Source organism: Bacillus sp. PK3-037 (genome assembly GCF_054161355.1).
On record NZ_CP096408.1, the window covers coordinates 3,162,214 to 3,218,887 of the forward strand.

56 protein-coding genes, 17 tRNA genes, 3 rRNA genes and 1 riboswitch are annotated in these 56,674 nt (G+C 43.7%); of the genes, 19 read left to right on the forward strand and 57 right to left on the reverse strand.

Annotation, left to right across the window (positions count from 1 at the left end; genetic code table 11):
• Positions 1-24: 24 nt before the first annotated feature.
• On the reverse strand, positions 25-954 hold the full coding sequence (locus tag M1D69_RS16285; RefSeq protein WP_101863735.1) for an amidase domain-containing protein: 930 nt from the start codon (positions 952-954) through the stop codon (positions 25-27).
• 78 nt (positions 955-1,032) lie between these two features.
• Positions 1,033-2,178: a tRNA epoxyqueuosine(34) reductase QueG gene (gene queG / locus M1D69_RS16290; RefSeq protein ID WP_458105500.1), complete on the reverse strand. Its 1,146-nt coding sequence runs from the start codon at positions 2,176-2,178 to the stop codon at positions 1,033-1,035.
• Between the two features lie 82 nt (positions 2,179-2,260).
• On the opposite strand from queG, the gene M1D69_RS16295 reads away from it, so the two are divergent.
• Positions 2,261-2,884 carry a hypothetical protein gene (locus M1D69_RS16295; protein WP_458105499.1) on the forward strand — a complete coding sequence of 208 codons (624 nt, stop codon included), beginning with the start codon at positions 2,261-2,263 and terminating at the stop codon, positions 2,882-2,884.
• A gap of 90 nt (positions 2,885-2,974) precedes the next feature.
• Here M1D69_RS16295 and M1D69_RS16300 read toward each other — a convergent pair.
• Positions 2,975-3,048, reverse strand: a tRNA-Gly gene (locus tag M1D69_RS16300).
• Positions 3,049-3,241: 193 nt separating this feature from the next.
• On the opposite strand from M1D69_RS16300, the gene M1D69_RS16305 reads away from it, so the two are divergent.
• Positions 3,242-3,442 (forward strand): helix-turn-helix transcriptional regulator, encoded by a 201-nt coding sequence (locus tag M1D69_RS16305; protein ID WP_458106131.1) that lies wholly within the window; start codon positions 3,242-3,244, stop codon positions 3,440-3,442.
• A gap of 1 nt (position 3,443) precedes the next feature.
• The gene (locus M1D69_RS16310; protein ID WP_458105498.1) at positions 3,444-3,917 is read left to right on the forward strand and encodes a hypothetical protein; all 474 of its coding nucleotides are present in this window, start codon (positions 3,444-3,446) and stop codon (positions 3,915-3,917) included.
• Positions 3,918-3,934: 17 nt separating this feature from the next.
• Here the strand turns inward: M1D69_RS16310 and rpsN are convergent, their stop codons facing one another.
• From rpsN to M1D69_RS16340, 6 genes are all read right to left on the reverse strand, one after another.
• Positions 3,935-4,204 (reverse strand): 30S ribosomal protein S14, encoded by a 270-nt coding sequence (gene rpsN / locus M1D69_RS16315; protein WP_193660293.1) that lies wholly within the window; start codon positions 4,202-4,204, stop codon positions 3,935-3,937.
• A gap of 107 nt (positions 4,205-4,311) precedes the next feature.
• Positions 4,312-4,842 (reverse strand): hypothetical protein, encoded by a 531-nt coding sequence (locus tag M1D69_RS16320; protein ID WP_458106130.1) that lies wholly within the window; start codon positions 4,840-4,842, stop codon positions 4,312-4,314.
• A gap of 91 nt (positions 4,843-4,933) precedes the next feature.
• Entirely contained in the window at positions 4,934-6,070 is a 1,137-nt protein-coding gene (gene ssuD / locus M1D69_RS16325; RefSeq protein WP_458105497.1) for an FMNH2-dependent alkanesulfonate monooxygenase, read from the reverse strand.
• A 19-nt stretch (positions 6,071-6,089) separates the two neighbouring features.
• Positions 6,090-6,923, reverse strand: a complete 834-nt coding sequence (locus tag M1D69_RS16330) for an ABC transporter permease (protein ID WP_081638258.1) — start codon at positions 6,921-6,923, stop codon at positions 6,090-6,092.
• On the reverse strand, positions 6,917-7,918 hold the full coding sequence (locus tag M1D69_RS16335; protein WP_458105496.1) for an aliphatic sulfonate ABC transporter substrate-binding protein: 1,002 nt from the start codon (positions 7,916-7,918) through the stop codon (positions 6,917-6,919). Before M1D69_RS16335 ends, M1D69_RS16330 begins: the two co-directional genes overlap by 7 nt.
• A gap of 17 nt (positions 7,919-7,935) precedes the next feature.
• Positions 7,936-8,703, reverse strand: a complete 768-nt coding sequence (locus tag M1D69_RS16340; RefSeq protein WP_458105495.1) for an ABC transporter ATP-binding protein — start codon at positions 8,701-8,703, stop codon at positions 7,936-7,938.
• Positions 8,704-9,100: 397 nt separating this feature from the next.
• Between M1D69_RS16340 and katA the strand changes: the two genes are divergently transcribed.
• The gene (gene katA, locus M1D69_RS16345) at positions 9,101-10,552 is read left to right on the forward strand and encodes a catalase KatA (RefSeq protein WP_458105494.1); all 1,452 of its coding nucleotides are present in this window, start codon (positions 9,101-9,103) and stop codon (positions 10,550-10,552) included.
• A 67-nt stretch (positions 10,553-10,619) separates the two neighbouring features.
• Here the strand turns inward: katA and M1D69_RS16350 are convergent.
• The 4 genes from M1D69_RS16350 to M1D69_RS16365 form a co-directional block, all read right to left on the reverse strand.
• A protein-coding gene (locus tag M1D69_RS16350; protein ID WP_439024324.1) for an IS3 family transposase occupies positions 10,620-11,770 on the reverse strand; the annotation gives its coding sequence in 2 pieces (ribosomal slippage) (positions 10,620-11,497 and positions 11,497-11,770; 1,152 coding nt in all).
• Positions 11,771-11,881: 111 nt separating this feature from the next.
• Positions 11,882-12,067 (reverse strand): FbpB family small basic protein, encoded by a 186-nt coding sequence (locus M1D69_RS16355; RefSeq protein ID WP_458106129.1) that lies wholly within the window; start codon positions 12,065-12,067, stop codon positions 11,882-11,884.
• 142 nt (positions 12,068-12,209) lie between these two features.
• Complete coding sequence (gene thiC / locus M1D69_RS16360) at positions 12,210-13,982, reverse strand: phosphomethylpyrimidine synthase ThiC (RefSeq protein ID WP_458106128.1); 1,773 nt, start codon at positions 13,980-13,982, stop codon at positions 12,210-12,212.
• 132 nt (positions 13,983-14,114) lie between these two features.
• A riboswitch (TPP riboswitch) is annotated at positions 14,115-14,222 on the reverse strand.
• Between the two features lie 68 nt (positions 14,223-14,290).
• On the reverse strand, positions 14,291-14,983 hold the full coding sequence (locus M1D69_RS16365; protein ID WP_458106127.1) for a Type 1 glutamine amidotransferase-like domain-containing protein: 693 nt from the start codon (positions 14,981-14,983) through the stop codon (positions 14,291-14,293).
• A gap of 101 nt (positions 14,984-15,084) precedes the next feature.
• Between M1D69_RS16365 and M1D69_RS16370 the strand changes: the two genes are divergently transcribed.
• Genes M1D69_RS16370 through M1D69_RS16380 form a run of 3 tightly spaced genes read left to right on the forward strand, consistent with a single transcriptional unit; the run spans position 15,085 to position 16,822 of the window.
• Positions 15,085-15,309, forward strand: a complete 225-nt coding sequence (locus tag M1D69_RS16370) for a spore coat protein (RefSeq protein ID WP_458105493.1) — start codon at positions 15,085-15,087, stop codon at positions 15,307-15,309.
• The gene (locus M1D69_RS16375) at positions 15,306-15,665 is read left to right on the forward strand and encodes a spore coat protein (RefSeq protein WP_458105492.1); all 360 of its coding nucleotides are present in this window, start codon (positions 15,306-15,308) and stop codon (positions 15,663-15,665) included. Before M1D69_RS16370 ends, M1D69_RS16375 begins: the two co-directional genes overlap by 4 nt.
• 20 nt (positions 15,666-15,685) lie before the next feature.
• The gene (locus M1D69_RS16380) at positions 15,686-16,822 is read left to right on the forward strand and encodes a zinc-dependent alcohol dehydrogenase (protein ID WP_458105491.1); all 1,137 of its coding nucleotides are present in this window, start codon (positions 15,686-15,688) and stop codon (positions 16,820-16,822) included.
• A gap of 40 nt (positions 16,823-16,862) precedes the next feature.
• Here the strand turns inward: M1D69_RS16380 and M1D69_RS16385 are convergent, their stop codons facing one another.
• Positions 16,863-17,060: a hypothetical protein gene (locus M1D69_RS16385; RefSeq protein WP_010333477.1), complete on the reverse strand. Its 198-nt coding sequence runs from the start codon at positions 17,058-17,060 to the stop codon at positions 16,863-16,865.
• 153 nt (positions 17,061-17,213) lie between these two features.
• On the opposite strand from M1D69_RS16385, the gene M1D69_RS16390 reads away from it, so the two are divergent.
• A complete protein-coding gene (locus M1D69_RS16390; RefSeq protein ID WP_458105490.1) occupies positions 17,214-17,990 on the forward strand; it encodes a sporulation protein in 777 nt (258 codons plus the stop codon).
• Between the two features lie 334 nt (positions 17,991-18,324).
• On the opposite strand, the gene M1D69_RS16395 is transcribed toward M1D69_RS16390, so the two are convergent.
• The 24 genes from M1D69_RS16395 to M1D69_RS16510 form a co-directional block, all read right to left on the reverse strand.
• On the reverse strand, positions 18,325-21,540 hold the full coding sequence (locus M1D69_RS16395; RefSeq protein ID WP_458105489.1) for an AAA family ATPase: 3,216 nt from the start codon (positions 21,538-21,540) through the stop codon (positions 18,325-18,327).
• A complete protein-coding gene (locus tag M1D69_RS16400; protein WP_458105488.1) occupies positions 21,521-22,228 on the reverse strand; it encodes a hypothetical protein in 708 nt (235 codons plus the stop codon). Before M1D69_RS16400 ends, M1D69_RS16395 begins: the two co-directional genes overlap by 20 nt.
• Positions 22,176-23,597 (reverse strand): hypothetical protein, encoded by a 1,422-nt coding sequence (locus M1D69_RS16405; protein ID WP_458105487.1) that lies wholly within the window; start codon positions 23,595-23,597, stop codon positions 22,176-22,178. Before M1D69_RS16405 ends, M1D69_RS16400 begins: the two co-directional genes overlap by 53 nt.
• Positions 23,573-24,886, reverse strand: coding sequence for a hypothetical protein (locus M1D69_RS16410; protein WP_458106126.1), 1,314 nt, complete (start codon positions 24,884-24,886; stop codon positions 23,573-23,575). The genes M1D69_RS16405 and M1D69_RS16410 overlap by 25 nt, the downstream gene beginning before the upstream one ends.
• 311 nt (positions 24,887-25,197) lie before the next feature.
• Positions 25,198-25,279, reverse strand: a tRNA-Leu gene (locus tag M1D69_RS16415).
• Between the two features lie 253 nt (positions 25,280-25,532).
• Positions 25,533-25,621 (reverse strand) — tRNA-Leu (locus tag M1D69_RS16420).
• A 7-nt stretch (positions 25,622-25,628) separates the two neighbouring features.
• Positions 25,629-25,699: transfer RNA gene (locus M1D69_RS16425), tRNA-Cys, on the reverse strand.
• A gap of 5 nt (positions 25,700-25,704) precedes the next feature.
• Positions 25,705-25,779 (reverse strand) — tRNA-Gly (locus M1D69_RS16430).
• A 49-nt stretch (positions 25,780-25,828) separates the two neighbouring features.
• Positions 25,829-25,900 (reverse strand) — tRNA-Gln (locus M1D69_RS16435).
• A 9-nt stretch (positions 25,901-25,909) separates the two neighbouring features.
• A tRNA-His gene (locus tag M1D69_RS16440) sits at positions 25,910-25,985 on the reverse strand.
• A 24-nt stretch (positions 25,986-26,009) separates the two neighbouring features.
• A tRNA-Trp gene (locus M1D69_RS16445) sits at positions 26,010-26,083 on the reverse strand.
• Between the two features lie 5 nt (positions 26,084-26,088).
• A tRNA-Tyr gene (locus M1D69_RS16450) sits at positions 26,089-26,173 on the reverse strand.
• 21 nt (positions 26,174-26,194) lie between these two features.
• Positions 26,195-26,267, reverse strand: a tRNA-Thr gene (locus tag M1D69_RS16455).
• 5 nt (positions 26,268-26,272) lie between these two features.
• A tRNA-Phe gene (locus tag M1D69_RS16460) sits at positions 26,273-26,348 on the reverse strand.
• A gap of 12 nt (positions 26,349-26,360) precedes the next feature.
• A tRNA-Asp gene (locus tag M1D69_RS16465) sits at positions 26,361-26,437 on the reverse strand.
• Between the two features lie 54 nt (positions 26,438-26,491).
• Positions 26,492-26,568, reverse strand: a tRNA-Met gene (locus M1D69_RS16470).
• Between the two features lie 7 nt (positions 26,569-26,575).
• A tRNA-Val gene (locus M1D69_RS16475) sits at positions 26,576-26,651 on the reverse strand.
• Between the two features lie 9 nt (positions 26,652-26,660).
• A tRNA-Glu gene (locus M1D69_RS16480) sits at positions 26,661-26,732 on the reverse strand.
• A 34-nt stretch (positions 26,733-26,766) separates the two neighbouring features.
• Positions 26,767-26,858: transfer RNA gene (locus M1D69_RS16485), tRNA-Ser, on the reverse strand.
• Between the two features lie 5 nt (positions 26,859-26,863).
• Positions 26,864-26,938: transfer RNA gene (locus M1D69_RS16490), tRNA-Asn, on the reverse strand.
• A 9-nt stretch (positions 26,939-26,947) separates the two neighbouring features.
• Positions 26,948-27,063, reverse strand: a 5S ribosomal RNA gene (rrf, locus tag M1D69_RS16495).
• Between the two features lie 105 nt (positions 27,064-27,168).
• Positions 27,169-30,096, reverse strand: a 23S ribosomal RNA gene (locus M1D69_RS16500).
• 169 nt (positions 30,097-30,265) lie between these two features.
• Positions 30,266-31,815, reverse strand: a 16S ribosomal RNA gene (locus tag M1D69_RS16505).
• The 16S, 23S and 5S rRNA genes sit together here with 16 tRNA genes alongside, the layout of an rRNA operon.
• 295 nt (positions 31,816-32,110) lie before the next feature.
• Positions 32,111-32,995 (reverse strand): nucleotidyltransferase-like protein, encoded by an 885-nt coding sequence (locus M1D69_RS16510; RefSeq protein ID WP_458105486.1) that lies wholly within the window; start codon positions 32,993-32,995, stop codon positions 32,111-32,113.
• A gap of 206 nt (positions 32,996-33,201) precedes the next feature.
• Here M1D69_RS16510 and M1D69_RS16515 point away from each other — a divergent pair, with 206 nt between their 5' ends.
• Positions 33,202-33,555 carry a YgzB family protein gene (locus tag M1D69_RS16515; RefSeq protein WP_010333473.1) on the forward strand — a complete coding sequence of 118 codons (354 nt, stop codon included), beginning with the start codon at positions 33,202-33,204 and terminating at the stop codon, positions 33,553-33,555.
• Positions 33,556-33,585: 30 nt separating this feature from the next.
• Here the strand turns inward: M1D69_RS16515 and perR are convergent, their stop codons facing one another.
• Entirely contained in the window at positions 33,586-34,023 is a 438-nt protein-coding gene (gene perR / locus M1D69_RS16520; RefSeq protein WP_010333472.1) for a peroxide-responsive transcriptional repressor PerR, read from the reverse strand.
• A gap of 135 nt (positions 34,024-34,158) precedes the next feature.
• Positions 34,159-34,632: a thioredoxin-dependent thiol peroxidase gene (gene bcp / locus M1D69_RS16525; RefSeq protein WP_458105485.1), complete on the reverse strand. Its 474-nt coding sequence runs from the start codon at positions 34,630-34,632 to the stop codon at positions 34,159-34,161.
• 151 nt (positions 34,633-34,783) lie between these two features.
• Between bcp and M1D69_RS16530 the strand changes: the two genes are divergently transcribed.
• Complete coding sequence (locus M1D69_RS16530) at positions 34,784-36,073, forward strand: glutamate-1-semialdehyde 2,1-aminomutase (RefSeq protein ID WP_024120664.1); 1,290 nt, start codon at positions 34,784-34,786, stop codon at positions 36,071-36,073.
• A gap of 219 nt (positions 36,074-36,292) precedes the next feature.
• A complete protein-coding gene (locus tag M1D69_RS16535) occupies positions 36,293-37,354 on the forward strand; it encodes an aromatic acid exporter family protein (protein WP_044163751.1) in 1,062 nt (353 codons plus the stop codon).
• 73 nt (positions 37,355-37,427) lie between these two features.
• On the opposite strand, the gene M1D69_RS16540 is transcribed toward M1D69_RS16535, so the two are convergent.
• The 5 genes from M1D69_RS16540 to fabL form a co-directional block, all read right to left on the reverse strand.
• On the reverse strand, positions 37,428-39,170 hold the full coding sequence (locus M1D69_RS16540; protein WP_458105484.1) for an ABC transporter ATP-binding protein: 1,743 nt from the start codon (positions 39,168-39,170) through the stop codon (positions 37,428-37,430).
• A gap of 84 nt (positions 39,171-39,254) precedes the next feature.
• Positions 39,255-39,785: a nucleoside tri-diphosphate phosphatase gene (ntdP, locus tag M1D69_RS16545; RefSeq protein WP_003223272.1), complete on the reverse strand. Its 531-nt coding sequence runs from the start codon at positions 39,783-39,785 to the stop codon at positions 39,255-39,257.
• A gap of 143 nt (positions 39,786-39,928) precedes the next feature.
• Entirely contained in the window at positions 39,929-40,189 is a 261-nt protein-coding gene (locus M1D69_RS16550; protein WP_458105483.1) for a YgaB family protein, read from the reverse strand.
• Between the two features lie 173 nt (positions 40,190-40,362).
• Positions 40,363-40,620: a gamma type acid-soluble spore protein SspE gene (gene sspE / locus M1D69_RS16555; protein WP_024120660.1), complete on the reverse strand. Its 258-nt coding sequence runs from the start codon at positions 40,618-40,620 to the stop codon at positions 40,363-40,365.
• Between the two features lie 70 nt (positions 40,621-40,690).
• Complete coding sequence (gene fabL, locus M1D69_RS16560) at positions 40,691-41,443, reverse strand: enoyl-[acyl-carrier-protein] reductase FabL (protein WP_322013458.1); 753 nt, start codon at positions 41,441-41,443, stop codon at positions 40,691-40,693.
• Positions 41,444-41,526: 83 nt separating this feature from the next.
• Here fabL and M1D69_RS16565 point away from each other — a divergent pair, with 83 nt between their 5' ends.
• A complete protein-coding gene (locus M1D69_RS16565; RefSeq protein ID WP_024120659.1) occupies positions 41,527-41,751 on the forward strand; it encodes a hypothetical protein in 225 nt (74 codons plus the stop codon).
• A gap of 6 nt (positions 41,752-41,757) precedes the next feature.
• On the opposite strand, the gene mutY is transcribed toward M1D69_RS16565, so the two are convergent.
• Positions 41,758-42,873, reverse strand: a complete 1,116-nt coding sequence (gene mutY, locus M1D69_RS16570; protein WP_458105482.1) for an A/G-specific adenine glycosylase — start codon at positions 42,871-42,873, stop codon at positions 41,758-41,760.
• A gap of 216 nt (positions 42,874-43,089) precedes the next feature.
• Between mutY and M1D69_RS16575 the strand changes: the two genes are divergently transcribed.
• Positions 43,090-44,073: a metal-dependent hydrolase gene (locus tag M1D69_RS16575; protein ID WP_024120657.1), complete on the forward strand. Its 984-nt coding sequence runs from the start codon at positions 43,090-43,092 to the stop codon at positions 44,071-44,073.
• Here the strand turns inward: M1D69_RS16575 and M1D69_RS16580 are convergent.
• The 5 genes from M1D69_RS16580 to M1D69_RS16600 form a co-directional block, all read right to left on the reverse strand.
• Positions 44,070-46,655, reverse strand: coding sequence for a YfhO family protein (locus M1D69_RS16580; protein ID WP_458105481.1), 2,586 nt, complete (start codon positions 46,653-46,655; stop codon positions 44,070-44,072). The two genes, M1D69_RS16575 and M1D69_RS16580, sit on opposite strands and share 4 nt — an antisense overlap.
• 69 nt (positions 46,656-46,724) lie before the next feature.
• Complete coding sequence (locus M1D69_RS16585; protein ID WP_458105480.1) at positions 46,725-47,714, reverse strand: glycosyltransferase family 2 protein; 990 nt, start codon at positions 47,712-47,714, stop codon at positions 46,725-46,727.
• A 231-nt stretch (positions 47,715-47,945) separates the two neighbouring features.
• The gene (locus M1D69_RS16590; RefSeq protein ID WP_458105479.1) at positions 47,946-48,809 is read right to left on the reverse strand and encodes an alpha/beta fold hydrolase; all 864 of its coding nucleotides are present in this window, start codon (positions 48,807-48,809) and stop codon (positions 47,946-47,948) included.
• Complete coding sequence (locus tag M1D69_RS16595) at positions 48,796-49,128, reverse strand: SdpI family protein (RefSeq protein ID WP_458105478.1); 333 nt, start codon at positions 49,126-49,128, stop codon at positions 48,796-48,798. The genes M1D69_RS16590 and M1D69_RS16595 overlap by 14 nt, the downstream gene beginning before the upstream one ends.
• Before the next feature lie 85 nt (positions 49,129-49,213).
• Positions 49,214-49,732 carry an SH3 domain-containing protein gene (locus tag M1D69_RS16600; RefSeq protein WP_458105477.1) on the reverse strand — a complete coding sequence of 173 codons (519 nt, stop codon included), beginning with the start codon at positions 49,730-49,732 and terminating at the stop codon, positions 49,214-49,216.
• 192 nt (positions 49,733-49,924) lie between these two features.
• Here M1D69_RS16600 and M1D69_RS16605 point away from each other — a divergent pair, with 192 nt between their 5' ends.
• Both M1D69_RS16605 and M1D69_RS16610 read left to right on the forward strand, forming a co-directional pair.
• Positions 49,925-50,137, forward strand: coding sequence for a helix-turn-helix transcriptional regulator (locus tag M1D69_RS16605; RefSeq protein WP_010333455.1), 213 nt, complete (start codon positions 49,925-49,927; stop codon positions 50,135-50,137).
• 1 nt (position 50,138) lies between these two features.
• Positions 50,139-50,522: a hypothetical protein gene (locus M1D69_RS16610; RefSeq protein ID WP_095714802.1), complete on the forward strand. Its 384-nt coding sequence runs from the start codon at positions 50,139-50,141 to the stop codon at positions 50,520-50,522.
• 34 nt (positions 50,523-50,556) lie between these two features.
• Here M1D69_RS16610 and M1D69_RS16615 read toward each other — a convergent pair whose 3' ends face one another.
• The gene (locus M1D69_RS16615) at positions 50,557-50,826 is read right to left on the reverse strand and encodes a YfhJ family protein (protein WP_024120650.1); all 270 of its coding nucleotides are present in this window, start codon (positions 50,824-50,826) and stop codon (positions 50,557-50,559) included.
• A gap of 124 nt (positions 50,827-50,950) precedes the next feature.
• Here M1D69_RS16615 and M1D69_RS16620 point away from each other — a divergent pair, with 124 nt between their 5' ends.
• Positions 50,951-51,103 (forward strand): small, acid-soluble spore protein K, encoded by a 153-nt coding sequence (locus tag M1D69_RS16620; RefSeq protein WP_010333452.1) that lies wholly within the window; start codon positions 50,951-50,953, stop codon positions 51,101-51,103.
• 33 nt (positions 51,104-51,136) lie between these two features.
• On the opposite strand, the gene M1D69_RS16625 is transcribed toward M1D69_RS16620, so the two are convergent.
• From M1D69_RS16625 to recX, 3 genes are all read right to left on the reverse strand, one after another.
• The gene (locus M1D69_RS16625) at positions 51,137-52,330 is read right to left on the reverse strand and encodes an MFS transporter (protein WP_083244566.1); all 1,194 of its coding nucleotides are present in this window, start codon (positions 52,328-52,330) and stop codon (positions 51,137-51,139) included.
• A gap of 136 nt (positions 52,331-52,466) precedes the next feature.
• Positions 52,467-52,787: a YfhH family protein gene (locus M1D69_RS16630; protein WP_059291604.1), complete on the reverse strand. Its 321-nt coding sequence runs from the start codon at positions 52,785-52,787 to the stop codon at positions 52,467-52,469.
• A 7-nt stretch (positions 52,788-52,794) separates the two neighbouring features.
• On the reverse strand, positions 52,795-53,586 hold the full coding sequence (recX, locus tag M1D69_RS16635) for a recombination regulator RecX (protein WP_227534152.1): 792 nt from the start codon (positions 53,584-53,586) through the stop codon (positions 52,795-52,797).
• 88 nt (positions 53,587-53,674) lie between these two features.
• Between recX and M1D69_RS16640 the strand changes: the two genes are divergently transcribed.
• From M1D69_RS16640 to M1D69_RS16650, 3 genes are all read left to right on the forward strand, one after another.
• Entirely contained in the window at positions 53,675-54,586 is a 912-nt protein-coding gene (locus M1D69_RS16640) for a TIGR01777 family oxidoreductase (RefSeq protein ID WP_458105476.1), read from the forward strand.
• A gap of 53 nt (positions 54,587-54,639) precedes the next feature.
• Positions 54,640-54,750 (forward strand): YfhE family protein, encoded by a 111-nt coding sequence (locus M1D69_RS16645; RefSeq protein ID WP_010333447.1) that lies wholly within the window; start codon positions 54,640-54,642, stop codon positions 54,748-54,750.
• Positions 54,751-54,815: 65 nt separating this feature from the next.
• Positions 54,816-55,007, forward strand: a complete 192-nt coding sequence (locus tag M1D69_RS16650; protein WP_044163723.1) for a YfhD family protein — start codon at positions 54,816-54,818, stop codon at positions 55,005-55,007.
• Positions 55,008-55,045: 38 nt separating this feature from the next.
• Here M1D69_RS16650 and M1D69_RS16655 read toward each other — a convergent pair whose 3' ends face one another.
• Complete coding sequence (locus M1D69_RS16655) at positions 55,046-55,630, reverse strand: nitroreductase family protein (RefSeq protein ID WP_106021589.1); 585 nt, start codon at positions 55,628-55,630, stop codon at positions 55,046-55,048.
• Between the two features lie 86 nt (positions 55,631-55,716).
• On the reverse strand, positions 55,717-56,595 hold the full coding sequence (locus M1D69_RS16660; RefSeq protein WP_458105475.1) for a PhzF family phenazine biosynthesis isomerase: 879 nt from the start codon (positions 56,593-56,595) through the stop codon (positions 55,717-55,719).
• Positions 56,596-56,674: the final 79 nt, after the last annotated feature.

A 56,674-nucleotide genomic window follows, 5' to 3' on the forward strand; every position in this document is an offset into this window, starting at 1 on the left:
ATCCGCCCATCATTATATCATTAATTACTCTTTTGTCGTATCATCAACGATATGAAAAAAGGCATATCGGATAGACGGTGTGTATGCAGTTGAATCCTCGTATGACCAATACCTCATCCGGCTGTCATAGGACTGGGCGTTGACAAGCGGCATATTGCCTTTGTCCTTCGCCACCACAATCGTTGTGTGATTAAACCGGCCGTCTCCCTCAAAATCATAGCAAATCACATCACCCGGCACCAGCTCTTCCGCTGATTTCACCCGAACCGCCCGAAGGCCGGCCTTGGAATTCGTCAAATACATTTTCATCGAGTGCGCCACCGTCCAGCTATAGCTCCACGAGCTTTGGTTCATCCACCAGCCAGATCCTCTGTTCGGGTGACCGCGCATTGGCGCTCCTCCTGCATGAAGACACTGAGAAATAAAATTCGTGCAATTATCGCTGAAATTTTTATAAGCCGGATTACGCTTGTTCCAATATTTTTCGGCATATTGTACCGCTCCGAGCCGATCATATTGAAAAGCTCGGCCAAACGCTTCCCTTTCTTCCTGTGAATAGTCAATAATGCTTTGGCCTTCACTAAACCCCGCCGGTTTTTTTATCACTTCCTGATCCTTAATCAGAATTTGATCATAAACAAAAGCGACTCTTTCTTCTATCTGCTCTTCCATATACAGGCTGTCATCCTGCTCCTTGTATAGATATTCGAAGTGTATGATATACCTGATGCAGGCGGTTCCGTCATCCTCAACCTGCACATAGTCAATGACAGCTTTTGCTTTCGCTTTTATCATCTCAATCTTACGTTTTTCCAGAAGCTTTTTCTTTCGTTCCATGACTTCCAGGTCTCCGACTTGAGGCTCCTGTCTCAGATCATGCCCGTTGACCAGATAGCTGAGACGCTCCTCCGCTAGTTGTTCTAATATGTGCTTCAAGCTCACCCCACCCGACATACTTTTTATAGAGAAAAAACACTTGGCTTCATCTCAAGTGTTTTTTCCTTCTGCTCTATACGTATGTCAGGACAAGACTTATTTAGTCATGCCGGCTTTTAGCAATTCGATTCCTTTTTCAATTTCCTGCTTTGCCTCTTCATCATTTTCTTTTTCCAGTGCTTTTTCAAGCTCCTCCGCGTATATGTTGTCTCCGATTTTCCCGATAGCCCAGGCAGCCGTTCCCCTGATTACCGGGCGCGGGTCTTTATGCATAAGCTCCGTCAGTTCAGGCAGTGCGGAGGTGTCTTTAAAGTGGGCAAGCGCCAAAATCGCATTCCGCTGAATCGGTTTTTTTCCGCGCCACGAGCCTGAAACATGTCCGAATTTCTCTTTAAATTCACGGTTGCTGATGGTTAAAAGCGGCTTCAATAACGGTTTTGCAATCTCGGGGTCCGGTTCCATCTCTGGATGCAGATGAAAATCCTTCCCTTTATTAATTGGACATACCGTTTGGCACGTATCGCATCCATACAGGCGGTTTCCGATTTTCGTGCGGAATTCATCCGGCAAAAATCCTTTTGTCTGGGTCAGAAAAGATATACAGCGCTGAGCGTTAAGCTGCCCAGGGTTCACAAGCGCTCCCGTCGGGCAAGCATCTAAACATTTGGTGCATGATCCGCACATATCCTCAATCGGCACATCCGGCTCGAAAGGTATATTTGTAATCATTTCCGCCAAATACACATAAGACCCGTACTCTGGCGTTGTAATCATACAGTTTTTGGCGCTGAACCCAATTCCGGCCCGTTCCGCCACTGCCCGATCAGACAATTCACCCGTATCGACCATTGATTTTGTCCTGATATCCTCATGCTTGCTTCTCAGAAAATCCTCCAGAAGATCGAGCTTTTCCCGCAGGACGTCATGATAGTCCTTTCCCCAGGAGGCTCTGCAAAAAATGCCTCTGCGCTCAGTTCGCGTGCTTCTTGGCGCATCCTTCATTCTCGAAGGATAAGCAAGTGCAATGGCCACGATTGATTTCGCTTTCGGCAAAAGCAGCGTCGGCGTCACTCTTTTTTCAATATCAGGCTCTTCAAAACCGGAAAGATATCCGAGTGACTCCTGAAGAATCAAACGGTCTTTTAAACTGTCAAATGTATCAGCGGTCGTAAAACCGATCTTGTCCACGCCAATGCTTTTCGCGTATTCAATTAATTCTTCTTTGAGCTGATAAACGTTCATGTTTTGCACAGCCTCCTTTCTTTGTGATAAAACAATACAGGGTTTATAATAGGTTGATATCCTGTAACTGGAGTGAATGCTTGTGAATATCAAACTTGATTCTGTTATTACTGAACGTGCGGTCGGCTTACAAGCGGCGGCTGTGATTTATAAGAATATCGAAGTCAGTTCCTCTCCGCAAATGCTGAAAGGCAGGCTTCGCCTATTTCAAGAATCCCTGTTTTTCGACTATGCGGACGGCGGAATATCTGATGAATCCTTCGCCAAGGAATGGCAGGAACTTTTTAAACAGCTTAACCCTTCATTTGAGGGAGAAACAACCCCAATGGAGGACATGCTGATCCCGATATCCAAAGAACAATTCATGGAAAGCGAGGATTCAGCCCATGATACCATACATTTTTTCGCGTTAAAATATTCTCTCCCCATTATGATCTATGATGCCGGCAAGCTTCGGGAGCCTGTCCGGATTTCAGTAGGAGAAAAAGATAACATACTGATTTATTCTGATGAAGACGGGGTATTCGGCGATTTCAAAAACAAAGCCAATCAAAAACCCGTCACAGCAGATACAAAAAGCATGCTGCAAATCATCTTTTTCCCGCCATCGATTAAAAAAGAAAACGCCGTTAACCTATTAACATCATTAACGAAAATGTTTGAACAAATTCACGGCGGCGGCCATACAGTACATTGGCTTACGTAAAAGAACACGAGATTCGTGTTCTTTTTCACATAAAAAAACGCAATACTTCGTTTATCTGAGAAACGAAACACTGCGTTAATAACGTATGTATGGAGCGGGTGATGAGAATCGAACTCACGACATCAGCTTGGAAGGCTGAGGTTTTACCACTAAACTACACCCGCATTTGTTATTGTCGGTGTCAGCACCGCTTTGACTTTTATTATGTTACACGTTTATTAATTTTTCGTCAAGAGAATATAAAAAATTTGTCGAAAGAAATTTTTATTTTCGTAATGTTGTTAAGTTCCATTTACATAATGTTAAATAAACTATACAATGGAAGAAAGTGAGAATGTGAAGGTGGCAGACGTCATGATGAAAAACAAAGTGAAAGAGCTCAGAGCGCGCTTCAGCTATTCTCAGGAAAAACTCGGAGAAACGGTCGGCGTCACGAGACAAACGGTCGCAGCAATTGAAAAAGGAGACTATGTTCCCTCACTGTTATTAGCATTAAAAATCTGCAAAGCCTTCTCCTTGAAAATGGAGGATGTCTTTTGGCTAGAGGAGGAAGACTAATATGGGCATGAAAACAAAAGCAGCATTTCACCTCGTTTTGTTCGGCCTTGCATGCTGGACACTGATTTCATACTTTGAAGCTTCGGAAGGCATTGGAGCCTTTTTCAGCACAAGGAACGGCCAGATGATGTTTGATATAAACATTACCCCGTTTATTCTTTTTATTGCGGCAGCTGCAGTTTATATCTATTTACAAAAGAAAAGCCGACCTGCGTCAAAACATCTCCTGCTGCCAGATGAATTTGAGGAACAGGATGAAAGAGAGCAGATGATGACGGCAAAAGCCTGCCGTTCGTCATATATCGCCGTCTACTTTTCACTGCCTGCCGCCGCTGTCCTGCTCATTTTTTATCCGCTGTTTCAGTCACACATTCCCTTTTTCCCTATTATTATCGTGTTTATCATCATGATCATCCAGCACCTATCCTACGTCATTTCCTTCAAGAAAAATGAAAAAAACTCCGGCGCGGTGTAATCGTCCGGAGTTTTTTCTTACCAGCTTGCTTTTTTCACACCCGGAATTTGGCCTTTATGCGCCAGCTCCCTAAATGCAATTCTGGACATTTTAAATTTTCTTATATATCCTCTCGGGCGGCCCGTTACCATACAGCGGTTATGGAGCCTTCCCGGTGCTGAATCTCTCGGCAGCTTGCTGAGTGCTTCGTAATCTCCTTTTGCCTTTAACTCTTGTCTGATAGCATCATATTGTTCAACAAGCTTCTGGCGTTTTAATTCTTTTGCCACTTTTGATTTCTTAGCCAAAAAAAAGCCTCCTTTAAATCGTAATATTTACGATTTAAAATGTATCACGATGTATTCTAAAATGCAAGCACACCGCTCGGTAAAACAGACGGCCGAAGCCGTCCATTCTATTTGTGCAATTCAACATAATAAAGCAGAGCATCTTTATGTTGAATCAGTTCATTTTTGTTTTCAGAGGTTTTCATTGTACCGTTAGAATCCTTTATGCTGCTGCCGATCAATATCGGTTTCCCAAAAGAAATTGGCTCCGCTGATGATATATTTTGAGTCATTTCCTGTGCAGCGCTGACGTCACGCTGAAACGATGAAGCAGCCGTGCTGGTCCCTTGTTCATCAACAATGCCAAAGTGAACGGTGCTCATTTTTTTCTGACTTTCCTCATTCTCAAAATAAACAAATTGTAATGTAGCGGGATTTTCTTCCGTGTAATCAGCAGTTACCCGACCTATCGTTTCAACAAGCTTTCCGTTTTGGTAATGTTCAATGTACATGTCAGCCCCAGAAATGCTTTCGTTGATATTAGTCACTTCAGCAGCGAAGGAATGCGAAGCCGCAATCTTCATTCTGTTTTTTTCAATATCTGAAACATCTGCCTCTTTGATTTCCATGTGCTTTGTATTTCCGCATGCGGACAGCATGAACATCAGAGTAACGGCACTTATAAGTATTCTCAGAAAAAACAGCCCCCTTTTTTGATTATCATACCATGTTCGGCGGCTGTGTTTTCACTTAAACTGACGCATGATTCTCTTTGACAAAATAAGTGTTGCCGACGGCTTCTCCTCTTTTTTTCTGAAGTTTCCTTATCCGCTCATTTTCGAATGGCAAAAGCGGGAAGACGAGCTCTGCAAAATAGTACGCTTCTTCTAAATGAGGATAGCCGGAAAAAATAAATGATTCAATGCCGAGAGCGTGGTACTCCGCTATGCGGTCGGCAATGGTCTGCGGATCTCCGACAAGAGCCGTGCCTGCCCCTCCTCTGACAAGGCCGATACCCGCCCACAGATTCGGGCTGATTTCAAGCTTTGTCCGATCGCCTCGATGAAGCTCCGCCATCCGCTTTTGACCCGAAGAATCAGCACGGTGCAAAGCGTTCTGTGCTTTGGCAATCGTGTCATCATCCAAATGGCTGATTAAACGCTCAGCCGCTTCCCACGCCTCATGTTCTGTTTCACGGGCGATCACATGCAGCCTAATGCCGAAGCGCACTGTTCTTCCCTCTTTTTCCGCTTGCTTTTTGACTCTCTCAATCTTTTCTTTTACCTGTTCAGGCGGCTCACCCCACGTTAAATACACATCTGTATGCTTTGCCGCGACTTCAATTCCAGCCTGTGAGGACCCGCCGAAATAGATAGGCGGGTGCGGTGCTTGCCGCGGCGGGAATAGCAGATTGCTGTTTTCCACTTTTATATGTTTTCCTTCATAGGTAACCGTTTCTCCGCGCAAAAGCCCACGCCAAACAGTTAAAAATTCATCTGTTGCTTCATAGCGCTCATCATGACTGATAAACAGTCCGTCCCCGGCTAGCTCGTACGGATCGCCGCCTGCCACAACATTAATCAGCAGCCGCCCATCTGAAATGTGATCTAAGGTAGAGGTCATTCTGGCTGCAAGAGAAGGCTGCATTAACCCAGGCCGTACCGCGACTAAAAACTTTAAGTCTTTTGTTTCTCCGGCTAACGCCGAGGCTGTGAGCCAAGGGTCCTCGCACGATCTTCCCGTCGGCAGAAGGACTCCTGTATACCCCAGCCTGTCAGCGGCCTGCGCCACTTGTTTAAAGTATTCATGATCCGCCGTCCGTCCATCACTTTCTGACCCTAAATACCTTGCGTCTCCATGCGTCGGAATAAACCAAAGAATGTCCATATCAATCTCTCCTTTTCGTCTATTTTCCCTCGTAACTGTTTCTCCACTTTAATAGCTTTCGTTCAAGCAGCCTAACAAAAGAATCCGTCAGCTTTCCAACCACCGCAAAAATGATAATCCCCGCAAACACTTTATTTGTTTGTGAAAATTGTCTGGCATCCATGATCATATAACCGACACCTGAGCTTGAACCCATCAGCTCCGCTACAACAAGCCCAAGCCATGCAATACCCAGCGATAAGCGAATGCCGAGCAATATATTGGGCAGGGATGCCGGCACAATCACTTTTGTCATCTGCTGGTGCCATTTAAATTCAAGCACCCGGGCAACTTCGAATAGCTTAGCGTCAACTCCGCGAATGCCGTTAAATGTATTGATATACACAGGGAAGAAAGCGCCGAGCGCAATCAGCAAAATTTTAGATATTTCATCAAAACCGAACCATAAAATAAACAGCGGCGTGACAGCCAGATGCGGAACAGTTCTGAGCATTTGCAATGATGGGTCAAGATACAACTCCGTCCGTTTAGAAAATCCGGCCAAAATTCCGATCAAAAGTCCAAGCCCCGCACCAAGTACAAAACCAAGCGCTGCCCGGTATATACTGATTTGCAGATGGCCAAAGAGCTCGCCTGTCAAAATGAGCTCTTTAAACGTCAGCAAGATCGCAACAGGTGTAGGGAGCACTGTCGCCGACACGATGCCAAGACTGCCGATCACCTGCCAGATGGCTATAATCACAGCAGGCAGCAGAAGCCCCTTTGCCCACCCGTATTTGATTCTATGGGGCTTTCTTTGTATCGCTTCAGCATTTGCTTTCGGCAGTGAACCTGCAGCCTCTGCTTTCATGATGGATCACCTCCAGAGACTTTTTCCTTTAACGCTTTTTTGATAAATGAATTATCAACAACTTCTCTCACATCAATTTTCTTATCTATCGCTTTTGTTTTAAATTGAAAATCCGCTGTCTCCTGCTGCGCTTTTATAATGTCTTCACTAATAACCTCATTCAGAGGCTCCGTATTTTTCAGCACATTTTCAACGACCTTTTTATCGAGATCTTTTATTTTTGCATACAAGTCAGCCGCTTCAGCCGGATGTTCCTTTTGCCAAACAACCGCCTGATTAAATACCTTGAGAAAACGGACCACTTCGTCTGGATGTTCCTTAGAGAATGTTGTTCTAACTAATGTAAACCCTGGTGAATATAAATCGGTGCTTTCCCCGTTCACAAGAAGTTTCGCTCCGTGTTTGATTGTTTCTAAGGATAAGTACGGCTCCCAGATGGACCAAGCGTCAACCGAACCGTTTTCAAACGCAGAGGCCGCTTCATCAGGCTGCAGCTGAATAACAGTCACGTCATCAGCTGACAAGCCTGATTGATCAAGCGCTTTATACAAAAAGTCAAAGCCGCTGCTGCCTTTCGCTACAGCAATTTTCTTTCCTTTTAAATCTTTGACCTCCTTAATCCCGCTGGCTGGATTCACAAGTATGCCGTTCGCCTTTAATCCGTCCTGAGACAAGCCGATTTCTTTAAAATCAATGCCTGCCGCCTGTCCAGCGATCACTGGTGAATTGCCGACTTGAGAAAAGTCAAGTTTATCTGCTGCAAGCCCTTCAAATTGTGGCGGCCCGCTTTGAAACTCCACCCATTTCACCTTGATGCCTTCTTTTTCAAAAGCCTCTTCAAACCAGCCTTTTTCCTTGGCAATTAAAAGCGGGCTTAAGCTTTGCTGTATTCCGATCCGAATTTCTTTCAATGGTTTTTTATCACCGCTGGCTCCATTTGCTCCGCACCCTGCCAGCAGAAAAAAAATAGATGCCAATACAATGATTCCTTTTTTCATCTCTGCTTCAGCCCTTTCTATATCCCTGATCCTTCTGCATACTCAAAGTTTTCTGTTTTTTCGAATTCCGACAGCACTTTCTGTCTGATCGCTTGGAAATCAGGCGTCGTCCTGTTTCGGGGATAAGCCAGATGAATTGGCATCAGCTTATGAATTTTTCCCGGTTTGGCTTTTAGGATCGCAATCTCATTCCCTAAATAAACAGATTCATCTATATCATGAGTGACGAGTATCATCGTTGTTTTTTTCCTCCGCCATATATCCAGCAGCACGTCTTGAAGGTGTTTTCGAGTAAACGCGTCTAACGCACCGAACGGTTCATCCAAAAGCAGCACCTCCGGCTCCCGCAGAAGAGCTCGTGCGATGGCCACTCTTTGAGACATACCGCCCGACAGCTCACGCGGATACGCTTTCTCACATCCTTTTAATCTGACAATCTCGATCAGTTCATCTACCTTCTGTTTGACTTTTTGATCTTTCAAATTCAAATCGGCGGCAATATTCTGCTCAACCGTCAGCCAAGGAAAAAGACGGTGTTCCTGAAAAATAAATCCTTGCTGAATACCTGGTGCAGTCACATGGCGTCCGTTAATTTCGACACTCCCGCTATAATCAGAATCAAGTCCTGCAATTATCTTTAAAAGTGTGCTTTTTCCGCATCCGCTCGGTCCGATGATCGTTAAAAACTCACCCGGTGCAATTGATAATTGAATATTCTCCAAGACCGTAGTTTGGCGGCCTTCTTGAGCAAATGCTTTTTCCTTGATGTTGATGGTCACAGCCACTTTTAACCCTCTCCTTCCGCCAACCCCGCCTTCTAAAAAACAAAAAGGCCCCCATCTCTGTTTTTGTAGAGATGAGAGCCTTCGGCGGTCCGATCAGCTGCCCAATTGTTTTTTTGTTTGAATATCATGTTAATTCAAATTATTCCGATATGTCAACTCTTTTTTATTCAACATTTTTTGGATGAATGTTTATCACTTATATTTCATATTCGCAAATAGCGCTTATTTCTATGAACCCTCGATTACCTCTATTAAACTGTTCTGCCAAAGGTTTTCGGCTTTTTTTAATAGTTTTTATCGTATTATACAAATGATTATTTTATAATAATTATAAAATAATATTGACTTTTTACTTAGAGATGATATTATGTTCTTATCAATTCCAAGAGGTGATGACATGAGTTCAAATAAACTGACAACTAGCTGGGGAGCTCCAGTTGGAGATAATCAAAATTCAATGACTGCCGGTTCTCGCGGACCAACTTTAATCCAAGATGTACACTTACTCGAAAAATTGGCCCATTTTAACAGAGAACGTGTTCCTGAGCGTGTCGTTCACGCCAAAGGTGCAGGCGCACACGGTTATTTTGAAGTGACGAACGATGTAACAAAATATACAAAAGCTGCTTTCTTATCAGAAGTCGGCAAACGCACGCCTTTGTTCATCCGTTTCTCAACAGTTGCCGGTGAACTTGGCTCTGCTGACACCGTACGCGACCCGCGCGGATTTGCTGTTAAGTTTTATACAGAAGAAGGAAACTATGACATCGTCGGCAACAATACGCCGGTATTCTTCATCCGCGATGCGATTAAGTTCCCTGATTTTATCCATACACAAAAAAGAGATCCAAAAACACACTTGAAAAATCCTACAGCTGTATGGGATTTCTGGTCACTTTCACCGGAAGCTCTACACCAAGTGACGATCCTGATGTCTGACCGCGGAATTCCTGCTACACTTCGCCACATGCACGGTTTTGGTAGCCATACATTCAAATGGACAAATGCCGAAGGCGAAGGCGTATGGATCAAGTATCACTTTAAAACAGAACAAGGCGTGAAGAACCTTGATGTGAAGACAGCAGCAAAAATTGCCGGTGAAAACCCGGATTATCATACTGAAGATCTGTTCAATGCAATCGAAAACGGCGATTTCCCTGCATGGAAATTATATGTGCAAATCATGCCTTTAGAAGATGCAAATACGTACCGCTTCGATCCGTTTGATGTCACAAAAGTATGGTCTCAAAAAGACTATCCGCTCATTGAAGTCGGCCGTATGGTTCTTGACAGAAATCCGGAAAACTACTTTGCAGAAGTAGAACAAGCAACATTCTCACCTGGAACACTGGTCCCCGGTATTGATGTATCACCGGATAAAATGCTTCAAGGGCGTCTGTTTGCGTATCATGATGCGCATCGCTACCGTGTGGGAGCAAACCACCAGGCCCTGCCGATCAACCGCGCACGCAACGAAGTAAGAAACTATCAGCGTGACGGACAAATGCGCTTTGACAATAACGGCGGCGGCTCCGTCTACTACGAGCCAAACAGCTTCGGCGGACCGACTGAGTCACCTGAGGATAAACAAGCGGCTTATCCAGTACAAGGAACGGCTGACAGCGTAAGCTACGATCACAATGATCACTACACACAAGCCGGCGATCTCTACCGTTTAATGAGCGAAGAGGAACGCACCCGCCTTGTAGAAAATATCGTAAATGCCATGAAACCGGTAGAAAAAGAAGAAATCAAACTCCGCCAAATCGAGCACTTTTATAAAGCTGATCCTGAATACGGAAGACGCGTAGCAGAGGGCTTAGGTTTGCCGATTAAAAAAGGAGTTTAATAGCATAGAAAAAAACCCGCTGTTTAGGGACTGACCCCCGTTTTTGAGACAGGGATCAAAACACCTTTTATACAGCCAATTGCCGATAGCTTATCGGTGATTGGCTGTTTAGTTTCGTTTGAATACGAATGTTGTTATAATAATAAATGTATTCTTTGACAGTGCGTTCTACGATGGCGGTCGTGGTTCGATCAATGCTGTTAAGATAGAACGTTTCAGACTTTAGTGAGGAATGAAACGATTCGATGGAGGCATTATCAGCGGGCGTCCCTTTGCGGGACATGCTCATGGTAATGCCTTTTGTGTTAACAGCTTTTTGATACTCGTAAGATGTATACACAGATCCTTGGTCACTATGTAACACGCAGTTCTCAGGCAGCGTTGGCAGCTGATCAAGTGTGTTTAAGACAAAGTCTGTGTCCTGCTTATCGCCAATCGTAAAAGCAATCACTTCTCCATTGTATAAATCTAATATACTGGAAAGATACAATTGTTTCTGTCCATAAGGCAAATATGTGATGTCCGTTACTAGTTTTTCAAGAGGGCGATCAGACTGAAAATTCCGATCCAACATATTATCGACCACGGCATATGGCTGCCCATTCTTCTTGCGCTTTTTCACCTTAACCCGGCACTGCCATTGATTTTTCTGCATAATACGCTGAACCGTTTTATGGTTGATACGCATTGTCTTTTTTAGTATGGCTGTGATTTTCCGATATCCATATCGATACTTGTGCTCTCGGCACAACGTGCCGATTTGTTTTTCAAAATAGCGCTTGGGATGATCTTTCGTCTGATTCTTCTTCCAACGATAATAAGACGCTCGAGAGATACCTAAATGAATACAGATATCCTGCACGGTCATTGTGCTGCGCAATCCTTCTACAAGTTCGACTGACGTTTCGCTATCAACTTCCTTTCCAATTCGTTGTACTTTTTTAGAACTTCATTTTGTTGTCTCAGATAACGATTCTCTGCCTGCAGTTTCTCTAAATCGGAAGCATACTCCGGCCCTTTTCCGTAAGTGTATTGCTTTCCAACAGGCTGTTCGAATCTATGTGTATCCCCAGCCTTATGCCATCTAACCCACGTCTTAATCTGTGTCTTATTCTTAATTTTTAATTTCTCCATGATCTCTTTCATAGGCACGCCTGCCAATCTCATTTCTACAGCCTTCTGTTTCACTTCAACCGGATAACTCACTCTTCTCCCCATAGAAAAAACACCTCCAAGTCTAATTTCGGCTAACAATCATCCGTTTTCAAACTTGAAGGTGTTTTTTATTTGTCTCATCTTATGGGGTCAGTCCCTTATTCAGCGGGTTTTTTACATAGATTTACGGTTTGCCGTATGCTTCTCGTCAATCTTCATATAAATTTTCTCCATTAACTCCTCGCTATTCATTATCTCCCGCTTGTTCTTTTCAATAAGAAGCGCCAGCGGCAGCATCTGATTGCCATATGTTTTTCGTTTTCTGAAGCGTCTTCTCCCTTTCTCTTTTTTGGTTCCCATCATTTCTCCCTCCTTTAAAAATAAAAAAGGCTCTTATCTCAAAAGATAAGAGCCTTCGGTGATCCGATCAGCAAATGTTGGAAATGTATATTAGCTATATTTAAACGTATTCAATTCGGCCTGTCAATGACTTTCTATACTGTTACTTATAAAGTTTGCTCCCTTGATTCACAAATTCCTCGGCTTTTTCTTTCATGCCCTCTTGAATGGCATCCCACTCATTAAGCTCTTTGTCTTTGGCATAATCACGGATATCCTGAGAAATTCTCATGCTGCAAAATTTCGGCCCGCACATCGAACAGAAATGAGCCGTTTTCGCCCCTTCAGCAGGCAGGGTCTCATCATGATATTCAAGCGCTCTTTCCGGATCAAGCGACAGGTTAAATTGGTCTCGCCAGCGGAATTCAAAGCGGGCTTTTGATAAAGCGTCATCTCGTTTTTGCGCTCCCGGATGCCCTTTTGCAAGGTCAGCCGCATGCGCCGCAATTTTGTATGTAATAACCCCTTCCCGCACATCTTCACGGTTTGGCAGCCCCAGATGCTCCTTCGGCGTCACATAACAAAGCATGGCCGTACCGTACCAGCCGATCATCGCCGCTCCGATCGCTGATGTAATGTGGTCATAACCCGGTGCAATATCCGTCGTCAGCGGTCCTAGCGTGTAAAAAGGCGCTTCTTTACAGATTTCCATTTGTTTATCGACGTTCTCCTTGATTTTATGCATCGGCACATGACCCGGCCCCTCAATCATCACCTGAACATCATGCTTCCAGGCAATTTGCGTGAGTTCTCCAAGCGTCTCTAATTCAGCAAACTGCGCTTCGTCATTGGCATCGGCAATTGACCCTGGGCGAAGCCCGTCTCCAAGAGAAAAGGCAATATCATATGTTTTCATAATTTCACAGATTTCTTCAAAATGAGTATACAGAAAGCTTTCCTGATGATGAGCCAGACACCACTGTGCCATAATCGCTCCTCCGCGTGACACAATTCCCGTTGTCCGTTTAGCAGTTAGCGGCACATATCGCAGCAAAACACCCGCGTGAATCGTAAAATAATCCACACCCTGTTCAGCCTGCTCAATCAGCGTGTCACGGTAAATTTCCCATGTTAAATCCTCCGCTACACCGTTTACTTTTTCAAGCGCTTGATAGATCGGAACGGTGCCAACAGGAACCGGGCAATTTCGGATAATCCATTCACGCGTCGTATGAATGTCTTTCCCTGTGGAAAGATCCATCATCGTATCTGCTCCCCAGCGAATTGCCCACGTCATTTTTTCCACTTCTTCTTCAATCGAAGATGTAACCGCTGAATTCCCGATATTCGCATTAATTTTCACATGGAAATTTCGGCCGATAATCATTGGTTCACTTTCCGGATGATTAATATTTGCTGGAATAATCGCCCGGCCGCTGGCTACTTCCTCTCTGACAAATTCGGGAGTCACATGCTCACGAATAGCGATAAACTCCATTTCAGGGGTAATCATCCCCTTTTTCGCATAATGCATTTGAGTGACATTTTGACCCGTTTTCGCCCGCAGCGGCTTCCGCTTTAATCCGGGATAGCTTACATGAGGGTTAGCCTTTTTATAGCCGTTGTCTTCTGGCTTCACAGCACGTCCATCGTATTCCTCAACATCGCCGCGCCCAGTGATCCACTTGTGGCGAAGCGGTTTTAAACCTTCTTGAATATTAATTTTTACATCGGGGTCCGTATACGGTCCGCTTGTATCATAGACACGAACCGGCGCGTTTTCCTCTTCGCCGAATGATCCTGTCGTCGGACTGAGTTCGATTTCTCTCATCGGCACTTGAATATCCGGCGAAGCCCCCTCTACATATACTTTTTTACTCCCTGAAAAACTCGACATAATGGAAATGTTGGCTTGCTGCACTGAATGATTTTGCATCACTTATCCTTCCCCTCTCTTTGTTTGAAAGGACAAAATCAAGCCCATAACCAGCACAAAAAACCGGATTCAATTGAATGAACCCGGTTACAGTCAGAAAGAAACATATTATTGCAGTATTCAGCAATAATAAAAACAATTCCTCTACTTCCCCACGCTGGTACGAACCAGATCAGGTCCAAAGGGTTAAGAAGCATATCTTCTCTCTCAGCCCGTCAGCGGGCACCCCCAGTAACTATTAATTTCGCACTTATCGTATCATAAAAACAAACTGAAAAAAAGAGCAATGTATAAAATATTCAGCAAATTCAAGACAAATATGTAATCGGCAATGCTCTTTCAGAGATTTCATTTTCATGAAGCACCACCCGATACGCTTTTGCATCAGATCTTGAACTCACAGCCTGAAAAAACTGATCATCAATAAAATGAAGAGCTGCTCCATCATCCGCTGCATAACCGCTGCTCAACGCTTTCGCTGATATCATGTGATGATATGCAGGTCTCCGATCCTTTTCACCATCATAATGAGGACAAAAACTGCCTTGCAAAAAACCCAAGCTTTTCAAACCGGTCAGCGGTCCGGCAGAATCCGTCACACCTTCTTCAAACCAGCAGATCGCACCTGCACTTAATCCCGCTAAAATAATCCCGTTCTCCCAAGCTTTTTTCAATATGTGATCCAGTCCCCACTCCTTCCACAGCACCAGCAAATTTCTTGTATTTCCCCCGCCGACATAAATCACATCTTTCTCCATAATAAAGGAGGCTAAATCTGTTGTCGGCGGCTTAAATAAAGACAAATGAGACGGGTCACAATCAAGCTTTTGAAAAGCATGATAAAACCGCTGAACATAATTCTCCGCATCCCCGCTTGCCGTTGGCAAAAAACAAATGCGAGGTGAGGGCTGCTTTGATTGATTAATGATAAATTGATCAAGAACGAGATGATCTGGTTCCATTGAAAAACCTCCGCCGCCCATCGCAATAATCTGTTTCATCATTCGACTCCCCCAAGAAAATATTTTACCCATTATAGCACTTTCGCATAAAAGCATGATACAAGGTAAAAATACCTTTGAATCAGGAGGTGACCGAAAAAATGGAACAAGACCGTTTGGCAAACCACGAAACAGTTGATTTACACGAAATCCTCAACTTCAAAACCGTATGTTTACTTAAATCAAAAATGATGCAGGGACTGGTGTTCGATCAGGAACTGAGAGCCCTTATGGAGAAGGATGTACAGCAGTCTGTACGGGACGTAACTGAGCTTCAGAGCCTCTATCAAAAGGCCCCGACAATAACAGGAGGTGACTGTCATTGAACGATTTCTTAGACCCGAAAAACGCAAAAGGCATGCCTGACCTTACTGATTCAGCACTTGCCCTCGATTTCTTAATTTCCGTAAAAACCGGTATCAAAAATTATGCTGTCGCCATCACGGAAACCGCAAGCCCAGAACTCAGAACAGCATTGCGCAATCAATTGGACGCCGCTATTTACCTGCACGGAGAATTATCACAGCTCATGATGGAAAAAGGCTGGCTTTTCCCTTCTGACTTGGACAAACAATTTCAAATCGATATGAAATCAGCACAAACAGCCGTTGATATCGCCGGGCTAAAACTTTTCCCCGATCACACGAACCGTCTCGGAACATTCGCAACGCCCGATCACTAAACAATAAGGAGACATTATGAATGAAAGCTGTTACGTATCAAGGCATTAAAGACGTCCGCGTCAAAGAGGTAAAAGCGCCAGAAATCAAAAAACCTGATGATATCATCGTCAAACTGACAACCACAGCAATCTGCGGATCTGATTTACACCTAATTCACGGCATGGTTCCCAATTTTCCTGAAGATTATATCATCGGCCATGAACCAATGGGCATTGTTGAAGAAACAGGCCCCGACGTTCACAAGGTTAAAAAAGGCGATCGTGTCATCATACCGTTTAACGTCAGCTGCGGCGAATGTTTTTTCTGCAAAAACCAGCTTGAAAGCCAATGTGACAATTCAAATGCAAACGGCGAAGTCGGCGCTTATTTTGGCTATTCAGACTCAGCAGGCGGCTATCCCGGAGGCCAGGCTGAATACATGCGCGTCCCCTATGCTAACTTCACTCCCTTTAAACTGCCTGATGACTGTGAAGTAGAAGATGAGAAATTGGTATTGCTTTCAGACGCTATGTCGACAGCCTATTGGAGCGTAGACAACGCAGGAGTAAAAGAGGGAGATACCGTCATTATTCTCGGCTGCGGTCCTGTCGGGCTGCTCGCGCAAAAATTCGCATGGATGAAAGGCGCCAAAAGAGTCATTGCAGTGGATTATGTAGACTATCGCCTTCAGCACGCCAAAAAAACAAACAATGTAGAAATCGTTAATTTCGAACATCATGAAAACGCCGGTTCATATTTGAAAGAAATCACACAGGGCGGTGCAGATGTCGTCATCGACTGCGTCGGAATGGACGGCAAAATGTCCCCGCTTGAATTTCTCGCCACCGGTGTTAAAATGCACGGCGGAGCCATGGGTGCCCTGGTAACGGCGGCACAGGCTGTCAGAAAATGCGGCACAATTCAGGTGACAGGTGTGTATGGAATGAGATACAATGCATTTCCATTCGGAGACTTCTTCCAAAGAAACGTAAATATTAGAACCGGCCAAGCCCCCGTCATTCATTATATGCCGCACCTATATGAACTGATTGCTACAGGTAAAGTAGATCCGGGCGACATCATTACCCATGTTTTGCCGTTAGATCAAGCAAAGCACGGATATGAGGTGTTTGATACGAAAACAGACGGAGCCATTAAAGTGCTTCTTAAGCCATAAAAAAAGACGGTCTCTCATTTTGAGAAGCCGTCTCTCTATTTTATTGCTCCACTCTTCGTAACGCTTCGTTTACTGTTTCTTTTATAAACGCATCTTCCCCAGTCAAACTGTCTAATCTAAGTTCACCGCTTCTCAGTCTTTCTGAAAGATTGTTAATGTCCTCCTCGACTGTGATTTGCAGCTCACCAGCTAAAAACATTCTATGTAATTCATCAGCGACCATCGTTTCTTTATTCATTCACGTCTCCTCCTTTACTTAAGCATCACTTTTAGTCTGTCCCTCAGATAAACGAATATAGGAAAAAAGGTTCATTTATTTCAAAATAAACGAACCTTTTTTCCTTCTTTCCACGTATAACTGTTGAGAAAAAGAAAAAGGGGAAGATCTAATATGTCATTTTTTAAGAAACTTGCAGCAAGTGCCGGCATCGGTGCAGCAAAAGTCGATACCATTTTGGAAAAAGATGCGTATTGTCCAGGAGAAGAAGTCCGCGGAACTGTACATGTAAAAGGCGGGAAAATCGCCCAGGATATCCGTTATATTGACTTACAGCTCAACACAAGATATGTCATTGTAAAAGACGATGAAGAGCATCGGAAACACGCAACAATTCATTCTTTTCGGGTAATGGGTTCATTCACCATTCAGCCTGGAGAAGAGCACCAATTTCCGTTCTCCTTCATCCTGCCTCTTGATACACCGATTACTGCAGGGAAGGTAGAAGTCGCCGTGGTGACAGACCTTGATATCGAAGGCGGTATCGATAAGTCCGACCATGACCGCATTTTCGTTGAGGCACACCCTTGGATTGAAAATGTGCTGGAAGCAATCGAAAACCTGGGCTTCCGCCTTCATGAAGCAGACTGCGAACAAGCGCCTTACTTCCAGCGCAGACTTCCATTTGTTCAAGAATTCGAGTTCGTTCCGACATCAGGCTACTATCGTCAGATGCTTGATGAATTAGAGCTTATTTTCCTTTTAGACGAAAACGGTTTAGACATTATTTTCGAAGTCGACCGCAGAGCAAGAGGACTGCGAGGATGGCTGGAAGAGATGTATAATGACGGAGAGCAGCTCGTACGTGTCCGTTTCAGACAATCAGAGCTTGAAGATGCAGAAGATCTTGAAGAGGTGTTAGAAGAGATCATAGACCAATACGCTGAATAAATGAGAAAAAGGAGCTCTCAAATAAGCTTGGCTCCTTTCTTAGATGAAATATAAAAACCCGTTTCTTATATGAAGAAACGGGTTTTTCAATATACCGGTGGACCGCATTCTACGTTAGACACACATTGATGAAAAGTAACTTCGTATTGTTGTCAATACGTTCTCCACATCATGTTACGTTTTTGGTTTATAATAACTCACTATGTATAAAATCACCACAATAGTGTTCGTTCATAAGTAATAAAATTCAAATTATAAAAATGAGTCTAACCATCTTCCTGAATATTTGTCCAATAGATGGTCTGGCCAACGAGTTCATTTCAATGACTGTAAATCATGTTAGCGCTTCTTCACTTCTTTTCACCTTAAAGATCTTACTCTGCGGAATATTGGGATTGTGATGAACAACATAGGCTTTAGAAAAACGATATAGGTACTCTGCTTCATGAGACTTAGGAGTTAAGATTATCATTTTCCGCTGTAGTTCCTGTTCATATAACTCAAACACTTTATCTTTACGTCCTTCATCGAGTGCACTATCAAACTCGTCGAGTACGATATAGCCTGGTGTTGCTTGAATCGTTTGTAATAATGCCAAAGCAAATAGTAAGGAACTAAGAGACTCTTCCCCACCAGATACCCCTTTTCCTACTTTGCCGCCTCTTGCTTTAACACTTACATCCTCTAATTTTCCTCGATGTCCTTCTTTACGTGCTTTAATATATAAAGCATAGTGAATTTGATGACGTCGGTCTGTTCTCATATCCCAATCTATCTCCCCTTGAAAGCCAAACAAAGACATATAATGGACAAACTTTTGATTAACACCAATAACTTTACTATTAATTGTGCTTTCTAAGTCTTCTTTTAGACGTTCCATACGCTCTGTATATTCTTCTAACAATAGTTTGGATGTCTTCACTTCTGTTGCGGAACGATCATACTCTTCTTTCATTTTTTGATAATTTTCTGGAGCAGCTTCATCAATCCCTGTTTCATTTGCTGCATGAGAGTATTTAATTTTTCCACTTTCTCGCATGTCTTCTGCCTCAGATTTAGTTACATTAGGTAGTTCTGTAAGCTCTAATGCAAAATCTTTTAATTCCTGTTTAACAGAATCTAATAACCTTTGGATGTCATGTTTGATTGTTGAGTAGTTCTCTTCATTCGTTAAATATTCTTCAGACCGATGTTTGATTTGCCTTTCTATTGACTCAATTTCTCGGTCTTTGTATAGGAGGCTATCGTCCAAATCCTCTATGTCCCGATTTAATTTCTTTTCTTCACGTCGCTTCTCATCTAAAAGAGAACCAAGTTGTTCTAACTGTGCATTTTTATTCTTCTTCTCTTCTTCTAACTCAATTAAGTATTGCTTCAATTGGCGTACTTCTGTTATTTTCCCCTTCTCTTTTTCATACTGAATAAAAATTTCCTGATAGTTTTTGAAGGTTTCTACCTTTTGCTTCCACTCAGCACGCTCTTCATTGAGCCTATTCCACTCTCCCTGAATCTCATCCCTATTTTCCTCGAGTTCACGTTTTTCATTACTTAGATTGTAATGCTTACTCTTTCGCCATTCTCGTTCATTTTCTTTTATCAAAAAGGCTTCCGCATCTTTTAAAGATTCGCGTCTTCGAAATAGCGTACTATTTCTACGTGTTAATTCATCTATTTCATTTGATAGAATGCTAATGTCATTGCCAACCCGATCAAGCTCATCTTCTACTTGTAGTTGATAATTTTTTAAAACTTTTTCACTTAGAATAATCCGCTTTTCCTCTTGAGGACCTCTTATCCCTCTCGCATCGAGAAGCACACCATTTTGAATCTGTGGTTTTTCATTTTCAAAAAAGTCCTTAACCCACCACAGTGCTTTTACCGCAAGTGGATAAAGATTATTGCTTAATTTATTTTTTATCTGCAAATGTTTACCCGGAAGTTGTGTCATTGTTTTTTCCGGAACAATATTTGGCAATGGGACATGGTATAAATCATTTGGCGCATGAAAATCCTTTTTGTTCACAAACAACGTATACTTTATCGTATCAAACACATCTTCATCATTCGGCTTAGCTGTTTCATCTAGTTCAACAAGCTCACGCAAAGGATAGACTTCTATATTTCGCTTTTTGAAGTATTGGATAGACACTTCCTGACGAGAACTGTAAACACGATTCATTCTAAGATTTTCTAGTTCTTTTTCTAAATTGTCTTTTTTAATTATAAGTTTCCCTTTTTCATTTTTTGCATTTTCTAGTCGTTGCTCATTAAACTCCATCTCTTCTTGCACAGCTTGACTACTTTTATATGTATCAATGAGTTGACGCACTTCTTGTTCCCTAGCACTGTCTTGGTCAATCTTCACTTTTAGTTCAGCAATTTGCGGGGTTATGTCATCTAATTTTTGTTTATTGCTTTTCAACAACTGTTGCTTTTCTTCCATTGAAGCATTAATAGAAACATACTTTTCCTCCGCATTAAGCAAAGCTTCATTTACCTCCTCCTCACTCATGCCCATTCGTTCTACTCTCTTCGTAATTTCCTCGATTTCGTTTGAGATAGCCTCCACTTTATCTTTATGACTGGTTATCTCTTCCTGCAAATGATTTAGCTCATCGATTAGCTCGATTTCACGGGACTCCATTTGAGTGATTGCTGACTGCAACTTTTCATGCTCTTCTCTCTGGTCTGCTTGTAAAATTAAATCTTGCTGCTTGTCTGTACTTTTCTCTTCTTTATCTGCTTTTAGTGTCTCTATTTGACCTTTTAAAGTATTCATTTGATTAAGATGATGTTTTTCCAACCATTTAAGAGCTGAAAGATACTGCTTGAATCCGTCTTCTAACCGCTCATTTCGATTATAATACCTGTCTAATTCCGTTTTCTTTTGCGTTAACTGGAGTTTGTTAAGACCTTGTTTACTCTCCGCTTCCTGCAAGGTCTGCTCCGTTTCTTTTACAAGTTCTTTGCTTTCTTCCCAGTTTTTCTGGATTCTATCAATACCATTCATTTCACTGAAAATACGGAAGCGTTCTTCTGGATGCATCACTGCAAATTGGTTTACCTCTTTTTGATACCAAATCAAATAAAATTCATCCGGATCAACAGCATACTTATAGAGAATCTGGTTTTTATATTCAGTAAAGTTAAAGTTCCGATCTCCAGAAGAATATTTCGTTTCTCGTTCCCATTTGTCAATGACTTCCCCCTCTTGAATATAAAATTCTCTTTTTACCGGATCACCCGGTTTCTGTTCAATGTCTAATCGAAACTGCACAAACTGTGGCGCATCAACCTTGATTTGCCCATCATTTTTAAACAGCAATTCAATCTTTGCTCGCCACGTTTGGTCTGTTGGAAGATTGTTTGACTTTAACCCTTCAAGATCAACTTTACTTGAATAAAGAACGCCGCCCATACAAAACGTAACCGTTGATTTGCCAGCACCATTTGGTCCAGATATTAAAATATGGTGATCTTTATCAGAGAAATCCATAACTGTCGGCGTATAATCCCGTATTCCTGAAAATTTAAGCCTCCATGGAATCATTACTTGTGCCCCCATTCATGTTGTAGCGCTTAAAGAACCGTAAGACATCATCCATGTGCAACTGATTCGATTGACTAAACTCGGTGTATCTTCGTAAAAAGGAATTCGAAAACAAATTAGCACCGATAGATGTAAGTTGATAGGCTTCTTCCTCTGAGTTCGTATCATATACTTCAATTGCCCCAATCTTTTTCAGCGGATCCAAGTTAGCTTGAATTTTTCGTGTTACCTGCAATGATTCGTGACCAAAACTATTAATCAATTGGGAAAAGAGTGTATATTCATTCTGTAGTACTTCTTGGTGATAAAAAATAAACATGAGAATAGCTAGACTTTCTTTATTTAATAGTGTTTTTGCTTGTTTTGCGGGCACGCGCATGAGGGCTACCACTTGATTTCTCCGCTCATCATAAATCACTTTCATATAACGACTAACAGCTTGGTTTACTCGCTTGAGAAAAGAAAAAAATGCTTGATCATCATCTGTAATTCCAATTAGTTTTTCTACTTCCTTACGTGAAAGTCCAAAATTCCCACTTCGAATTGTAGCAGACGATGAGAACAGAATTTGCATAAATGCAAGCTCTTCCTCTGTAGTTAAAAATCCTTTTATCGATTGTAGGGTTGCTAACGGATTAACGTTCGTGATTTCTTCCTCGTTTTCTAATTCCATATGTTCCTTGTTCATCCTCACTCCACCTCCAGTCACGCTGATCTTTGTTATCAGACAGTTTCTTTTTCGCATGTTCATCAATGTCAGCTTTTTTATTAGCCACTAGTGCTGAAACACCAATTAATCCGTTGAGTACGTCACTCCATTTGGATGATCCAGACCGAATAATTAGTTCGTCAAGGCCCGCTTCTTCTACTTCCTCCAGATATGCTTCAATCCGCTCTGTGTGTATCATTTGTTTCGTCATTTGCCATTTCGAATCACCCATTATTTCATCCAACTGATCTTCCATTATTTCTTCTGTGCCTGGAAATTCTTCTTCCACTGTTTCCTCTATCTCTTCTGTAATAGGTTCATAGTTTTCGATATAGTTAATTCCCTCATCAATGGCCCTCGGTGATAGCGGGCTGGCAAATTTCACTGGCGCCCATAGACCATCTATTTTTTCGTCCTCGTATTGTCCTTGTTCCATGAAGCTTAGTATTTGATGTGCATTCGGTATTTCAGAACCAAGGGGCGGATCAAACGATTTTACAATGAACGTGCGAAACTCTTCTGGCCGGATTATATGGTTAAAATCCGTTTCTTGTAGGTGGGCGAACTTTAGAATTTTATTAATTGTTCCAAGGCTAATTTTGGTCCCATCACTAATCGCAGCCGTACCTCGTTGTTTTATATCGGAAAACACAAGCTCTTGATCTATTGTTTCAAATTTCTCCATTCGTTCTGCCATCTTACCTTCTAGCTCTGTCATCAGATGATGAATCACTTCTACTTGTGTTAATGCATTTCGATCTGCTAAATACTCAAGCTCCCTCTCATGGAGAAGCAATACAGCTTCTTCCACGTTTTTAATCATACTAGCAAGCTTATTCCCACCAGAAATTCCTTTATCATCATATGCTTCACTTAGTTCTGCATCTCTTTTTGCTTGAAAGAGAGACCTCGCCACATCATCATTAAGATAATACGCAAGAGAATCATTAGCTAAACGAATCAGTACATCCATCATTCGTTTTCCTACATCACGCATTTTAATTCGTTTTGCTGTTTTTGCTACCCAATTGAATTTTCCCAAAACGAACACAAGATGTTTCATGTAACCTTGCGTAATTGCTTCATCATAGCCATATACATTGCGATAGCGATAAAATAATGTTTCCTCGCTTTCAATTGGTTCTGCGATACCGAGTGCTTCTTGATTAATAATATTTAACACTCGGAGGAAACGAAGTACGTGGATTGGTGACTGAAAATACTCCTTATCACTTAATTCCGTTAATACACCCGAAAGTTGTGCAATATCACGCATCGATTGTAGTAGCTCAGGTTTATCATCTGTAACATCAAAGATCGAAATTAATGATTGATCCACTTTTTCCACAGCTCTACTCCTCCAATTTCTTGTTCCTGCTCTTCTTTCCTCATTTGTATGGATTGTTGATATTTGTTTGCAAAAGTTTCCCATTCAGTCACCACGGTTAATGGTGGTACTATCCACTTTGTTAGGACATGTTCATCTTGTGTTAACTTATATAATTGCTCGGCAATCAGATAACCTGCTTCATCAACGTCGGTCCAAATAATAACTTGACTGACACACGTTACTACTTGCGAAATTAGTAGTCTATGTGCAGACCTAACTTGTCCATCCACCCCTAGTACAAAGCTTTTCGTACCTCTTAAAAATTCTTCCTCGTAGGCCATACGTGTTAACACACCTCTATTTTCAACCAGCCACAACACGTCTGCTTTCGTATTAAACGTCTCCGAAAAAACAGCTAGATCTGTCGTTGCATGGACAGTACCATAACGATAATCCACGTAGTCCCCTTGCATTGGCCCAGTAAAAAACAATGGTGTAATTGTCCCCATACTTGCCAGACCTAACAATTGAATTGGGCGATGAAGGAGGTTTTCTGTTTCTTCAATAAATTCCTTTTTATAAGCATCAAACTGCTTTGATCCACCTATTATCCGATAGTAGGTAGCACCTATTTGCTTCCAATCAAAATGTTTTTCCGTACATGCCAGTTGGTATAAAGCAATCAAAAAATGTAGGAATAATACTTGTTTCCTTAAACGCCAAGAAGGATGAATACTCTTAATTAATTTTGCCTCTCCAGCTAAAACCCTATCTGTCTCACTTGCAATTTCATCTAAGTGCTTTGCTAATAGGGAAACAACATCTGCGCGCTGGTCTTGTTCAAAACTTGGCACATCGCTACGCTTGGCAACTTCCCACTGCTTATTCCAATCAAGTATCCAGTTTCTACTCTCCTTTTCTGCTTCTGCTTCTGCCTTTAAGCTCAGTTGATAAAGTATAAAGCCCATTCGATATCGTTCTGTTTTTACTGTTCTCTCATCTTTTTCTAAACGAATTTCACGAATTAACCACCCAAAACGAATCCATTCATAGGTTTCAGCAGAAAGATCAACCTGCTTTTTCGTATTCGGACTTTTAAAACTGTTGGTTAGTTTTGTTGGAATTTTATCTATTCCCTGTAAGTCCGTATTAATCCCAACCATTAGCCTTGCAACAGTCCTTCTTGTTCTCGCCGTTCGCTTAATTACCGGTATATGAATAATGCCGTTCTCTTCCGATGCATCACTAACATGTAAACTCTCATTTTTTAATACAATATAGTATTGCAAATAATCTTGTAACTCCACAGAAACCAAGGTACAAACCTCCTCTATTATTCCTTTATTTTACCATGGGCCTAGGTGGTAGTACGATGGGATAGGAAGAGAGTATTAGGAATTCACTTAATGGTAAGTCGTAACCTATCTTTATTTGAACGAATATCCTTCATCTCATCCATTTCTTCACTTCCATTATTTTATCCATCGATGCAAACACATTTATGTAAATTAAAATTTTCAATACTGATTCTTTTATACTTATAATAGATCTTTTAACTATAACAAAAAAAGACAGGGAATTACTCCCTGTCTTTTTCGATAATAGTATTTAGATTATATACCGGTGGTCGGGGTCGAACCGACACTCCAGAAGGAACACGATTTTGAGTCGTGCGCGTCTGCCAATTCCGCCACACCGGCAAGTTTTACGTCGTATCTAACCGACGAATATAAATATATCATGGATATGATAAAGTGTCAATGTATTTTAAAAAGTTTTTTGGAAATATAATAATAAGAGGGGTTAAAGCGACTTTTCATGAAATACAGCCCAATGCTTACATTGACACTTTCATACAATAAAAAATGATCTACTTATGTAGATCATTGATATGATTAGCTTCATTATATTTTCAAGCACAAACACCAATTTAACTTATCAATTAAGTAAAATTGGTGCCGAGGGCCGGACTTGAACCGGCACGGTAGTCACCTACCGCAGGATTTTAAGTCCTGTGTGTCTGCCAATTCCACCACCCCGGCAAAAGAAAGGCGACACCCGGATTCGAACCGGGGATAAAGGTTTTGCAGACCTCTGCCTTACCACTTGGCTATGCCGCCGTAATTGGAGCGGAAGACGGGATTCGAACCCGCGACCCCCACCTTGGCAAGGTGGTGTTCTACCACTGAACTACTTCCGCATCTTAAGGGACTTAATACATTATATTCAATTGATATAAAAAAGTGAGACTGGGCTAGCTGGATTCGAACCAACGCATGACGGAGTCAAAGTCCGTTGCCTTACCGCTTGGCTATAGCCCAATGATAATATGGGGCGATTGATGGGAATCGAACCCACGAGTGCCAGAGCCACAATCTGGTGCGTTAACCACTTCGCCACAACCGCCATAATCTCAAGATGTCATAAATTTGGCAGGGGCAGTAGGAATCGAACCCACACCGGAGGTTTTGGAGACCTCTGTTCTACCGTTAAACTATGCCCCTATAAATGGTGGAGGGGGGCAGATTCGAACTGCCGAACCCTGAGGGAGCGGATTTACAGTCCGCCGCGTTTAGCCACTTCGCTACCCCTCCACATTAAGTTTTGAAAAACAGTGCCGGCAAGAGGACTTGAACCCCCAACCTACTGATTACAAGTCAGTTGCTCTACCAATTGAGCTACACCGGCATAGGTGGTGGCTCGGGACGGAATCGAACCGCCGACACACGGATTTTCAGTCCGTTGCTCTACCAACTGAGCTACCGAGCCTTATTATTTAAATGGCGGTCCGGACGGGACTCGAACCCGCGACCTCCTGCGTGACAGGCAGGCATTCTAACCAACTGAACTACCGGACCATTTTAATTTGGTTGCACCCTTCGGGTGCTCCTATTTAAAAGGATATATTTTTTTGGTTGCGGGGGCAGGATTTGAACCTGCGACCTTCGGGTTATGAGCCCGACGAGCTACCGAACTGCTCCACCCCGCGATGATAATGGTGGAGGATGACGGGCTCGAACCGCCGACCCTCTGCTTGTAAGGCAGATGCTCTCCCAGCTGAGCTAATCCTCCATCATATAATGACCCGTACGGGATTCGAACCCGTGTTACCGCCGTGAAAGGGCGGTGTCTTAACCGCTTGACCAACGGGCCCAGACTTTCAATTGTGATTATGTATAAATATCAGTGGCGGAGAGCAAGGGATTCGAACCCTTGAGACGGAGTTGACCGCCTACACGATTTCCAATCGTGCTCCTTCGACCACTCGGACAGCTCTCCAATAATGGCTCCGCAGGTAGGATTCGAACCTACGACCGATCGGTTAACAGCCGATAGCTCTACCACTGAGCTACTGCGGAATGAAGTCTGCCTGGCGATGTCCTACTCTCACAGGGGGAAACCCCCGACTACCATCGGCGCTGAAGAGCTTAACTTCCGTGTTCGGCATGGGAACGGGTGTGACCTCTTCGCCATCATCACCAGACAATTTCAGTGACATTTAACATTATACTATGTATATCTTGAAAAGTCAAGAGTTTTTTGAGATATTCTCTCAAAACTAGATAACAGGTGTGACATCATTAGACATTAGGTTAAGTCCTCGATCGATTAGTATCTGTCAGCTCCATGTGTCGCCACACTTCCACCTCAGACCTATCAACCTGATCATCTTTCAGGGATCTTACTTCCTTACGGAATGGGAAATCTCATCTTGAGGGGGGCTTCATGCTTAGATGCTTTCAGCACTTATCCCGTCCGCACATAGCTACCCAGCGATGCCCTTGGCAGAACAACTGGTACACCAGCGGTGCGTCCATCCCGGTCCTCTCGTACTAAGGACAGCTCCTCTCAAATTTCCTGCGCCCGCGACGGATAGGGACCGAACTGTCTCACGACGTTCTGAACCCAGCTCGCGTACCGCTTTAATGGGCGAACAGCCCAACCCTTGGGACCGACTACAGCCCCAGGATGCGATGAGCCGACATCGAGGTGCCAAACCTCCCCGTCGATGTGGACTCTTGGGGGAGATAAGCCTGTTATCCCCGGGGTAGCTTTTATCCGTTGAGCGATGGCCCTTCCATGCGGAACCACCGGATCACTAAGCCCGACTTTCGTCCCTGCTCGACTTGTAGGTCTCGCAGTCAAGCTCCCTTGTGCCTTTACACTCTGCGAATGATTTCCAACCATTCTGAGGGAACCTTTGGGCGCCTCCGTTACCTTTTAGGAGGCGACCGCCCCAGTCAAACTGCCCACCTGACACTGTCTCCCCGCCCGATAAGGGCGGCGGGTTAGAAGGTCAATACAGCCAGGGTAGTATCCCACCGATGCCTCCACCGAAGCTGGCGCTCCGGTTTCCAAGGCTCCTACCTATCCTGTACAAGCTGTACCAACATTCAATATCAGGCTGCAGTAAAGCTCCACGGGGTCTTTCCGTCCTGTCGCGGGTAACCTGCATCTTCACAGGTACTATAATTTCACCGAGTCTCTCGTTGAGACAGTGCCCAGATCGTTGCGCCTTTCGTGCGGGTCGGAACTTACCCGACAAGGAATTTCGCTACCTTAGGACCGTTATAGTTACGGCCGCCGTTTACTGGGGCTTCAATTCGCACCTTCGCTTACGCTAAGCGCTCCTCTTAACCTTCCAGCACCGGGCAGGCGTCAGCCCCTATACTTCGCCTTACGGCTTCGCAGAGACCTGTGTTTTTGCTAAACAGTCGCCTGGGCCTATTCACTGCGGCTCTCTCGGGCTTGCACCCTAACAGAGCACCCCTTCTCCCGAAGTTACGGGGTCATTTTGCCGAGTTCCTTAACGAGAGTTCTCTCGATCACCTTAGGATTCTCTCCTCGCCTACCTGTGTCGGTTTGCGGTACGGGCACCTCTCACCTCGCTAGAGGCTTTTCTTGGCAGTGTGGAATCAGGAACTTCGCTACTATATTTCGCTCGCCATCACAGCTCAGCCTTATGGGAAACGGATTTGCCTATTTCCCAGCCTAACTGCTTGGACGCGGATATCCAATACCGCGCTTACCCTATCCTCCTGCGTCCCCCCATTGCTCAAATGGTGAGGAGGTGGTACAGGAATATCAACCTGTTGTCCATCGCCTACGCCTTTCGGCCTCGGCTTAGGTCCCGACTAACCCTGAGCGGACGAGCCTTCCTCAGGAAACCTTAGGCATTCGGTGGAGGGGATTCTCACCCCTCTTTCGCTACTCATACCGGCATTCTCACTTCTAAGCGCTCCACCAGTCCTTCCGGTCTGGCTTCACAGCCCTTAGAACGCTCTCCTACCACTGTTCGAAGAACAGTCCGCAGCTTCGGTGATACGTTTAGCCCCGGTACATTTTCGGCGCAGAGTCACTCGACCAGTGAGCTATTACGCACTCTTTAAATGGTGGCTGCTTCTAAGCCAACATCCTGGTTGTCTAAGCAACTCCACATCCTTTTCCACTTAACGTATACTTTGGGACCTTAGCTGGCGGTCTGGGCTGTTTCCCTTTCGACTACGGATCTTATCACTCGCAGTCTGACTCCCAAGGATAAGTCATTGGCATTCGGAGTTTGACTGAATTCGGTAACCCGGTAGGGGCCCCTAGTCCAATCAGTGCTCTACCTCCAAGACTCTTACCTTGAGGCTAGCCCTAAAGCTATTTCGGAGAGAACCAGCTATCTCCAGGTTCGATTGGCATTTCACCCCTACCCACACCTCATCCCCGCACTTTTCAACGTGCGTGGGTTCGGGCCTCCATTCAGTGTTACCTGAACTTCACCCTGGACATGGGTAGATCACCTGGTTTCGGGTCTACGACCACGTACTCATGCGCCCTATTCAGACTCGCTTTCGCTGCGGCTCCGCATCTTCTGCTTAACCTTGCACGGGATCGTAACTCGCCGGTTCATTCTACAAAAGGCACGCCATCACCCGTTAACGGGCTCTGACTACTTGTAGGCACACGGTTTCAGGATCTCTTTCACTCCCCTTCCGGGGTGCTTTTCACCTTTCCCTCACGGTACTGGTTCACTATCGGTCACTAGGGAGTATTTAGCCTTGGGAGATGGTCCTCCCGGATTCCGACGGAATTTCACGTGTTCCGCCGTACTCAGGATCCACTCTGGAGAGAACGAAGTTTTGACTACAGGGCTGTTACCTCCTATGGCGGGCCTTTCCAGACCTCTTCATCTACCTCGTTCCTTTGTAACTCCGTATAGAGTGTCCTACAACCCCAAGAGGCAAGCCTCTTGGTTTGGGCTAATCCCGTTTCGCTCGCCGCTACTCAGGGAATCGCATTTGCTTTCTCTTCCTCCGGGTACTTAGATGTTTCAGTTCCCCGGGTCTGCCTTCTCATATCCTATGAATTCAGATATGGATACCACTCCATTACGAGTGGTGGGTTTCCCCATTCGGAAATCTCCGGATCAAAGCTTGCTTACAGCTCCCCGAAGCATATCGGTGTTCGTCCCGTCCTTCATCGGCTCCTAGTGCCAAGGCATCCACCGTGCGCCCTTTCTAACTTAACCGTTAAAAAGAATCACTATGTGATATCTTGTGTTACTAATTGAATGTGATGTCTACTGTTATCTAGTTTTCAAAGAACACGTTTCGAAGGAATGATCCTTCAAAACTAAACAAGACAGGGAACGTTCTGTTTATAAGACCCAAGGTCTTATATTCCGTAAATATCCTTAGAAAGGAGGTGATCCAGCCGCACCTTCCGATACGGCTACCTTGTTACGACTTCACCCCAATCATCTGTCCCACCTTCGGCGGCTGGCTCCATAAAGGTTACCTCACCGACTTCGGGTGTTACAAACTCTCGTGGTGTGACGGGCGGTGTGTACAAGGCCCGGGAACGTATTCACCGCGGCATGCTGATCCGCGATTACTAGCGATTCCAGCTTCACGCAGTCGAGTTGCAGACTGCGATCCGAACTGAGAACAGATTTGTGGGATTGGCTTAACCTCGCGGTTTCGCTGCCCTTTGTTCTGTCCATTGTAGCACGTGTGTAGCCCAGGTCATAAGGGGCATGATGATTTGACGTCATCCCCACCTTCCTCCGGTTTGTCACCGGCAGTCACCTTAGAGTGCCCAACTGAATGCTGGCAACTAAGATCAAGGGTTGCGCTCGTTGCGGGACTTAACCCAACATCTCACGACACGAGCTGACGACAACCATGCACCACCTGTCACTCTGCCCCCGAAGGGGACGTCCTATCTCTAGGATTGTCAGAGGATGTCAAGACCTGGTAAGGTTCTTCGCGTTGCTTCGAATTAAACCACATGCTCCACCGCTTGTGCGGGCCCCCGTCAATTCCTTTGAGTTTCAGTCTTGCGACCGTACTCCCCAGGCGGAGTGCTTAATGCGTTAGCTGCAGCACTAAGGGGCGGAAACCCCCTAACACTTAGCACTCATCGTTTACAGCGTGGACTACCAGGGTATCTAATCCTGTTCGCTCCCCACGCTTTCGCTCCTCAGCGTCAGTTACAGACCAGAGAGTCGCCTTCGCCACTGGTGTTCCTCCACATCTCTACGCATTTCACCGCTACACGTGGAATTCCACTCTCCTCTTCTGCACTCAAGTTCCCCAGTTTCCAATGACCCTCCCCGGTTGAGCCGGGGGCTTTCACATCAGACTTAAGGAACCGCCTGCGAGCCCTTTACGCCCAATAATTCCGGACAACGCTTGCCACCTACGTATTACCGCGGCTGCTGGCACGTAGTTAGCCGTGGCTTTCTGGTTAGGTACCGTCAAGGCACCGCCCTATTCGAACGGTACTTGTTCTTCCCTAACAACAGAGCTTTACGATCCGAAAACCTTCATCACTCACGCGGCGTTGCTCCGTCAGACTTTCGTCCATTGCGGAAGATTCCCTACTGCTGCCTCCCGTAGGAGTCTGGGCCGTGTCTCAGTCCCAGTGTGGCCGATCACCCTCTCAGGTCGGCTACGCATCGTTGCCTTGGTGAGCCGTTACCTCACCAACTAGCTAATGCGCCGCGGGTCCATCTGTAAGTGGTAGCCGAAGCCATCTTTTATGTTTGAACCATGCGGTTCAAACAAGCATCCGGTATTAGCCCCGGTTTCCCGGAGTTATCCCAGTCTTACAGGCAGGTTACCCACGTGTTACTCACCCGTCCGCCGCTAACATCAGGGAGCAAGCTCCCATCTGTCCGCTCGACTTGCATGTATTAGGCACGCCGCCAGCGTTCGTCCTGAGCCAGGATCAAACTCTCCGATAAATGGATCGCAGATTAAGTTCACCACATCCTGTGGCAACATCTGCGTGATCTGCATCGTGCAGACCTCAGTTTGACTGACTACGCACATCGCTGTGCGATTTATAATAAAACTTGAATTAACAGGTACGTTTTGTCTTGTTTAGTTTTCAAAGATCATCCGCCACTTCTTTAAGAAACGACTTTATTAATATAACATTTCAATTTTACTTTGTCAAATGTTTTTTATTTTATTTCTCCGCCGCTGTGAGCTTATTTTTTTAGAAGCGCATCAGCGACGTTTAATAATATACCATGCTCAAGAATCAGAGTCAACATCTTTTTTAAAAGAATATCCTCTATGAAAGACATCCTGTCCTTTGGTTTCAATCCGGCACACACTGATAAGACCTTTTTCTGTAAGGTAATCAAGCATGACGCCAAGGTCTTGAGTGAAATGTTTTAAGCCATGATGCTGAAGAAGCTCGCTAAATTGCCATGTGTCCTTTTCTTTCATCACTTCGAAAAGATGTGCTGAACCAATCTCAGCTTTAGAATGAATCAGAAAATCATTTGCTAAGAATAATAATTCAAGCCTTTTTTCCAAGCTTTCGTGGCTTTCAATCAGCTCGGAATATAATTTGTACACTTGAGGCTCCATCTGACGCACTTGACTCCACACAGTGGTTTCCGGATGGAATCCTCTGTCGATTACTTCAATACGTGCTAGATGATGCAACGCATGAACTACCGCATTGTAGGCATCTAAAAATTGATTGGCTTCAAAGAAAGCTTTTCCTTCAACGTATCTTCTAATTAACTTGCCGTATTCAAGGCCGATCTTCAGCTTGCGTTCTGCAAACGGAAAAGTATTAAGCCTGTCGATAAGCTCAGCAATATACTCATTGCGGTCAAACATGACTCTTCCGTTTACAATCCAATCTATGATTCTTCTATTTGTGCCGAGCAAAATCCATTCTTGAACCTGAGCATCAGTTATCACATGCAAAGAGGCTGTTTTGTGATCAAATTCATAATGCTTTATAAAAACAGGCTTATCAGACTGCTTTACAATGACAAGCAAAGCGGCATCAAAGTTATCTGTTATGGAAGACGTTTTGTTTCTTCTCTCAATCATAATAACAGCCAATGTATTGGGATGACTTGCTCTTTCTTGGTAAATTGGACGGAGAAGATTTTCCATCACTATTCCTCCAATGCAATTGTTCAATTTTTTTATTCTCTATTTGATTCAATTCTATGGTTAAATCGAAATTCCTTTTTTCTAAACACATTGAACTATTATAAACAATTTCAAAGCAAGTCTCCATATTTAAATTCCATTTCAAACGAAAACATGAAGAAAATACCATCAGGTTTGTGCTATATTTAATTTAGAGGGGGATGGACATGGCGAAATACTCCAGCAAAATTAATAAAATCAGAACGTTTGCGTTAAGTTTGGTTTTCGTTGGGTTTATCATTATGTACATCGGGATCTTTTTTAAGGAATCCGTTTTGCTTTCGAGTTTGTTTATGATACTTGGGCTTTTATCTATCGGGCTCAGCACGGTTGTTTATTTTTGGATCGGCATGCTCTCGACCAAAGCGGTTCGGGTCATTTGTCCGGGCTGTGAAAAAGAGACAAAGGTTTTAGGCAGAGTAGATATGTGTATGCATTGCAGAGAGCCGCTGACTTTAGATCAAAGCTTAGAAGGAAAAGAATTTGATGAGTCTTATAATAAGAAGAAAATGTCGAAATAAATAAGCTGACCGTTTCGCGGTCAGCTTATTTTAATGGTTTTCTTTTTTTGAACACTCTTGGCAGACGCCGTAAATTTCTAAACGGTGGTGGCTTACTTTAAAGCCGGTCACATGTGCAGCAAGCTGTTCCACTTCATCAAGGCCGGGATAGTGGAAGTCCACAATTTTACCGCAGCTTTCACAAATGGCGTGATAGTGATCGGATGTAACAAAATCAAATCTGCTGGAAGCATCACCGTATGTGAGCTCTTTTACCAGGCCGGATTCCCGGAACACACGCAAGTTGTTATATACCGTCGCTACGCTCATGTTAGGAAATTTCCCTTCCAGAGCTTTATATATATCGTCCGCTGTTGGATGAGCCATAGAGTTAACGAGATATTCCAGAATCGCATGACGTTGAGGAGTAATGCGAACTCCGGTTTCCTTCAACGTTTCTAAGGCTTCTTTTAGTTCATGTGCAGCCATCCGTCATGCACCTCTCTTCTAAAAAAGATTCTTACATTATAATGTTTATAATTAGTGTAACTCTTTTTACGATAATTTGTCAATTGATATTAGGGTAAAAGTTGCAGCATATACTATTGAGGCTGATTGACGATTTTACTTTCCCGACATATCTTTCAGCGTCCGGAGCGCTTCGGCTACATGGTCTTTCACTTTTACCTTTCTCCATTCTTTAATGAGCCGGCCTTCTTTGTCAATTAAAAAAGTGGAGCGTTCAATCCCCATATATTCTTTTCCGAAGTTTTTCTTCAGTTTCCATACATCAAACGCCTCCGCCAGCTTGTGTTCGTCATCGACAAGCAGCAAAAACGGCAGATTATGCTTCTCTTTAAATTTCCCGTGTTTTTCCTCGCTGTCCGGGCTGACGCCGATAACCACAGCATCCAGCTCAGCGAAGTTTTCGTGGCTGTCACGAAAATCGCACGCTTCAGTTGTGCATCCCGGTGTCATGTCTTTTGGATAAAAGTAAAGGACGATATACTTCCCTTCATAATCCGATAATTTTACGATCTCCCCATGATCGCCTTTCAACTCAATATCAGGCGCTTTTTGTCCGATTTCAATAGTCATTTCTTTACCTCCGGATGTTTTTGTATTAAGCGTATCCAATTCTTGTCCAGATTACAACTATGACCCTGTATCTTGAGCCTGAATCCGTTGTTCTTGTCTGGAAGCATGCTACAATAGAGGGGACGCAAGGAGATATAGGAGGTTATTATTTTTGTATACAAAATCAGTTGAACTTCACCGTGAAGCATTAGAGCATATTGTCGGCGGTGTAAACAGCCCTTCAAGATCATATAAAGCAGTTGGCGGGGGTTCTCCTGTTGCAATGGAGAAAGCAAATGGCGCTTATTTTTGGGACGTCGACGGAAACAAATACATTGATTATTTGGCGGCTTACGGGCCGATCATCACCGGACATGCCCACCCGCATATTACAGAGGCGATTAAAAAAGCCGCGGAAAACGGTGTATTATATGGAACACCGACAAAACATGAGGTTACTTTTGCAAAGATGCTGAAGGAAGCCATCCCTGCTATGGATAAAGTAAGATTCGTCAATTCAGGGACAGAAGCTGTGATGACGACCATCCGTGTGGCTCGTGCTTACACAGGCCGCACCAAAATTATTAAATTCGCAGGATGTTATCACGGCCATTCAGATCTTGTGCTCGTAGCGGCCGGCTCCGGTCCGTCTACTCTGGGCACACCTGACTCAGCCGGTGTACCGAAAAGCATTGCAAACGAGGTCATTACAGTTCCATTTAATGATATTGACAGCTACAAAGCGGCCTTAGAGAAATGGGGCAGTGAAATCGCAGCGGTTCTCGTTGAACCGATTGTCGGCAACTTCGGTATCGTTGAGCCAAAAGAAGGTTTCTTAGAACAAGTAAACGAACTGACACACAATGCGGGCGCCCTCGTTATTTATGATGAAGTCATTACTGCTTTCCGCTTTATGTATGGCGGTGCTCAGGATCTTTTACAGGTGAAACCGGATTTAACTGCTCTCGGAAAAATTATTGGCGGCGGACTTCCAATTGGAGCCTATGGCGGCAAACAAGAAATTATGGAGCAAGTCGCACCGCTCGGCCCTGCATATCAGGCAGGAACAATGGCCGGAAACCCCGCTTCTATTTTATCCGGCATTGCTTGCCTGGAAGTGCTGAAAGAGGAAGGCGTGTATGAAAAGCTTGACCATCTTGGCGCTATGCTTGAGGAAGGCATTTTGGCACACGCAGAAACCCACGGCATCACAATAACAGTCAATCGGTTAAAGGGTGCGCTGACGGTTTACTTCTCTGATGAGAAAGTAGAAAATTACGATCAGGCAGAACGCAGTGACGGTGAAACATTCGCTACGTTTTTCAAGCTGATGCTTGAGCGCGGCATTAATCTCGCACCTTCTAAATATGAAGCGTGGTTTATTACAACAGCGCATACAGAGCAGGATATTAAAGATACGCTTGCTGCTGTTGAGGATGCTTTTAAACATCTTAAAAAGTAATATTTCACATCCCCGGACAGGAGCTTAAAGCTCCTGTTTTTTTGTACTTTTAAAAAGCGTGTAAGATTTTGGTCATTTTCTTGAAAAATAGCTTGAATAATTGTATTGATCCCTGTATATTACTTAATTGTTTAGCAAATAAACTCACAGGGAATTTTAAGGATTAGCCATTTGCTAGGTCAAACAATTCACTATAGAAAGGAATGCACGCACAAACCAATGAAACTTGGTGCCCGCATTTTCAAAACAGGGATCGCGATTACGCTGGCTCTTTATTTAGCTTCGTGGATCGGACTTCCCGCACCGATTTTTGCTGGGATTGCAGCGATATTTGCGATCCAGCCGTCAATTTACCGCTCTTTTCTTATTATTATTGATCAGGTTCAGGCAAATATTATCGGAGCTGTTATCGCCACAGTGTTCGGTCTTATTTTCGGACCCAGTCCGATTATGATCGGATTGACAGCAGTTATTGTTATTACCATAATGCTGAAGCTTAAAATTGAACATACGATTTCGATTGCTCTTGTTACAGTTATTGCGATTTTAGAATCTGCCGGTGACGACTTCTTAATGTTTGCGCTGATCAGAACAAGCACAGTCATTTTAGGGGTACTTTCTTCCTTTATCGTCAACCTGGTGTTCCTGCCGCCTAAGTACGAGACAAAGCTGATTCATAACACAGTCGAAAACACTGAAGAAATTATGAAATGGATCAGGCTGATTATGCGCCAGTCAACAGAGCATTCGATTTTGAAAGAGGATATTGAAAAATTGAAAGAAAAAATGATCAAGCTTGATCAGACATATCTTCTATATAAAGAAGAAAGAAGCTACTTTAAGAAAACGACTTACGTAAAATCAAGAAAACTTGTCCTGTTCAGACAGTCGATAATAACCGCAAACCGGGCGCTCGACACGCTGAAGAAGCTGCATCGCCTGGAAAACGAGATTTATCATATGCCTGAAGAGTTTCAGGAAACGCTGACTGAAGAGCTTGATTACCTGCTTTATTGGCACGAGCGGATTTTGATGAGGTTTGTCGGCAAAATTAAACCGCATGATGATACAGATGAAGAAGGCATCCAATACAAACAGCTGCTGACAAAGTCATTTCTTAGAAACCAGCGCAACTCTGATGATGAGCTTCTTGATTATAATATGCTTAATATTATGGCAAGCGCTGTGGAATATCGCGAGCAGCTCGAACATTTAGAAACACTTATTACAAGCTTTCAAACGTACCATCCGAAAGACTGCGAATTGGAAATAGAAGAGTAGCCCGGTTCACATCACCGGGTTTTTTTATACAAAAAAATCTTATATCCTTGATCAAAGGATATAAGATTGATGTTTAGCTCAAGTTTTGGATTGTGAATAAGTGCTTGTATTGACTGTCGTAATCCATCAGTTCATCATGGGTTCCGGTTTCGATGATTGTTCCGTTTTCCATGACGACAATTTTATCCGCATGTGTGATGGTTGATAATCGGTGGGCCACAACAAAAGTTGTTCTGTCCTTCGCCAGCTTGTCCATCGCTTCTTGAATGTAGTGCTCACTTTCAAGATCCAAAGCTGAAGTAGCTTCATCCAAGATCAGCAGCGGCGGATTTTTCAGAAATACACGCGCAATGGAAATCCGCTGTTTTTGTCCCCCTGAGAGCTTAACGCCTCTTTCTCCCACACGGGTCTCATACCCTTCCGGAAAACTCATAATAAAATCATGTGCATTGGCTGCTTTTGCGGCTTCCATAATGTCTTCAAGCGTGGCATCAGGTTTTCCGATCGCAATATTTTCTCTAATCGTTTCACTGAATAAAAAGGTATCCTGAAGCACCATGCCAACCTGATTGCGCAGGCTTCTTGCTTTATAATCCCGAATATCTGTCCCGTCAATCAATAGGCTGCCGCTTGATACATCATAAAACCTTGGAATCAGGCTGACGAGCGTGGATTTCCCTCCGCCGCTCATTCCAACGAGGGCTACGGTTTCTCCTCTGGTTACTTTTAAAGATACATCGTGAAGGATGTTTTCTTTTCCCTCTTCATATTGAAACGACACATTTCGAAATTCGACTTCTCCGCGGATATGGTCAGCTTTGATGGCATTTGGTTTGTCAGTCAGTTCATACGGCTCGTCAATAAATTCAAATACCCTGTCCATTGAAGCGATTGACTGCGTCAAGGTAGTAGAAGAATTAATCAGCCTTCTGACAGGGTTATACATTCTGTCGATATAACCGACAAACGCAACCATCGTTCCGACTGTCAGCGGTCCGTTGATGACAAAATAGCCGGCAAATGCAATCACGATGAGCGGTGCCAGATCTGTAATGGTGTTGACAACCGCAAAGGTTTTGGCATTCCAATTCGTATGACGGATTGCCTTATCTAAGAAATGGCTGTTTTTTTCGTTAAAGTTGGCCTGCTCATGGTCTTCTATCGCAAAACTTCTGATTACCGGCATGCCTTGAATCCGTTCATGCAAATGCCCCTGCACTTGAGCAAGCGCCTGTGACCGCTCTCTTGTCAGCTTTCTTAAACGGCCGTAAAAATACTTCACTGATATACCGTATAACGGAAACAAAATGATTGAAATAAGCGTTAATTTAACGTCCAGTGTCAGCATGATAGAGATTACGATCAAAATCGTCAGCATATCGAGCCATATATTCATCAGACCTGTGATCACAAAATCCTTTGTTTGTTCCACGTCATTGATGACTCGGGAAATGACTTCCCCTGTTCTAGTATTCGCATAGAAACGAAGGCTCAGCTTCTGTATATGATCAAACAGCTTGGCTCTTATATCATAGAGTACCTTGCTGGCTGTCCACTGGGCAAAATATTGCCGATAATATTCAACAGGCGGGCGCAAAATTAAAAATAAGGCGAACATGATCGCCATAATGGTGAACAATGACGTTGTTTTGTCACTGGCCGTGCCGCCTCCTTGAATAATGTCGTCAACTACGTACTTTAGAAGCAATGGGAGAGCAAGCGGAATGGAGAATTTTACGATCCCGATTAATACTGTAATGAAAATTTGCTTCTTATAAGGTTTGACGAATTGCATATAGCGTTTCATAACCCCCACGTTGATTCCCCCTCTCTTTATCATGATGTGTGTGAGCCCATGTGAAAAACCTGTTGTACCCCGCAACAGGTTTTTACTCAACCATTATTTTGTATAGCGCAAATACCGTTCATACCACATATCGACAAACTCGGGTGCAAACGGGCCCTGCCGCTGATGAATCCAATGGAGCAGCGTGTTTAAGTAGTCTCTTAAAATACTGTCAATTTCTTTTGGATAATTCATGGCTTTCCGATGATCATCATATTCGTCTTCATCGAGAATATTGTAAGTCATATCAGGAAAAACCTTAACATCTAAGTCATAATCAATATATTTAATTGCTTCGCCATCATAGGCAAACGGAGAACTGATGTTGCAATAATAATGAACCCCGTCTTCCCTCAGCATCCCGATGACATTAAACCATTGTCTTGCGTGAAAATAACAGATTGCGGGCTCTCTGGTTATCCATGTCCGGCCGTCTGATTCGGTTACCATCGTCCGGTCATTGGCTCCGATGACACACATTTCTGTACTTTTTAAGATTGTTGTCTCATTCCAAATTCTATGAATCAGCCCATTATGCTTATAGCTGTGAATTTGAATGGTTTCTCCTTCCTTGGGATAACCCATATTTCTCCCCTACTTTCTATAAAGCCCTACAGGTAGTATGTCCAAATTTGCTTACCGACAACGTCTTTTACCTATTATAACGTTACAAATTGAAAAATGAAAATAAAAGAGCCATTCCGGCTTGGGAATGGCACATTCCTGCTCTACACATAGGAAGACGGCTTTTCTGAGCTGCGATATGAACGAATCACCTGCTCTGTCTGTCTTTGAAACGTATCCTGTATATCAGCAAGATGTTTTCGTTTTACCGCAATTTCATCCTGAATATCGCGCAGCCTTGCATCCCTTTCCAAGTGCCGGAGTTCTGCTTCGATTTCTTTGCAGCGGTCGAGCTCTGATTGGAGATCGAGAAGCTTGTCCATCGTTTTCATCTGTTCTATTACCAGCTTTTCAAATTCCGTCATCGGTTCCTCCTTCAGCCTGGTCAAAGTCTAAACGTTTCCACCATTATTCATTTCGATTCTGATCTAAGCAAACCCTTTGACTCATTCTGTTGAGCTTTCACAAGTTTTGTCGTTTTTCAAACAGAAAAAAGCACTTCCACCCGAAGATGAAGTGCTTTTTTCTGTTTCAGTGATTAGCTGTTTTGTTGTTTGTTTTGTTCAGCAGATTGGTTTTGCTGTCTTACCTGCTGTGTGTTCGTTTCGCTTGCGAATTCAGTGCCGAATTGACCTTGTTGGCCAGCAGCTGATTGTTGGTTTTGTTTTCTGACTTGCTGAGCGTTTGTTTCGCTAGCAAATTCAGTGCCGAATTGACCTTGACCAGCAGCTGATTGTTGGTTTTGTTTTCTGACTTGTTGAGCGTTTGTTTTGCTGAAGTTATTTGAGTTAGCCATTGTTATCACCTCCACGGTCATTAGAATGTGCAGGTGATCGAGTAGCTATTCCTTTTTTTAAAAAATTTTTTTAAACGAGCAGTGAACGCCCGCCGTCAACGATAATGGTCTGTCCGCGGATCATGTCAGCTTTTGATGACACTAAAAATTCAACCGTATCGACCATATCTTTAATCTCTACCATACGTCCCGCCGGGGTATTTTGACGCGCATCCTCCAAAAGGTCGTCTCTGTTCGGGAAGTGTTTGAGCGCATCTGTGTCAATCGCTCCGCCTGATACCGCATTTACGATAATCTGTTTTGGTGAAAGCTCTACTGCGAGATAACGGGTTAAAGCCTCTAACGCAGCTTTTGACACACCAACTGTCGTATAGTTTTCAAGGTAGCGGATTGAACCTAATGAGCTGATGCTGACGATATGACCGCCGCCGTTTTTCTCCATCAGTTTTGCCGCTTCTTGAGCGCAGAAAAGCAAGGCTTTTGCATTGATGTTCATCGTCCAGTCCCAATGTGTCTCCTCTAATTCCATAACCGGTCTCAGTACACCTGATGCAGCATTATTAACAAAAACATCCAGTCTTCCAAAGGTTTCATCAATTTGCTGAAACATCTCTTTAATTTTTGCGGGCTGGCCTACGTTTGCTTTTACGGTAAGCACTTTCACGCCAAGTTTTTCAATTTCTTCCGCTGTTTCCAGAGCGGCTTTTTTGCTGCGTGCATAGTTGATGACAATATTATAGCCGTTTTCCGCAAGTCTGATCGCCGCTGCTTTTCCGACGCCGCGGCTGCTTCCTGTTACGAGTGCGCATTTATTTTGTTCCATTTTTTCCTCAGCTCCTTGTAGCGTATAGTTCTCTTCATTCCACAAACAATAATGGCAAGAACTTTAAAGGGGGGTCTTCTGTTATGTATGTCGGACGAGATATGAGCGAATTGACCATGATTTCCAAAAAGGACTGGAAAAACAGTGAACTCGCCTTTTTTCATCATGCCTTTCAGCAAATTATGCCTTATTTGAACGAAGAAGGCCAATCCAAATACCGTGAATTAACGCAAGAGATTGAAGCGCGCGGCGGAATGAAGCGCAATGAAGCAGACTACAGCCACGGCACGCGCGTCAGTTATGATTAAGGACTCTTACCGAGCAGCCGAATTAAATGACCCGGCTGCTTCCACTGCCATCTTCCAAATTTTTTGATGTGACACTGGAAACGCGAATTCTTCAAGCTCTTTCTTCGTTACTTTTTTCAGGTCTGCAGTATCCGACACTTGTTTTACTTTACCGAAAAACACAGAAATATTCCATACCAGGTGGGTGAAAACATGCTCCACTACACCTTGGAGGTCACTGATTTCAGCTTTTATGCCAAAATCGCTTTCTAAAAATGCAGTGAGCTGCTCGCGCTCTGTTTTGATTCCTTTTTGCGTTTCAAGATTCGGGAATTCCCACAGATTGGCAAGAAGTCCCTTAGACGGGCGTTTATGAATATAGACTTGTCCGTCATCATCTGTCAGTACAATTGCAGCCATTGTTTTGATCCCGGGTTTTTTCTTTTTGCTTTTCACCGGGAGTTCTCGTTCAGTGCCTTCTGCAAACGCTGAGCAATGCTGCTGAACAGGACAAAGCAGGCAAGAAGGTGATTTCGGCGTACAGATGATGGCTCCCAGCTCCATTAAACCCTGATTGAATTCGGAGGGTTTTTCTTTTGAAATAAACGCACGGACTGCTTCTTCAAAAATCGTTCTTGTTTTTGGCTTGGCAATATCATCCCAGATGGACAGAATCCTCGACATGACACGCATCACATTTCCGTCAACCGCGGGAATCGGTTTATTGTATGCGATGCTTAGCACCGCTCCTTTTGTGTAAGGGCCTACTCCTTTTAAGCCGCCGAACTCTTTTTCTTCTGACGGAACAACTCCCCCGTATTGCTGCTTCACTTCTTTTACCGCGCTTTGCAGGTTTCTGACACGCGAATAATAACCGAGGCCTTCCCATGCTTTGAGCACTTTTTCTTCATCGGCATCAGCGAGCGCTTCTACTGTCGGAAATTGCTCCACAAACCGTAAAAAGTAAGGAATGACCGTCTCTACCCTCGTTTGCTGGAGCATCACTTCAGATACCCATACTTTATACGGATCTTGGTCCTCTCTCCACGGCAGAATGCGCTGTTCTCTTTCGAACCAGTTAATTAAATCATTTTGAAATTGCTGTATATCTTTTTGTTTTACCTTATCTTCAAGTACGTTCATATGTGTTTCTCCCCAGTCTCTCGCGCCCCGCTTTTCTTTAGACTGTTTTTTGTTGTACACTAAGGGCACAGTACGATAATATGTTACATTAAATAGAAGTAAAGAAAAAGCGGAAACATATGAGAACGATTAAACAGGTTAAAAGATTGGGTATACAAAAATAGGTAATGTCTTACAAAAGTGAATGTGCAGGATACACCTGCAAGGAGGTCACCTATGGATACGGGCACACATGTTGTCATGGGCATCGCCCTCGGCGGAATCGCGACACTGGATCCGGTTGTCGGAACAGATCCGGCAATGGCTCACGCAGTCATGATCGCTACGCTTGCGGGCTCACAGGCTCCTGATATTGATACTGTGTTAAAACTTAAAAACAATGCTGTTTATATAAGAAATCACAGAGGCTTTACCCATTCTATTCCCGCCGTTTTGTTTTGGTCTGTCATCATTCCGGCGATTTTGTATTTATTTTATCCGCAGGCTGATTTTCTGCATCTGTGGCTGTGGACATTGCTGGCAGTTGTGCTGCATGTATTTGTTGACATTTTCAACGCGTACGGAACACAAGCCATCCGGCCGTTTTCGAAAAAATGGGTGGCACTCGGGCTGATTAACACATTTGATCCGTTTATATTTATCAGCCATCTGGCGGCCATCGCGGTTTGGTATGTCGGCGGCAGCCCCGGTATTACATTTCTCACCTTATACGTAATACTGGCAGGCTATTATATCTTGCGCCTGATGATGCAGCTGCGAATCAAACGGCAGCTCCGTGAGATGATTCATGAAGAGATCGAAAGCATTATCATTTCGCCGACGATGAAATTCAGGCAATGGCGGATTGCGGTTACGACTGCGCATGCTTTTTATGTAGGAAGGAGCATGGACGGGCATGTGGTGATACTTGATACGTTTAATCGGGTGCCGGTTCCTGAAACCGACGTTATGCAAGCGGCGAAGCAGGATGATAACATTGCGGCGTTTCTGTCGTTCTCCCCGGTTTACAGGTGGGAAGTGGATACGTATAAGGATCATTACGAGGTACGGTTTATTGACCTGCGTTATCGGAGTAAAGGGCACTATCCGTTTGTCGCAATCGTTCATATCAGCCATGATCTTGAGATACGCTCATCTTATACCGGCTGGATATTCAGCGAAGAAAAGCTTCAGAAAAAATTAAAGCTCGGCTCTATTTAGAGCCGGGCTTTTTTGCGTCTTGTATAAAAAACAGCTAAGAGCAGACTGATGAAAGACATCAGTGCGGATATTTTAAAATATGGCGGATAGTAGGTGAGTTCAATTTGATTGTCTCCCTTTTGCGCCTTAAAACCGATAAAAGTGTAATCGGCTTTTTCAATTTTCTGCTGTTTCCCGTTAATTTTCAGCTCCCAGCCTTTCTCATACGGAATCGGGAGCATGATGTACTGGGGTTTGGAATTGTGATATGTGAATGTCAGCTTGTTTTTATTCCATTCCAGGCTGTCTGTTCTCTCTGTTTTGTTTTGCGACACAGCGTTTTTTAATGTTTGATAATTTTCTTCATAAAGCGCTATGTGTGAAAGCTCGTACGTTCCTTTCGGAAGCCTGATCGAGATATGATCTGATTGAGGCACTCTGATGGTTAAATCATTTACCCCCGTTTTATAGATCGATTGATTGGATTTTCTTGTTGTGACATAATCATTTACCTTTAGCGTAAATCCTTTGTCTTTTGCTTTGCTATTCAAATAAAAACCGACATAGTAATCGCCCGGACCGGCTGACGCCTTTTTCGGAGTGATGATCAATTCTCCGCCCTTTTCTCCAGTTACCGTAAGGAGTCCGTTTTGATATTGAGCTTGTTTTGCAGTGATATCCGATTTGGAGATCAGATTCGCCAGATCAGGCGGCTGCTCTGTTTTTTCAGTTGGATCTGCTAATACAATTCCTTTCAGCATCGCTTGCTCTTTCGCAAGAGCCGGCAATTTTTCCAAATCCCTTTCTGTGTAAACTTTATCGGCTGATTTGACAAAAGGAAGCATGTATTGATTTTCATAAACGGTGTAGTGCTCTGATTCCATATGTTTTGTAAAGCCGTATGGAACATTCGCTTCGTTTATTTTTTCCGTCATATAATATCTGCCGTAAAGCAGGCTGTACAAATTCGCTCTGTCCCCCAATGAAGCGTAGCGGCTGACGCTTTCTCTTCCCATATCGATGCGAAGATCATTCCAATAGAAGGAGAGCAAATGGCTGTTTAAAATGCTCGAGTAGGCGCTGAATCCATTAAATCCGTAAATAATCGGAGTGTTATTGCGGACGCCATTCATCCAGTCGATTCTCACGAGCGGGTCATTGTCTTCCTTTTGCACACGTCTGATGAGCTGAGATTGTTCGTCTCCTTTGTATTCCTCGCTTGTCATATAGGATTTTGAGACACTGTCCAGCCCGCCTCCTTCTGAGAGCACATATTTCTGATAAGTGTTAGCGACAAGCAGCGAAGACAGAATCACCACACCGTATACAGCCAGCTTTGCCCGTTTTTTCATAAAAACTGCGGCAAACAAAGCAGCGATTGTCAGGAACAAAAGCAGCAGGATGCTTTCATTCGCTGGCTTCCATATATAAAGCTCATCCCTTTGGACATGATACCAATAAAGAAGCAGAACAATCGCGGCTGCAGGAAGCAGTTCTTTCCGCCTCAGCTCCTGCAGCTGTGATAAACCTGCGGCGGCTGCTCCGGCGATTGTAAAGGCCAAAATATATTCAAACCGGTTTTGCGGGGCGGAAAAGCCGTTAAAGGCGCTTGCCGCGTACGGACTGAAATGAAAGAGGATAAACAGAAGGCTCAATCCGGCAAAAAGGCGAAACACCCGGTGTTTATAAAAAGAAATGACAAACAAAAACAGTAAAAAGATGGCTGGCACCACGATAATCCTGCTTGAAAATAAAATATTATCATCGAAATTCAGCCACTCTATTTTTTCATTATACGGAGGGCGCAGGTTATTTAAATACCCGTAAACCACCGGCACAAATACCGCCGCACTGATACCGAAAGAAATGAGTCCCGAGACTAAAAACATTTTGCATTGAACCCATTTTTTCACTTCATGATCTTCCAGCTTGATGAGCCATCTGAACAAAATATAAATTCCAATGAAAATCAGATTTATGTATGCAAAGTAAAAATTGTTGATTAAGCTCAGTGAGCAAGCAATGATAAACCATGCCGGACGCCGCTCCCTGATGATTTTTTCCGCTCCGAGCACGAGAAGCGGGAGCCAAATCATTGTATCTGTGAAAAATTCCCAATACGCTTCGTGGCGAAAGTAAATAATCGATACTCCGTATAGTACAGCACCCGTAAACGCCGCTGCTCTGCGTTTGAGCAAATAGGTGAAAACAGAAGCTGCTGTAAAAATAATCAGACTCAGCTTTAAAATGCTGATAAAAACGGCTGACTGCGCCCAAAAAAGCGTGTCCGCCTCACCGATGAGATGAACGGATTGCAGCAGCCATACTGCGGCGGATGTCGCGAGAAAAAGGAAAGAAGCAGAAAAATAATAGCCAAGCTGACTGAATGTGCCGCCGCCGAGTCCGAATGAATAATGATAGAAAAAGTTTCCTTGCGTGTATTGTTCATATAATAATTTCTTAAATACGATCATTTGCGCCAGTCCGTCACCCGGACCTGTCATATATCTGCCTTCCGCCCATTCTTTCACAAAAAAAGCGTGCGCAAGAACGGCTATGAACAGACTGGCCGCATACATCATGACATGTTTTCTTTTTTTCATAAGAGTTCTCCAGTCTTGCCGTTAACTGTAAGCATGCAAAAAAGCACTGCCAATGGCAATTGATTCATTTCAGTGCAGTTTGGTCAAGCGCCGCATGTTTTTCAATTCGTTCGTTTCAGGCAGATCTTTGCTCGGGATATTTGCTTCTTTGATCAAATAATGCGGACGTTTTTTTGTTTCATAATAAATTCTGCCGATGTATTCTCCTATGATGCCAAGGCTTAACAGCTGAACCCCGCCAAGGAATAAGACCGCAGATATAATTGTGAAATATCCGGGTACAGAAATACCGTTTGTAAGAATTTTGACGAACGTGGCTATGATATAAATAAGAGAGAGCAGCAATACAAAAATGCCGGTGTAAAAGCATATTCTCAGCGGTTTATGATTGAAGGAGACAACGCCGTCCATTCCGTAATTAAAAAGGCTGTTGAATGACCATTTGGATGTGCCGTTTTTTCTTTCGACATTTTCGTAAAAAACAATTTTCTGTTCGAAGCCGATCCAGCAAAACAGGCCTTTTGAAAAGCGGTTGCCTTCGCTCAGTTTCAAAAGTGCATCCACAGCTTGGCGGCTTAACAGCCGAAAGTCTCCGACACCGTCACGCAAATCAACTTCCACCGCTTTATTAATGAACTTGTAGTAAAGGGAAGAAAGAAGCGAACGCACGGGGTTATCACCTTTTCTGTTCCTCTGGGCAATGACTTGATCATAGCCTTCCTCGTAGCCTTTGATAAAGTCCTTCAGCAAATAGGTCGGATGCTGCAAATCGGCGTCCATCACGACAACTGCCTCACCTTGAACATGTTCAAATCCGGCCAAGATCGCGGCTTCTTTTCCAAAATTCCGCGAAAATGATATGTATTTCACTCGGCTGCATTTGGATGCCAGGTCTTTGATCTGCTGAAGCGTGTCATCAATACTTCCGTCGTTAATGAAGAATATTTCATAATCATAATGAATGTTTTTGAATTCCTTTTTTAAAGATTCATGAATGAGTTTGACATTATAACCTTCATTGTAAGACGGGATAATAATCGAGATTAATCCTTGCTTCATTAAGGCACCTTCTTTTTATTATTCTTTTTAAGTATTGCCTTAGGGGAATTGTACACAAATCTTCAGTAAGGCTATTCCTTTTTTTAAAGTCGTTTAAACCTGTTTTTTGTTACATTTTTGGTATGACATTTGAGTATATGTAATGTTATTTTGTCAGGATTAAAATAGAGTATGAAAAAAAAGCATAGAAAAAGTCTGCCATTTCGACAGACGGTGCAAAGAAAATCTGACTTATTGGTTTTCAAGATATTCTAAAATAAGCTGATTCACGATGGCCGGCTTTTCGTGGCTGATCCAATGGGACGCTTCATCCACAAATATTAAATGCCCGTTTGGACAGCGTCTTGCTGTTTCTTTTGCAAGCTTTCTGCTTAAAAAGCGGTCTTCCATTCCCCAGATCATCCGATAAGGGGCTGTATGGCATTCGCGGGAATTTTCTGCAAGGCTGCCTTTTCTGAGGGCCCTGTACCAGTTCAGCATTGATGTCAGGGCGCCAGGCTGCTTCCACGCTTCTTTGTACTTATTGATATCCTCAGAAGAAAAAAGCTCCGGCCGATCAGATAGCCCGATGGCTTTATCTAATTTCTCATAATCGTTTTCTGTTAACGCGGCCTCCGGTTTGTCCGGCAGCTGGAAGAAGGCAATGTATGAGCTTTTCAGCCATTGCGGCGGGTAGACTGGCGTTACGGTTTTCATAACGTGCGGATGCGGTATGTTAATGGCGATAAGCTTTTCAAGATATTCCGGACGTGTTGATGCCAAGTGCCAGGCTACTGCTCCTCCCCAGTCATGACCGATCACGATTGCTTTTTGATCAGTGAATTGCGAAATAAGCCCAATGATATCATCTCGTAATGTATCAATCCGATATGCCTCAATTCCTTCCGGTTTGTCACTGAGATTGTAACCTCGCTGGTCAGGAGCAATCACCCGGTACCCCGCGTCCGCAAGCGATTTGATTTGGTTTTTCCAGCCATACCAAAACTCAGGGAATCCATGGAGCAGGACGATAAGCGGGCCGTCCTCCGGTCCTGCGGAAGCAACGTGGAGTGTGATTCCATTTGTTTTGACAAACTGGCTGTTAACTCCTTCCACTTAAATCTCCTCCTTGACTTTGCGTCATATGTTTCAGCCTTTTCTCCGTCAGTAAAAAAGCGATGATACAAGCAGCAACAAGCAAGATCAGCTGAAGGATGATAAAGCTTGATCTCAGGAGCACCCCGGCCCCCAAGACAATCAAACCTGACAGGATCATGAGCGCCGCACTGTAACGGTTGGCTTCATTCCATAATTTTTGATCTGACATTGAGCGTCTCGTTCTAAATCCATATACACTGTTAATGGATTTTGGAGGGAACAATTTGATGAAAAGACCTGCAAAGATCATGAGCCCTCCGCCGACTAAACATGCCATATGATCATCTCCTTTCTCATTGTTACGTTCAGAAAGAAGAAATGTTTCAATATCCAGACAAAAAGACAAGCATGAGCCTGTCTATTTAGCGTATTTGTAAATCCTTTGTCGGAATATAGCCTTTTATCCCGCCGTAATCAACGAATGCCCAGCTGAAATCAAATCCTCCGTTTTCACTGAATCCCCAGCCGAGCAAAGTGACTTCTTTCCCCGAGGAAAGCTGCTTGGCTTTTCCGTTTTCCGGTGTTGGAGAATAGAAGGCAGTCTGCTTTGCTGTTTTTGCTTGACTTGCGGTTTTCATTAAGAAGTGTGTTGAAATATATCCTTTTTTTCCTTTGAATTCGATTTGAGCCCAATCAGCATTTGCAAATCCCTTTACAGTGACTTTCTGTTCAGATGATACTGTGCCGAGAATCGCGCTTTTTTGTTTTGGCTCAGCCCGGACATTCAGTTTTCCTGCTTTAATCATATACGAATCTGATGATGGCAGAGAGACATTTATGGTCTGAAGGGTTGCAGCTTTTGCTGCGGGAGCAGTGCTAAATGCGGTAAAACTCAGTCCTGCGGCGGCAGTTAAAGCGAGCAATACTTGTTTCTTTTTCATACATAGCTCCTCCTCGCATTTTGACAAGATATAAGAGGTATTCCCTGATTGCCTGGAGGATGAAACACTTTTTGTTTATTTTTTCTAACAGTTAAGGAAATGTTAAGGTTTGTAAGGTGTACATTACATTCTAATTTTTGTATGATACATTATGTAAGGTATACGTTACATAATGAGAGAGGATCAAATAAGATGAAGCATGGGGTTCGTAATTGTGTAAAAGAATACAGAAAAGCTAAAGGATGGACACAGGATCAGCTGGCAGAAAACATTCAAGTGACAAGACAGACGGTCATTGCAATTGAAAAACAAAGATATGAACCCTCAATAGGCACTGCAATTAAATTATCTTCAGTGTTAGAGTGCTCATTAGATCAATTATTCTGGATAGAAGGAGATAAATAATATGAACATGACGTATCGTACCGGATTATTTTTGCAAACTTTGCTTCCCATTTTATTGTATGTCCTTTATTGGCATTCACCTTCAACTTTAACACTTCTGTTAGCAGTCATCGGAACTGCACGAGTTCTTTATTCTGCCGCACATATTCATAGAAATAAACTCTGGGGAAACGTACACTTTCAGAATGACCAACGCACCCGCTCAAATGCTCATTTCGCGGGCTATATATCACATTGGGTGATGATTGTTATTTTGCTTATAGGTGTTGTTCTTATTCATCAATCCATGCTTCCTCTTTCCTATCTGCAGCTGATTGCATATACTGCTTTTCTTGGTTTTATGCTTAGAATGGTGATTAGTGATGTACTAAATACAAATGTGTAAAAAACAGCCTGCCGTACTTTGCCGGCAGGCTGTTTTAATGTAAAAGCCCTCTGCTTTGGTTTAAGTAATCATTCACGTCTTCACGGCCGCTTTGGAAAAGGTGGAGCTGGCCGCCATAGTTCTCAATCCACTGTGTGACGATTTTTTCTGTCATTTTTTCGCCTTGGTAGGCGTGTCCGGCTTTTGCATAGGTTGCTTCAAAGTCGCTCCATAACAATTCCACCCATGTTTTCGCCTGAATGTAGCTGATCATATCGTTTTTTTCCAGAAGCAGATTCGTCAGTTTCTCAATATACGTATTCATTTGGTGGTCTCCTTTCCTTCAGGAAAAAAATTACGCTTTAAAACTTCATGTTCTCCATATACTAACCTTACGTCTTCATCCGGCAAGACGCAACTTTTTGATCTCGAACCTAGGGGGATATGACATGGTCCGCAATAAAGAAAAAGGATTTCCTTACGAAAACGAAAACAAGTTTCAAGGTGAACCGAGAGCAAAGGACGACTATGCTTCAAAGCGTCCTGACGGGTCAATCAACCAGCATCCTCAGGAAAAAATGAGAGCCTCCGGCAAACGTTAAAAGAAGAACAGCTGCACATGTGCAGCTGTTTTTTTACCCTTTATTGACTTGATACTCATAGACGCTTTTCTTTTCAGACAGATGCGCGAATGTTGAGAGCACCAGTCCGCACGCGGTCATCAGCGCTCCTCCCGCAAACAGCCAGGAATAAGAGCCGGTTCCGCTTAAAATGATGCCGCCGATCCAAGCGCCGAGCGCATTAGCCAGGTTAAATGCAGACACGCTCACAGCTGCGGCGATCGTTGTGCCGTTCTCAGATGAAGAAAGCACCTTTGTTTGCAAAAGAGGCGGTGTGCCGAATGCGCAAGCTCCAAATAAGAAAGTCGCGACAATGGCTGCGGCCGGATAAACGGCGATGTACGGAAATACCGCAAGTACGCCGATCAAACCGATCATGACGCCAATCATGGTCCGGGTCAGCAGAGGAAGCGGCACTTTTCCCGCAAAGAAGTTTCCCGCAACCCCTCCTAAACCATAGGCGAAAAGGGCGCCTGTAATGCCGACTGTGCTGAAACCCGCTGAATTTCTTAAAATCGGCTCGATAAACGTATACGCGATAAATACGCCTGAATAGCCTAAAATTGTAATCGCAAAGGAGTACAGCACCTGTTTATGTTTAAATACTCCCCACTCATTCATGAGCATCGGGATGACTTTTGGTTTTCTGTTCGGCACGGTAGCCATCAGGCCTAAAAATCCGATCACTCCAAGCACCGTAATGATGGAAAACACGACTCTCCAGTTTAGGACATCACCCAAGTAGGAACCGAATGGAACACCCAGCATCAAAGCCACTGTTAAACCGCCGTTCATAGACGCAGCGGCTGCGGCGCGTTTTTCCGGCGGCACCATTTCACTAGCGAATACCATCGCAATCGCAAAGAAAGCGCCGTGAATGGAAGCAGATAAAATTCTTGAGACCGCCAATACCGCAAAATTCGGTGCCAGTGCGCTCATCAGGTTGGAAAGGATGAAAATCCCCATCAATCCAAGAAGCACCGGCTTTCTCGGGAGCTTGACAGAAACAATCGTGACGAGCGGGCCTGTTACACAGACGCTTGCCGCATAAGCGGTGACAAGGAGTCCCGCAGAGGAAACATGTATATGAAAGTCATCGGCAATCGACGTCAAAATACCCATCACCGCATATTCTGTGTATCCAATTGAAAACGTGCAGATCATTAGAACAAAAATAATTAATTTTACTGATGGATTTTTCATACTCAACGTCATCGCCTCCTTTAATGTGAAAAAACAACGAGTTCCATCTTAAAAGAAATCCATGGTGAATTCAATCAATTTTTCTCTAAAAATCGCCTTGAGTGTGCTCAAATAAAAAAGAGGCTGATATTCAGCCTCTCGGTTATCCCTGCTTCTTTTGCTGTAATACTGAGATTGGAAGCGCTTCTTCTTGATCGGGAGCCGATGTTCTGTATCCCCAAGCGAAAACGCCATTTAAATAGGTAATATGAAACTCATCATCAGAGCCGTCCACAACATACGTTTCTCCCGGCGAGAAGTCCTCCGGGTTCAGCAAGTAGGCCTTTGCCATGGCAATTTTCCGTTCGAGCACTGCCAGTTCATTTATGATTCCAAGCTGTTCCGCTTTCCTTGCTTTTTCAGAAAGTCCTGCGATTTCTGTATTGAGTTCGTGCGTTGTCATTTGACTGTATCGTTTCTCCATTTTTCAGCTACTCCTCTTCCTGCAGAAATTGCTCGATTAAATCGAGTGAGAATCCTTTTCTGAATAAAAATTGTTTGACCTTCATGGCACTTTCATAGGAGCCGTCATAACGGTATTTTCTAAGCGCTTTTTCCGCATGAAGACGCAGCGCTTCTTTTTCAGTATCTTCGTCATTTTCGTATTCAATTTGCTCCAGCGCCGCAGAGATGACATCAAATGAGAAGCCTTTGCGCTGCAGCTGCATCTGTGCTCGCTGTTTGATTTCTTTTGAAGAGAGTTTCTTGTCTTTCTTCAGAAGCTTTTCGATATGCTTAACTGCTTTTTCCGTCTGTTCTTCAAAAGAGAAAGAACTCAGTGTATCTTTGATGGTGTCGTCATCGATCCCCTTCGCTTTCAGCTCTCTGAACAAAACGTCAGGCCCTTTTCCGTTTGTTTTTTTGTGAGTGCTCACGTAGGCCGCCGCAAACTCTTGGTCATTTAAATAGTTGTAATCGTTCAGCTTATGAATTACTTCCGCAATGACGGGCGCCGAGGTTTCTTTTTTCTTTAAGTGGTCTTCTACCTCTTTTGTTGACCGCATTCGATAGGATAAAAAATCAATCGCACGGTTGAAGCCTTTTTTCACTTCATCTCCGTATTGAATCTCAATGATCTCGAGGTCATCAAGCTCTTTTCCCTTTGTAAGCTCAAATTTCACGAGCACATCTGCGTCAACACTGAAAGCATATTTTTCATCCAGAAAAATATTAAAGCGTTCCGTATTCTTCTTTTGCGCTGAAATCTTTGTAATAAATGGCATCTTAATCTCCCTTCTCCGGTCTCAAACGCGTTTTCTATGATCAAAATGAGGTAAAGTATAGGTATCAGAACGATGAGGAGAGATGTTTATGAATATTGCAATGACGGGCGGAACGGGTTTTCTCGGCACGCATCTGACTGGCGTCCTCACCCGCCAGGGACATCATGTTTATATTTTATCAAGAAACGCGCCAAAAACTGAACAAAAAAATATCACTTATGTCCAATGGCTGACTGAAGAAGCTGCGCCTGAACAAGAACTTCCTCATATTGATGTTTGGGTAAATCTTGCGGGAAAATCAATTTTTGGCCGTTGGAACGAAAAAACGAAGCAACAAATTCTCTCCAGCCGGATCGATGCAACCCGGGAAGTACGGCGGCTTATTCATAAACAGGCTGAGAAACCGAAGGCGCTTATTCAAGCCAGTGCAGTGGGCATTTACGGCACTAGCCTTGAAAAAACCTTTACAGAAGACTCCCCCACGTCGGACGAGGATTTTCTCAGCCACACTGCACATATGTGGGAACGGGAAGGACAAAATATAGAGGCGATGGGCATTCGAACGGTTTACGCGAGATTTGGCGTGATGCTCGGAGAAAAAGGCGCTCTCCCGCTGATGGTTCTGCCATATAAACTGCTGGCCGGCGGAACGATCGGGACGGGCAATCAGTGGCTGTCCTGGATTCACGTGGAGGACGCCGCCCAGCTGATTGTATATGCAATCGAAAACGACAGCATCTCAGGTCCTGTTAATGTGACAGCGCCTAATCCGGTTGAAATGAAGCAGTTCGGAAAAACGATTGCACGGGTGAAACACCGTCCCCACTGGCTCCCCGTTCCAGCATTCTTTTTATCAAAAGCATTGGGAGAGATGAGCCTGCTTATTGTGAAAGGACAGCGCGCTCTGCCTAAAAAAGCAATTACGTCCGGATTCCGTTTTACATATTCAGATCTTGAATTCGCTCTCTCTCAGCTGCTGATGGACCGAAAGACTGTATAAAAACGGAAGGAAGCGTCAACCTTAAGAATAACATGGTTGAAGGAGGTCCTTTTATGGAAAAGAAGAGGGAGAAGCACCAGCAAGGAGCCAACCTGAAGAAAATGCAGGAAGTTCTTTATTCGAGTGAATTTAAAAAGGCGGAAAAAGCTGCTAAGCGGAAGTAGGGATACATAACGCCGGAAAGCAGATACTATGTTTGTTTGATATCACTTTTTAGGGGGAATTTGATATGGGCAGAAATCATATCCACAAAAACCGTGATAAAAACAAACAAAAACTTCCTCAGGTTCCCGATGCGTTAAAACGAGAAACTGACGGCGTTTACGAGGAATATTCAAGCGAACTTGCTGATGCGGATGACCGCGAAGCGCAGGAGCGCGCGAAAGCGGCCGACAGCAGAGCGAAAAGCAAAAAACGTTAATGAAAAACCCCTTGTCTCTGCTTGAGACAGGGGGTTTTTTACAGCTCGGTGAACCGTTCCTTTATCGGTGTGCGTTTTTTCACTTCCGGCATTTCATCAGGATAGCCTGTTTGTATGATCGCGGCGAAGCGCTCGTTATCCTGTAAACCGAAGGCTTGATGCACGTCTTTATCATAGAGGATCTTTCCGCTTTTCCAAACCATGCCGATTCCTTTTTCCCAGGCAAGAAGCTGGAGATTTTGAATCAATGAGCTGGTTGCCGCAAAATCATCATCTCTTGCTCTTTCGTTCTCATCTTCCTTAAATACAACGAGCAGAAATCCCGGCACACGGCTGAGTGTCTTTTTGAAATTTTGGAGTTTTTCTTCCGTCATGTCCGGCTTTGATTTTTTAGAAAATGAAGCAAAGGTTTTAATCAAGCTTGCTTTTCCTGTTTCACTGGAAACGTAAATAAATCTCCAAGGCTCCGTCACTCTGTGATTTGGCGCATATTTTGCCGTTTCTAGCATGTCAAGGATGACAGCCGGAGGGACGGGATCTTGTTTAAATTTTCGGATTGATCTTCTGCTGCGTATGATATCCCGCAGTGCTGAATCTTGATTTATCTGTTCGGCTTGAGGCATACCGCTTCACCCTTTCTACCAATTGAAAATGATTATCAATCATAATCATAACGGAAAGTGCAGCTTTTTGTAAACCGTCAGCCATATTAGATATCAAGAATCCGAGTTTCTGAGTAAACGGCAGTCCCTGTCATGTTCACTTTGATGTGATCGTTATCTCCTTTTATTTCAATTTCCACTCTTCCGTCTTTCCCCATCTCCTGTCCTTGTTCAATGATGAATGTACGCTGCCCGGACCGGCCGTATTGCTGCATATAAGCTCCCATCACACCGGATGCTGTGCCAGTCACGGGATCTTCTATTGTTCCTGAATACGGCGACGAAAAGTGGCGACCGTGCAGGTCGCTGTCAGAGTGAATCGTTTCAAAGGTAAACGGATGCACTGAGGCTTTTGGCAGATCGACTAGAACTTCCGGAAATTGTTTGTTATTCGGCACCATTTTTTTAGAGGCTTCTAATGATTTGAGCGGAACGATTGCAGTCCATATGCCTGTGCTGCCAAAAACAATTGGAAGGTCCTCATGAAAGTCCTCCGCGGTAATCCCCAATGCGTCCGCGAGCTTTTCCCGGTCGCCCGTAAATGGTTTGAATGTCGGATCAGCCTGTTCAAGTGTGATATGGATGCGACCCTCTTTTTCAGAAATGTTTGCTGGCAGGATACCGGCTTTTGTCTGGATGCTGTACGTTTTACCAATCTCCAGCCTTCCTTTTTCACACAATGCGTATAGGGAAGCGACCGTCGCATGTCCGCATAAATTCATTTCGTGTCCAGGAGTGAAGTAACGGAGTTCAAGATCAGCCGCCTCGCTGTTCCGAATAAAGGAGGTTTCTGAATATCCTGTGATTTCAGCTATTCTCTGCATTTCTTCTTCTGTATAATGGTCCCCGTGCAATACCACACCCGCGGGGTTTCCTTTGCCGGGATTTTCCGTAAATGCTTCATACTTTAATACCTCTGCTTTCATTCGCCTGACATCCTTTCTGCATCAATGTCTCTGTCAGTATAACAAAATATCAGAGGGAATTTTCAGTCAATATTAAAAA

Bases quoted from the DNA above. Each gene is read 5' to 3' on its own strand.
- M1D69_RS16335 (WP_458105496.1), bottom strand. From the start codon at position 7,918: ATGAAAAAAGGAATCATTGTATTGGCATCTATTTTTTTTCTGCTGGCA.
- M1D69_RS16515 (WP_010333473.1), top strand. From the start codon at position 33,202: ATGGCGAAATACTCCAGCAAAATTAATAAAATCAGAACGTTTGCGTTA.
- M1D69_RS16580 (WP_458105481.1), bottom strand. From the start codon at position 46,655: ATGAAAAAAAGAAAACATGTCATGATGTATGCGGCCAGTCTGTTCATA.
- M1D69_RS16630 (WP_059291604.1), bottom strand. From the start codon at position 52,787: ATGGAGAAACGATACAGTCAAATGACAACGCACGAACTCAATACAGAA.
- M1D69_RS16355 (WP_458106129.1), bottom strand. From the start codon at position 12,067: ATGGGAACCAAAAAAGAGAAAGGGAGAAGACGCTTCAGAAAACGAAAA.
- M1D69_RS16305 (WP_458106131.1), top strand. From the start codon at position 3,242: ATGAAAAACAAAGTGAAAGAGCTCAGAGCGCGCTTCAGCTATTCTCAG.
- M1D69_RS16645 (WP_010333447.1), top strand. From the start codon at position 54,640: ATGGAAAAGAAGAGGGAGAAGCACCAGCAAGGAGCCAACCTGAAGAAA.
- M1D69_RS16610 (WP_095714802.1), top strand. From the start codon at position 50,139: ATGAACATGACGTATCGTACCGGATTATTTTTGCAAACTTTGCTTCCC.
- M1D69_RS16640 (WP_458105476.1), top strand. From the start codon at position 53,675: ATGAATATTGCAATGACGGGCGGAACGGGTTTTCTCGGCACGCATCTG.
- M1D69_RS16655 (WP_106021589.1), bottom strand. From the start codon at position 55,630: ATGCCTCAAGCCGAACAGATAAATCAAGATTCAGCACTGCGGGATATC.
- M1D69_RS16535 (WP_044163751.1), top strand. From the start codon at position 36,293: ATGAAACTTGGTGCCCGCATTTTCAAAACAGGGATCGCGATTACGCTG.
- bcp (WP_458105485.1), bottom strand. From the start codon at position 34,632: ATGACTATTGAAATCGGACAAAAAGCGCCTGATATTGAGTTGAAAGGC.
- M1D69_RS16565 (WP_024120659.1), top strand. From the start codon at position 41,527: ATGTATGTCGGACGAGATATGAGCGAATTGACCATGATTTCCAAAAAG.
- M1D69_RS16595 (WP_458105478.1), bottom strand. From the start codon at position 49,128: ATGGCATGTTTAGTCGGCGGAGGGCTCATGATCTTTGCAGGTCTTTTC.
- ssuD (WP_458105497.1), bottom strand. From the start codon at position 6,070: ATGGACATTCTTTGGTTTATTCCGACGCATGGAGACGCAAGGTATTTA.
- fabL (WP_322013458.1), bottom strand. From the start codon at position 41,443: ATGGAACAAAATAAATGCGCACTCGTAACAGGAAGCAGCCGCGGCGTC.
- M1D69_RS16310 (WP_458105498.1), top strand. From the start codon at position 3,444: ATGGGCATGAAAACAAAAGCAGCATTTCACCTCGTTTTGTTCGGCCTT.
- M1D69_RS16390 (WP_458105490.1), top strand. From the start codon at position 17,214: ATGTCATTTTTTAAGAAACTTGCAGCAAGTGCCGGCATCGGTGCAGCA.
- M1D69_RS16370 (WP_458105493.1), top strand. From the start codon at position 15,085: ATGGAACAAGACCGTTTGGCAAACCACGAAACAGTTGATTTACACGAA.
- M1D69_RS16615 (WP_024120650.1), bottom strand. From the start codon at position 50,826: ATGAATACGTATATTGAGAAACTGACGAATCTGCTTCTGGAAAAAAAC.
- M1D69_RS16365 (WP_458106127.1), bottom strand. From the start codon at position 14,983: ATGAAACAGATTATTGCGATGGGCGGCGGAGGTTTTTCAATGGAACCA.
- M1D69_RS16575 (WP_024120657.1), top strand. From the start codon at position 43,090: ATGGATACGGGCACACATGTTGTCATGGGCATCGCCCTCGGCGGAATC.
- M1D69_RS16605 (WP_010333455.1), top strand. From the start codon at position 49,925: ATGAAGCATGGGGTTCGTAATTGTGTAAAAGAATACAGAAAAGCTAAA.
- M1D69_RS16620 (WP_010333452.1), top strand. From the start codon at position 50,951: ATGGTCCGCAATAAAGAAAAAGGATTTCCTTACGAAAACGAAAACAAG.
- M1D69_RS16395 (WP_458105489.1), bottom strand. From the start codon at position 21,540: ATGATTCCATGGAGGCTTAAATTTTCAGGAATACGGGATTATACGCCG.
- queG (WP_458105500.1), bottom strand. From the start codon at position 2,178: ATGAACGTTTATCAGCTCAAAGAAGAATTAATTGAATACGCGAAAAGC.
- M1D69_RS16285 (WP_101863735.1), bottom strand. From the start codon at position 954: ATGTCGGGTGGGGTGAGCTTGAAGCACATATTAGAACAACTAGCGGAG.
- M1D69_RS16650 (WP_044163723.1), top strand. From the start codon at position 54,816: ATGGGCAGAAATCATATCCACAAAAACCGTGATAAAAACAAACAAAAA.
- M1D69_RS16550 (WP_458105483.1), bottom strand. From the start codon at position 40,189: ATGACGGAATTTGAAAAGCTGGTAATAGAACAGATGAAAACGATGGAC.
- M1D69_RS16380 (WP_458105491.1), top strand. From the start codon at position 15,686: ATGAAAGCTGTTACGTATCAAGGCATTAAAGACGTCCGCGTCAAAGAG.
- M1D69_RS16600 (WP_458105477.1), bottom strand. From the start codon at position 49,732: ATGAAAAAGAAACAAGTATTGCTCGCTTTAACTGCCGCCGCAGGACTG.
- M1D69_RS16320 (WP_458106130.1), bottom strand. From the start codon at position 4,842: ATGCTGTCCGCATGCGGAAATACAAAGCACATGGAAATCAAAGAGGCA.
- M1D69_RS16400 (WP_458105488.1), bottom strand. From the start codon at position 22,228: ATGAACAAGGAACATATGGAATTAGAAAACGAGGAAGAAATCACGAAC.
- M1D69_RS16660 (WP_458105475.1), bottom strand. From the start codon at position 56,595: ATGAAAGCAGAGGTATTAAAGTATGAAGCATTTACGGAAAATCCCGGC.
- mutY (WP_458105482.1), bottom strand. From the start codon at position 42,873: ATGAACGTACTTGAAGATAAGGTAAAACAAAAAGATATACAGCAATTT.
- M1D69_RS16510 (WP_458105486.1), bottom strand. From the start codon at position 32,995: ATGGAAAATCTTCTCCGTCCAATTTACCAAGAAAGAGCAAGTCATCCC.
- sspE (WP_024120660.1), bottom strand. From the start codon at position 40,620: ATGGCTAACTCAAATAACTTCAGCAAAACAAACGCTCAACAAGTCAGA.
- thiC (WP_458106128.1), bottom strand. From the start codon at position 13,982: ATGCAAAATCATTCAGTGCAGCAAGCCAACATTTCCATTATGTCGAGT.
- katA (WP_458105494.1), top strand. From the start codon at position 9,101: ATGAGTTCAAATAAACTGACAACTAGCTGGGGAGCTCCAGTTGGAGAT.
- recX (WP_227534152.1), bottom strand. From the start codon at position 53,586: ATGCCATTTATTACAAAGATTTCAGCGCAAAAGAAGAATACGGAACGC.
- M1D69_RS16385 (WP_010333477.1), bottom strand. From the start codon at position 17,060: ATGAATAAAGAAACGATGGTCGCTGATGAATTACATAGAATGTTTTTA.
- M1D69_RS16585 (WP_458105480.1), bottom strand. From the start codon at position 47,714: ATGAAGCAAGGATTAATCTCGATTATTATCCCGTCTTACAATGAAGGT.
- ntdP (WP_003223272.1), bottom strand. From the start codon at position 39,785: ATGGGTTATCCCAAGGAAGGAGAAACCATTCAAATTCACAGCTATAAG.
- perR (WP_010333472.1), bottom strand. From the start codon at position 34,023: ATGGCTGCACATGAACTAAAAGAAGCCTTAGAAACGTTGAAGGAAACC.